This is a genomic window from Bacillus sp. JZ34 (assembly GCF_053903205.1).
The window spans coordinates 2073184-2130556 of sequence record NZ_CP096403.1 but is presented as its reverse complement, the minus strand read 5'-3'; the positions used below and the strand labels follow the sequence as shown (position 1 = coordinate 2130556).

At 43.3% G+C, this 57373-nt stretch carries 58 protein-coding genes, 1 tRNA gene and 2 pseudogenes (2 of these 61 running past the window's edge); 27 read left to right on the top strand and 34 right to left on the bottom strand.

Translation table 11 applies throughout. The features are described 5' to 3' along the window. Positions 1–900, top strand: partial view of a S66 family peptidase gene (locus M1D90_RS10890; protein ID WP_020451768.1) — the 3' portion only. It extends 66 nt beyond the left edge of the window; only the last 900 of its 966 coding nucleotides appear in the window; the start codon falls outside the window, past its left edge; its stop codon occupies positions 898–900. A 31-nt stretch (positions 901–931) separates the two neighbouring features. Here the strand turns inward: M1D90_RS10890 and M1D90_RS10885 are convergent, their stop codons facing one another. From M1D90_RS10885 to M1D90_RS10870, 4 genes are all read right to left on the bottom strand, one after another. Continuing rightward, positions 932–2521: a solute:sodium symporter family transporter gene (locus tag M1D90_RS10885; RefSeq protein ID WP_059230590.1), complete on the bottom strand. Its 1590-nt coding sequence runs from the start codon at positions 2519–2521 to the stop codon at positions 932–934. 160 nt (positions 2522–2681) lie between these two features. Then, complete coding sequence (locus M1D90_RS10880) at positions 2682–3491, bottom strand: 3D domain-containing protein (protein ID WP_023855696.1); 810 nt, start codon at positions 3489–3491, stop codon at positions 2682–2684. A gap of 236 nt (positions 3492–3727) precedes the next feature. Further along, positions 3728–5509 (bottom strand): DNA helicase RecQ, encoded by a 1782-nt coding sequence (gene recQ / locus M1D90_RS10875; RefSeq protein WP_059230636.1) that lies wholly within the window; start codon positions 5507–5509, stop codon positions 3728–3730. Positions 5510–5693: 184 nt separating this feature from the next. After that, positions 5694–6215 (bottom strand): hypothetical protein, encoded by a 522-nt coding sequence (locus M1D90_RS10870; protein WP_144498575.1) that lies wholly within the window; start codon positions 6213–6215, stop codon positions 5694–5696. A gap of 99 nt (positions 6216–6314) precedes the next feature. On the opposite strand from M1D90_RS10870, the gene M1D90_RS10865 reads away from it, so the two are divergent. The 3 genes from M1D90_RS10865 (at position 6315) to M1D90_RS10855 (ending at position 7047) form a co-directional block, all read left to right on the top strand. Next, positions 6315–6449 (top strand): hypothetical protein, encoded by a 135-nt coding sequence (locus M1D90_RS10865; protein ID WP_257878874.1) that lies wholly within the window; start codon positions 6315–6317, stop codon positions 6447–6449. A 223-nt stretch (positions 6450–6672) separates the two neighbouring features. Continuing rightward, positions 6673–6849 (top strand): YjfB family protein, encoded by a 177-nt coding sequence (locus M1D90_RS10860; RefSeq protein WP_003182594.1) that lies wholly within the window; start codon positions 6673–6675, stop codon positions 6847–6849. 124 nt (positions 6850–6973) lie between these two features. After that, positions 6974–7047: transfer RNA gene (locus M1D90_RS10855), tRNA-Arg, on the top strand. Between the two features lie 244 nt (positions 7048–7291). Here M1D90_RS10855 and M1D90_RS10850 read toward each other — a convergent pair. The 4 genes from M1D90_RS10850 to fdhF form a co-directional block, all read right to left on the bottom strand. Continuing rightward, entirely contained in the window at positions 7292–7648 is a 357-nt protein-coding gene (locus M1D90_RS10850; RefSeq protein WP_023855693.1) for an MmcQ/YjbR family DNA-binding protein, read from the bottom strand. Then, the gene (locus tag M1D90_RS10845) at positions 7642–7911 is read right to left on the bottom strand and encodes a pre-toxin TG domain-containing protein (RefSeq protein WP_145624563.1); all 270 of its coding nucleotides are present in this window, start codon (positions 7909–7911) and stop codon (positions 7642–7644) included. The genes M1D90_RS10850 and M1D90_RS10845 overlap by 7 nt, the downstream gene beginning before the upstream one ends. A 97-nt stretch (positions 7912–8008) precedes the next feature. Then, positions 8009–8569, bottom strand: coding sequence for a DUF1641 domain-containing protein (locus tag M1D90_RS10840; RefSeq protein ID WP_023855691.1), 561 nt, complete (start codon positions 8567–8569; stop codon positions 8009–8011). Next, positions 8562–11519 (bottom strand): formate dehydrogenase subunit alpha, encoded by a 2958-nt coding sequence (gene fdhF / locus M1D90_RS10835; protein ID WP_456283446.1) that lies wholly within the window; start codon positions 11517–11519, stop codon positions 8562–8564. The genes M1D90_RS10840 and fdhF overlap by 8 nt, the downstream gene beginning before the upstream one ends. 128 nt (positions 11520–11647) lie before the next feature. Between fdhF and M1D90_RS10830 the strand changes: the two are divergent. After that, positions 11648–11773: pseudogene (locus tag M1D90_RS10830) on the top strand (hypothetical protein); the annotation flags it as partial. Between the two features lie 374 nt (positions 11774–12147). On the opposite strand, the gene M1D90_RS10825 reads toward M1D90_RS10830, so the two are convergent. Continuing rightward, the gene (locus M1D90_RS10825) at positions 12148–12804 is read right to left on the bottom strand and encodes an SMI1/KNR4 family protein (RefSeq protein WP_025811315.1); all 657 of its coding nucleotides are present in this window, start codon (positions 12802–12804) and stop codon (positions 12148–12150) included. After that, positions 12801–14465 carry a T7SS effector LXG polymorphic toxin gene (locus M1D90_RS10820; protein WP_145685474.1) on the bottom strand — a complete coding sequence of 555 codons (1665 nt, stop codon included), beginning with the start codon at positions 14463–14465 and terminating at the stop codon, positions 12801–12803. The genes M1D90_RS10825 and M1D90_RS10820 overlap by 4 nt, the downstream gene beginning before the upstream one ends. A 280-nt stretch (positions 14466–14745) precedes the next feature. Here M1D90_RS10820 and M1D90_RS10815 point away from each other — a divergent pair, with 280 nt between their 5' ends. Further along, the gene (locus tag M1D90_RS10815; protein ID WP_023857323.1) at positions 14746–14862 is read left to right on the top strand and encodes a response regulator aspartate phosphatase; all 117 of its coding nucleotides are present in this window, start codon (positions 14746–14748) and stop codon (positions 14860–14862) included. A 137-nt stretch (positions 14863–14999) separates the two neighbouring features. Here M1D90_RS10815 and M1D90_RS10810 read toward each other — a convergent pair whose 3' ends face one another. The 5 genes from M1D90_RS10810 to M1D90_RS10790 all read right to left on the bottom strand — a co-directional run bounded on the left by M1D90_RS10810 (position 15000) and on the right by M1D90_RS10790 (position 19271). Continuing rightward, positions 15000–16145, bottom strand: coding sequence for a serine hydrolase (locus M1D90_RS10810; protein ID WP_145624836.1), 1146 nt, complete (start codon positions 16143–16145; stop codon positions 15000–15002). A gap of 858 nt (positions 16146–17003) precedes the next feature. After that, the gene (locus tag M1D90_RS10805; protein WP_025811311.1) at positions 17004–17669 is read right to left on the bottom strand and encodes a flagellar brake protein; all 666 of its coding nucleotides are present in this window, start codon (positions 17667–17669) and stop codon (positions 17004–17006) included. A gap of 360 nt (positions 17670–18029) precedes the next feature. Beyond that, positions 18030–18494, bottom strand: a complete 465-nt coding sequence (locus M1D90_RS10800) for an SMI1/KNR4 family protein (RefSeq protein ID WP_025811310.1) — start codon at positions 18492–18494, stop codon at positions 18030–18032. Positions 18495–18599: 105 nt separating this feature from the next. Beyond that, the gene (locus M1D90_RS10795) at positions 18600–18878 is read right to left on the bottom strand and encodes a YwqI/YxiC family protein (protein ID WP_025811309.1); all 279 of its coding nucleotides are present in this window, start codon (positions 18876–18878) and stop codon (positions 18600–18602) included. A 3-nt stretch (positions 18879–18881) separates the two neighbouring features. Further along, positions 18882–19271, bottom strand: coding sequence for a YwqH-like family protein (locus tag M1D90_RS10790; protein WP_033155122.1), 390 nt, complete (start codon positions 19269–19271; stop codon positions 18882–18884). 334 nt (positions 19272–19605) lie between these two features. Here M1D90_RS10790 and M1D90_RS10785 point away from each other — a divergent pair, with 334 nt between their 5' ends. The 4 genes from M1D90_RS10785 (at position 19606) to M1D90_RS10770 (ending at position 21356) form a co-directional block, all read left to right on the top strand. Further along, the gene (locus M1D90_RS10785) at positions 19606–19884 is read left to right on the top strand and encodes a hypothetical protein (RefSeq protein WP_020451784.1); all 279 of its coding nucleotides are present in this window, start codon (positions 19606–19608) and stop codon (positions 19882–19884) included. 128 nt (positions 19885–20012) lie between these two features. Further along, on the top strand, positions 20013–20195 hold the full coding sequence (locus tag M1D90_RS10780) for a hypothetical protein (RefSeq protein WP_125897639.1): 183 nt from the start codon (positions 20013–20015) through the stop codon (positions 20193–20195). A gap of 98 nt (positions 20196–20293) precedes the next feature. Continuing rightward, positions 20294–20581, top strand: coding sequence for a YozQ family protein (locus tag M1D90_RS10775; RefSeq protein WP_020451786.1), 288 nt, complete (start codon positions 20294–20296; stop codon positions 20579–20581). Positions 20582–21101: 520 nt separating this feature from the next. Further along, positions 21102–21356, top strand: a complete 255-nt coding sequence (locus M1D90_RS10770) for a YciI family protein (RefSeq protein WP_101560992.1) — start codon at positions 21102–21104, stop codon at positions 21354–21356. A 339-nt stretch (positions 21357–21695) separates the two neighbouring features. Here M1D90_RS10770 and M1D90_RS10765 read toward each other — a convergent pair whose 3' ends face one another. After that, on the bottom strand, positions 21696–21968 hold the full coding sequence (locus M1D90_RS10765) for a hypothetical protein (RefSeq protein WP_254114970.1): 273 nt from the start codon (positions 21966–21968) through the stop codon (positions 21696–21698). A gap of 272 nt (positions 21969–22240) precedes the next feature. On the opposite strand from M1D90_RS10765, the gene M1D90_RS10760 reads away from it, so the two are divergent. From M1D90_RS10760 to M1D90_RS10750, 3 genes are all read left to right on the top strand, one after another. Beyond that, entirely contained in the window at positions 22241–22678 is a 438-nt protein-coding gene (locus M1D90_RS10760; protein WP_020451788.1) for a hypothetical protein, read from the top strand. A 96-nt stretch (positions 22679–22774) separates the two neighbouring features. After that, positions 22775–23626: an SMI1/KNR4 family protein gene (locus tag M1D90_RS10755; RefSeq protein WP_149169609.1), complete on the top strand. Its 852-nt coding sequence runs from the start codon at positions 22775–22777 to the stop codon at positions 23624–23626. A gap of 165 nt (positions 23627–23791) precedes the next feature. Further along, positions 23792–24436 carry a DUF1796 family putative cysteine peptidase gene (locus tag M1D90_RS10750; RefSeq protein WP_020451790.1) on the top strand — a complete coding sequence of 215 codons (645 nt, stop codon included), beginning with the start codon at positions 23792–23794 and terminating at the stop codon, positions 24434–24436. A 171-nt stretch (positions 24437–24607) separates the two neighbouring features. Here M1D90_RS10750 and M1D90_RS10745 read toward each other — a convergent pair whose 3' ends face one another. The 4 genes from M1D90_RS10745 to M1D90_RS10730 form a co-directional block, all read right to left on the bottom strand. Beyond that, on the bottom strand, positions 24608–25957 hold the full coding sequence (locus tag M1D90_RS10745) for an amidohydrolase family protein (protein ID WP_105978778.1): 1350 nt from the start codon (positions 25955–25957) through the stop codon (positions 24608–24610). Positions 25958–26327: 370 nt separating this feature from the next. Then, positions 26328–26579: a CotD family spore coat protein gene (locus M1D90_RS10740; protein WP_020451792.1), complete on the bottom strand. Its 252-nt coding sequence runs from the start codon at positions 26577–26579 to the stop codon at positions 26328–26330. A gap of 231 nt (positions 26580–26810) precedes the next feature. Continuing rightward, entirely contained in the window at positions 26811–27020 is a 210-nt protein-coding gene (locus M1D90_RS10735) for a hypothetical protein (RefSeq protein ID WP_256164047.1), read from the bottom strand. A gap of 231 nt (positions 27021–27251) precedes the next feature. Then, entirely contained in the window at positions 27252–28034 is a 783-nt protein-coding gene (locus M1D90_RS10730) for an alpha/beta fold hydrolase (protein ID WP_079289267.1), read from the bottom strand. Between the two features lie 137 nt (positions 28035–28171). On the opposite strand from M1D90_RS10730, the gene M1D90_RS10725 reads away from it, so the two are divergent. After that, a complete protein-coding gene (locus M1D90_RS10725) occupies positions 28172–28675 on the top strand; it encodes a hypothetical protein (protein ID WP_031305168.1) in 504 nt (167 codons plus the stop codon). 82 nt (positions 28676–28757) lie between these two features. Here the strand turns inward: M1D90_RS10725 and M1D90_RS10720 are convergent, their stop codons facing one another. Further along, on the bottom strand, positions 28758–28994 hold the full coding sequence (locus M1D90_RS10720) for a CotD family spore coat protein (protein ID WP_023857337.1): 237 nt from the start codon (positions 28992–28994) through the stop codon (positions 28758–28760). Positions 28995–29168: 174 nt separating this feature from the next. Here M1D90_RS10720 and M1D90_RS10715 point away from each other — a divergent pair, with 174 nt between their 5' ends. Together M1D90_RS10715 and M1D90_RS10710 are read left to right on the top strand one after the other, a co-directional pair. Continuing rightward, entirely contained in the window at positions 29169–29792 is a 624-nt protein-coding gene (locus tag M1D90_RS10715; protein WP_020451796.1) for a LysE family translocator, read from the top strand. Positions 29793–30518: 726 nt separating this feature from the next. After that, on the top strand, positions 30519–30704 hold the full coding sequence (locus M1D90_RS10710; protein ID WP_003182651.1) for a type Z 30S ribosomal protein S14: 186 nt from the start codon (positions 30519–30521) through the stop codon (positions 30702–30704). A 152-nt stretch (positions 30705–30856) separates the two neighbouring features. Here the strand turns inward: M1D90_RS10710 and M1D90_RS10705 are convergent, their stop codons facing one another. Then, entirely contained in the window at positions 30857–31315 is a 459-nt protein-coding gene (locus tag M1D90_RS10705) for an NUDIX hydrolase (RefSeq protein ID WP_023857340.1), read from the bottom strand. Positions 31316–31476: 161 nt separating this feature from the next. Then, positions 31477–34143 (bottom strand): phosphoenolpyruvate synthase, encoded by a 2667-nt coding sequence (locus tag M1D90_RS10700; RefSeq protein WP_256164045.1) that lies wholly within the window; start codon positions 34141–34143, stop codon positions 31477–31479. 263 nt (positions 34144–34406) lie between these two features. Between M1D90_RS10700 and M1D90_RS10695 the strand changes: the two genes are divergently transcribed. The 4 genes from M1D90_RS10695 (at position 34407) to M1D90_RS10680 (ending at position 36355) form a co-directional block, all read left to right on the top strand. Continuing rightward, positions 34407–35012, top strand: coding sequence for a TetR/AcrR family transcriptional regulator (locus M1D90_RS10695; protein ID WP_026579558.1), 606 nt, complete (start codon positions 34407–34409; stop codon positions 35010–35012). A gap of 101 nt (positions 35013–35113) precedes the next feature. Continuing rightward, positions 35114–35239 carry a hypothetical protein gene (locus M1D90_RS10690; protein WP_020451800.1) on the top strand — a complete coding sequence of 42 codons (126 nt, stop codon included), beginning with the start codon at positions 35114–35116 and terminating at the stop codon, positions 35237–35239. 21 nt (positions 35240–35260) lie between these two features. Next, positions 35261–35716 carry a YndM family protein gene (locus tag M1D90_RS10685; protein ID WP_020451801.1) on the top strand — a complete coding sequence of 152 codons (456 nt, stop codon included), beginning with the start codon at positions 35261–35263 and terminating at the stop codon, positions 35714–35716. Positions 35717–35839: 123 nt separating this feature from the next. Beyond that, positions 35840–36355: a DinB family protein gene (locus M1D90_RS10680; protein ID WP_020451802.1), complete on the top strand. Its 516-nt coding sequence runs from the start codon at positions 35840–35842 to the stop codon at positions 36353–36355. A gap of 42 nt (positions 36356–36397) precedes the next feature. Here M1D90_RS10680 and M1D90_RS10675 read toward each other — a convergent pair whose 3' ends face one another. Both M1D90_RS10675 and M1D90_RS10670 read right to left on the bottom strand, forming a co-directional pair. Next, positions 36398–37024: an FMN-dependent NADH-azoreductase gene (locus M1D90_RS10675; protein ID WP_020451803.1), complete on the bottom strand. Its 627-nt coding sequence runs from the start codon at positions 37022–37024 to the stop codon at positions 36398–36400. 300 nt (positions 37025–37324) lie between these two features. Then, positions 37325–38788 (bottom strand): serine hydrolase, encoded by a 1464-nt coding sequence (locus M1D90_RS10670; RefSeq protein WP_025811298.1) that lies wholly within the window; start codon positions 38786–38788, stop codon positions 37325–37327. A 1425-nt stretch (positions 38789–40213) separates the two neighbouring features. On the opposite strand from M1D90_RS10670, the gene M1D90_RS10665 reads away from it, so the two are divergent. Continuing rightward, entirely contained in the window at positions 40214–40618 is a 405-nt protein-coding gene (locus tag M1D90_RS10665) for an integrase (RefSeq protein ID WP_020451805.1), read from the top strand. Here M1D90_RS10665 and M1D90_RS10660 read toward each other — a convergent pair. The 4 genes from M1D90_RS10660 to M1D90_RS10645 form a co-directional block, all read right to left on the bottom strand. Further along, entirely contained in the window at positions 40506–40910 is a 405-nt protein-coding gene (locus M1D90_RS10660) for an aminotransferase class I/II-fold pyridoxal phosphate-dependent enzyme (protein ID WP_043054340.1), read from the bottom strand. The two genes, M1D90_RS10665 and M1D90_RS10660, sit on opposite strands and share 113 nt — an antisense overlap. A gap of 29 nt (positions 40911–40939) precedes the next feature. After that, the gene (locus M1D90_RS10655) at positions 40940–41428 is read right to left on the bottom strand and encodes a TraR/DksA family transcriptional regulator (RefSeq protein ID WP_020451807.1); all 489 of its coding nucleotides are present in this window, start codon (positions 41426–41428) and stop codon (positions 40940–40942) included. A 112-nt stretch (positions 41429–41540) separates the two neighbouring features. Next, positions 41541–41885, bottom strand: coding sequence for a PH domain-containing protein (locus M1D90_RS10650; protein WP_020451808.1), 345 nt, complete (start codon positions 41883–41885; stop codon positions 41541–41543). Between the two features lie 440 nt (positions 41886–42325). Next, positions 42326–42535, bottom strand: a complete 210-nt coding sequence (locus tag M1D90_RS10645; RefSeq protein WP_020451809.1) for a DUF6501 family protein — start codon at positions 42533–42535, stop codon at positions 42326–42328. A gap of 267 nt (positions 42536–42802) precedes the next feature. Between M1D90_RS10645 and M1D90_RS10640 the strand changes: the two genes are divergently transcribed. Beyond that, the gene (locus M1D90_RS10640) at positions 42803–44290 is read left to right on the top strand and encodes an aldehyde dehydrogenase family protein (protein ID WP_023857346.1); all 1488 of its coding nucleotides are present in this window, start codon (positions 42803–42805) and stop codon (positions 44288–44290) included. A 221-nt stretch (positions 44291–44511) separates the two neighbouring features. Next, entirely contained in the window at positions 44512–45648 is a 1137-nt protein-coding gene (locus M1D90_RS10635) for an MFS transporter (protein ID WP_232513478.1), read from the top strand. 128 nt (positions 45649–45776) lie between these two features. Here the strand turns inward: M1D90_RS10635 and M1D90_RS10630 are convergent. Continuing rightward, a pseudogene (locus tag M1D90_RS10630) lies at positions 45777–46309 on the bottom strand (GNAT family N-acetyltransferase). 17 nt (positions 46310–46326) lie between these two features. After that, on the bottom strand, positions 46327–46728 hold the full coding sequence (locus tag M1D90_RS10625) for a cytidine deaminase (protein WP_256164042.1): 402 nt from the start codon (positions 46726–46728) through the stop codon (positions 46327–46329). 223 nt (positions 46729–46951) lie between these two features. On the opposite strand from M1D90_RS10625, the gene M1D90_RS10620 reads away from it, so the two are divergent. The 3 genes from M1D90_RS10620 to M1D90_RS10610 all read left to right on the top strand — a co-directional run bounded on the left by M1D90_RS10620 (position 46952) and on the right by M1D90_RS10610 (position 50832). Then, complete coding sequence (locus M1D90_RS10620; RefSeq protein WP_373926115.1) at positions 46952–48850, top strand: terpene cyclase/mutase family protein; 1899 nt, start codon at positions 46952–46954, stop codon at positions 48848–48850. Between the two features lie 50 nt (positions 48851–48900). Next, a complete protein-coding gene (locus tag M1D90_RS10615) occupies positions 48901–49686 on the top strand; it encodes a superoxide dismutase (RefSeq protein WP_224067368.1) in 786 nt (261 codons plus the stop codon). A gap of 615 nt (positions 49687–50301) precedes the next feature. Further along, entirely contained in the window at positions 50302–50832 is a 531-nt protein-coding gene (locus M1D90_RS10610) for a stress response protein YvgO (protein WP_079289258.1), read from the top strand. A gap of 224 nt (positions 50833–51056) precedes the next feature. Here the strand turns inward: M1D90_RS10610 and M1D90_RS10605 are convergent, their stop codons facing one another. Beyond that, positions 51057–52397, bottom strand: coding sequence for a sodium-dependent transporter (locus tag M1D90_RS10605; protein ID WP_020451817.1), 1341 nt, complete (start codon positions 52395–52397; stop codon positions 51057–51059). 214 nt (positions 52398–52611) lie between these two features. Here M1D90_RS10605 and M1D90_RS10600 point away from each other — a divergent pair, with 214 nt between their 5' ends. Continuing rightward, complete coding sequence (locus M1D90_RS10600; RefSeq protein WP_023857353.1) at positions 52612–53592, top strand: bile acid:sodium symporter family protein; 981 nt, start codon at positions 52612–52614, stop codon at positions 53590–53592. 31 nt (positions 53593–53623) lie between these two features. On the opposite strand, the gene odhB is transcribed toward M1D90_RS10600, so the two are convergent. Together odhB and sucA are read right to left on the bottom strand one after the other, a co-directional pair. Next, positions 53624–54904 (bottom strand): 2-oxoglutarate dehydrogenase complex dihydrolipoyllysine-residue succinyltransferase, encoded by a 1281-nt coding sequence (odhB, locus tag M1D90_RS10595; RefSeq protein WP_025811296.1) that lies wholly within the window; start codon positions 54902–54904, stop codon positions 53624–53626. A gap of 14 nt (positions 54905–54918) precedes the next feature. After that, a protein-coding gene (gene sucA, locus M1D90_RS10590; RefSeq protein WP_023857355.1) for a 2-oxoglutarate dehydrogenase E1 component crosses the window boundary here: on the bottom strand, positions 54919–57373 show its 3' portion. 380 nt of this gene lie beyond the right edge of the window; only the last 2455 of its 2835 coding nucleotides appear in the window; the start codon falls outside the window, past its right edge; it ends in the stop codon at positions 54919–54921.

Here is a 57373-nt window from a genome sequence, read left to right as displayed (position 1 = left end):
CTTCTCAACACCGATAAGATCGAAAAAGCGAGAACGGTTTTAAACAACCTCGGATTTCGAATCTCTTTTTCCGCACATGCTAATGAAATTGATGAATGTTCTTCCTCCAGCATTCAATCGAGAGTAAGCGATCTCCATGATGCCTTTTCCGATCAACGCGTCAAAGGAATACTCACTGTGCTCGGCGGGTATAACAGCAATCAGCTGTTATCACATTTGAATTATGAACTCATAAAAGCCAACCCAAAAGTGTTCTGCGGCTTTTCAGATATTACCGCTCTTTCAGCGGCGATCTATGCAAAAACCGGGCTTGTCACCTATTCGGGACCTCATTTTTCAAGCTTTTCAATGGGGTATGGACTAAACTATATGACAGATTACTTTTTGAAGTGCTGTTGCGCAAGCGGTGTCTACGATGTTGAACCATCATCGATGTGGTGTGAAGAAATCGAAACTGAAGAATGTCCCAAACAAAACAGCGGCCCTGTTGTGATCAACGAAGGCTCAGCAGACGGAAAGATCATAGGAGGGAATTTGTGCACATTGAACCTATTGCAAGGTACGGAATATTTCCCTGACATCAAGAACGCCGTATTGTTTCTTGAGGATGATTGGGAATCGCCGGCAGCGTTTTTTGACCGCGATCTGCAGTCCTTGCTTCATCTGCCCGATTTTTCCGGTGTCAAAGCCGTTCTCATTGGCCGTTTTCAGACAGCATCAGCCGTAACGCTTGAGCGCCTTAAACAAATTGTGCAAACAAAAAAAGAGCTTTCTCAAATACCCGTTATCGCAAATATAGATTTCGGCCATACGACCCCTTTCTTTACATTTCCGATTGGCGGACGGTGCCGGATCGACGCACAGAAAGAACATGTATCACTTTGTATCACAAAACATTAAGGCAGAGGATGAACACATCCTCTGCCTTTTTTTATTTGGCAAGACCCCAAGGCGAAAATAACAGATAAATGCAGGCCATCAGACAAATCACAAGAATAGAAGCAAGTTTGGCATGCTTCCATGGCCGCAAGTCAACCTTAGCATTTTTCTCAAGCTTGAATTCTGACGGCCTTGGCTTCAATTTTCCGATGAAAAGCATCAAAAGGACGGAAAACGGAAACAAAACGGCCAATATATAGAGAAAATGAATATGGCCAAAATAGATTTTTGAGATGGTATACAAAACAATGTGTGCGAATATCGCCCATTTCACGGCAAGCGCCGGCACTTTTTTCGTAAAGAATCCAACAACGACGGCAGCCAATACAGGGACATTGAAAAATCCGAACATTTCCTGTAAATAATTGTAAAGTCCGGACGGCGCAAACAGAATAAAAGGCGCGATGATAATCGACACCGCGGCAAGGATCACCACAAAGATCCTTCCCGTTTTCACAAGCTCTTCTTCTTTTGCCTCAGGCTTGAAGATCGGTTTGTACAAATCCAATGTAAACAACGTGATCGTGCTGTTCAGCGAACCGTTAAACGAGCTGAGAATCGCTCCGAATAAAATCGCGGCAAAGACACCGATAAGCGCAGTCGGCAGCAAATCAACGATCAGCTTAGGGTAAACGGTGTCAGCATTTTCAATATGACCTCCGTAAAGATGGTAAGCAATAACCCCGGGAAGAACGAGATAAAACACACCGATCGTCTTAAATACACCGGCCAGCAATGCGCCTTTCTGCCCTTCAGCCAAGTTTTTCGCCCCAAGCGCCCGCTGAACGATCGACTGATTAACAGCCCAATAAAATAAGTTGTTCACAAGCAGTCCCGTAAAAATCGTCGGCCACGGGACTTCTGCAGTGTTGTCAGCTGTAATGGCATTCAGCTTTTCCTTATGTACACTCGTCAGCTCAGTATAGCCGTTTAAGAGACTGCCGTCGCCGATTGCCATGATTCCAAGCACAAAAATAAACAGACCGCCAAGAATTAAACCGGCGCCATAAATGGCATCAGCCGATGCCGCAGCTTTTAGTCCCCCAAAAAATATGTAGCAGCAGCTTGCGGCCCCGATCACAAGCGAGATGAAAAAAACAGTCGCAAACGTACTGATTCCAAGCGCAGAGGAAATATTAAACACTTGATCGAGAACGAGCGCCCCGGAGTACAATACGGTTGGCAGAAACGAGGTCGCATATCCCAGAAGCAGGAGAATCGAGACGATTTGCCGCGTTCTTTGATCATAGCGTTTTTCAAGAAAGTCAGGTATCGTCGTAACCCCAGAACTGAGATACCTCGGTAAAAAAACGAATGCCAGCATAATGAGCGCAAGCGGTGCTGTAACCTCCCAAGCCATCGCACTCATCGTTCCCGAATAGCTTTGACCGTTTAACCCTACCATTTGTTCTGTTGACAAATTGGTTAAAAGCAGCGAACTTCCAATATAGAGAGCAGTGAGACTTCGCCCGCCGAGAAAATAACCGTCTGACGTCTTCAAATTAATATCTTTTGTCCTCAGATAAGAAAAAATAAAAATCCCTGCATTAATCAATAAAAATGTCATGATAATCCACAGCAATACTCCTACATCTCCTTTTCTAAATCAGCTGATATGTACATATCTATTGAACTACCCATTTGCCAATCTAAAAAAACATCTAAATCGAAAAAAAGATGCAGAAAACAGAAAAAAGACACTGATCATCTCCATGGTCAGTGTCCATCAATGGTAAAACTTCTTATTTTAAAACTTTTACTTTAACCGTTTTAACGCCCCAGTTTTTTGCCGCGGATTTGCTTGGAACAAATACGTCGATTTTGTTCCCTTTGATCGCACCGCCGGTGTCGGCAGCAGTCGCTTCTCCGTAGCCTTCAACATACACCTTGGATCCAAGCGGGATCACGTTTGGATCCACCGCAATAATCTTGGCGTTTTTATTGGCATTCAGATCAAAACCCGTAGCTGTCACGCCTGTCATTCCGCCGTCATTGGCAGTGTATGCCGTTGCGGTAACCGTCAGTTCTTTTGCAGCGCTTTGAGAGCTTTGAGATTCGTTTGAACGGGAAGCCGTTTCTTTTTCCTGCTTAGGTGCAGGCGCAGCTTTCTCAACTTTCGCTTCTTTTTGTACGGCAGGCTTTGTTTCCGCAGGCTGCGCCGCAGCAGCTTGAACCGTCGCCTGTCCGTCAACAGTTATGGATGTATTCGGGTAAATGATATCTGATTTTATGTTGTTCCAATTTTTAAGGTCGTTCACGGAAACGCCGAATTGTTGAGCGATTTTCCAGAGAGTGTCTCCCTTTTTAATGGTATATTGTTTCTTTTCTTCTGTCTGTTTTTCAGAAACGTTCAGCTTTTGTCCTGGAATAATCAGGTCTGAGGAAAGCTGATTCCATTCTTTTAAGTCCTGCAGATTTACCCCTTGTTTTTGCGAGATTCCCCAAAGGGTGTCACCTTTTTGGACTGTTACTTCTTTTGCAGAGGCACTCGCTCCGAATGCAGTTGAAGATAGTGCTGCAACTGCAACAAAGGACATAAACGTCTTCTTCATAAGTAAATCCTCCCTTGTTAGCTTTTTATTGTCCGGCTAACAGGAGCAATCGTAACATATGAAAATGTCAAATCAATAACAAAACAATTTGTTTTTGATTACAGTTATTTTACGAGGAGGAGTTTCAGCCGTCCAAAAACCGGCATAAATTCAGGTGTATCAAGGGTTCCAATCTTTTTTTATCTGCAATAGGAGATTTACTAAAAAAACTTTTTACATATGATGTTTTTGGGTTTTTATGCTTCTTTCTCAGTTTTATAGGCTTGAAGCTCCTGTAGAAATACAGCGCCGTATTTTACTCTTTTTTGTTCTCCCACTCCTTTGACTGACAAAAGTTCTTCGTCTGTCAGGGGAACTTTCCCGCTCATTTCCCGCAGCGTTTCGTCAGAGAATATGACAAAAGGAGGCACGCCTTGTTCCTGGGCAAGTTTTCTGCGCAGCGCTCTTAACCGTTCAAACAATTCGTCATCTTTAACAATTTGACTTGTCTGCATTTTTTCTTTGCGCATCACCGCTTCCCGGCCGAGCAAAACGTTTCGCCCCTTGTTGGCGACAAAGAGAACGGGATATGTTCCGTCGGACATCTGGATGTACTCATCTGCGATTAAAAACTCTATAAAATCGCTGATGTCGGCAATAGACCGGTTCTTTAAAATTCCGTAAGTCGATAATTGCTGGAAGCCGTTTTCGGTCACTTTCTTATTTTTCGAACCTGCCAGAACTTGCGCCACCATGGTTTTTCCGAACCTTTCTCCCATGCGGATGATGCAGGACAGTACCATCTGTGCTTCCTTCGTCACATCGGTGATGCTTCGGGTGTCGAGACAGCTGCTGCACCTGCCGCAGTCTTCAGTCGAAACTTCGCCAAAATAAGAAAGAATAAACCGCTCAAGACAGCCTTCAGTATGGCAAAAATCAACCATTTGCCTCAACTTTTTCACGTCTTGCGCCCGAATGTCTTCATCTTCTGTCGACTGTTCGATTAAAAACCGCTGAAGCCGGATGTCCTGAGGAGAAAATAGTAGGACACACTCGCTGTCAAGACCGTCGCGTCCGGCTCGTCCTGCTTCTTGATAATAGCTCTCCATGTTCTTTGGAATTTGAGCATGAATCACATAGCGGATATTGGATTTATCGATGCCCATTCCGAATGCTGAGGTCGCTGTCATCACACTGATCTCGTCATTTAAAAAGAGATCCTGCTGCCGGTCCCTTTCTTCATCATTCATCCCGCCGTGATAGCACCCGGCCGCAATTCCTTTTTGAGACAGGCGGCTTGATATTCTTTCGGCTTCCTTTCTTGTCGCTGTATAAATAATTCCCGCCTCTGAGCGGTTTTTCTCCACATATGATTCGATAAAACGATCCTTGTTTTCGCCTTTTAAAATTTTAAACGTCAAATTATCCCGTGAAAAACCGGTGAAAACCGTGCTCTCTTTTTCGATCCCGAGCTGTGTGCAAATATCCTCATGAACCTCGGGCGTTGCGGTAGCCGTCAATGCCAATACGACCGGACGGGTGCCGAGACTATTTAAAAAGCTTTCAATATGTCTGTAGCTCGGCCTGAAATCGTGGCCCCACTGTGAAATGCAGTGAGCTTCATCAATCGCTGTCAGCGGGATATGAATGCGGGAAAGCACGCGAATAAAATCGGGAGACGTCAGCCGCTCAGGTGTGACATAAAACAGCTTGTAGCCGCCTTCCTTTAAAACGGAAAGCCGCTCAGCGATTTCGCCATGGCCTAAAGAACTGTTCACGTACGCAGCTTGAATTCCAAGCTGATTTAACGCATCCACCTGGTCCTTCATCAAGGAAATTAAAGGAGAGATCACAATGGTTGTCCCCTCCATAAGGAGCGCAGGAATTTGGTAGCAGATTGATTTCCCTCCGCCCGTAGGCATAATGCATGCTGTATCCCGTTTTTCAGAAACAACCGATTGAATGGCTTTCTTCTGACCCGGACGCAGTGAAGGATAGCCATAATAGTGCTGCAATAAAGCTTCAGCTTTCTCTAGCATATAAATGAAACCCTCTCTTATCATAAACTTCTTCCTGTCCACCATGATATCATATTTAAACCGGCAATCAGCCTCTCTCCGTAAAATCGTCTATTCGATAAAGAAAATTCATTTTTAGCTCAAATACAAAAAAACTCCGGCGCTGATGTAAAGCGTCAGAGTATCAAATGAATCGTTTCGCCTTTCATTTAATCGCAGTTTGTTGTTCAGCTAATAATTGCAAACGCTTCGCTTCCTCCAAGCAAAGTGTTTTGTATGCCAGGGCTCCGGTAATGCTCACTCTGTCCGATGCATCCCGACGCAGAGCGGAAAGCTCTGAAAGCACAGATGCCGCGTCGTCTTGTATCATTCCGTGGTCATGCAGCATTTGAATCAATTCATCGCCTTCAAGGCGGATCGCATTTTGATCAAATGTCGAGGCTGTTTCCCGCAGAACATTGTGAACATCAGACCAAGCGCTTTCGATCATGTTCTCCCCTGCCGGCGCTGACCGTACAGATGTCAGTCCCGATAACCTTTTTTCCCGTACGGAGACGAGCTTCTGAAGCCTTTTGTCAAACTCCAATTCAAAGTCCTTGTATTTCAGTTTGATCAATTCCTTCATCCGTTCAGACAAAGGTTCCTTTAACAGCAAAACGCACATCATCAAAGTAGCTGGCCATGCCAATGATTGAACCGTCGCAGAAACAAATTCAAGCCAATCCATAAAATCAGCCTCCGTTTCAAAAGGAAAGTTGTTTTGTGAAAGACCAGGTGGTAATGTTGAATCGAAAGGAAAATTTTGTGCAAAAGGGTGTGGTTTACCATGTGGATCATCATCATATTAATGATCATATTGATCGGATTTGCAGGAAACATTGTTGCCATGTTGCGAACGATTGTCAAGCAGAATGATAGAATCATCAGCCTCTTCGAGAATGAAATCAACAAAGGACATTAGACAAATGCTCAGGAAGTGAAGAATCGCGGAAGATACAAAACAGCTCTTCTTATTCGAAGACAAACAAGGAACCGGTCAGTGGCGGTGAGAGACGGCTTCTTTTTCATGGTGTTTAAGATGCCGCTGGGATCGGTTTACCACTATATTAAATTGAATATTCAGATTAGTAAATATGAGTAAAGTCCTCACCTCTCTAACCGATACACATGTTAAGGAGGTGGTTATGTTGGATATTGCTGTTTTATCAATGGCCATGAGTCAGGCCGCTCTTTATCAAAACGTGCAAATGTCGCTGACAAAGACGGCTTTGGACACCGCCGAACAAAGCGCACAGCAGCTCGTTGACATGGTTCAGGCGCCTCATCCCGTTTCAGGACATCATATTGACCTGAAAGGTTAAGGCCAAAACATACATTCAGCAGGCTGCAAAGTCTGCCGGATGTATGTTTTCCCGAAGAAATTTTTAAAAAAACCGCTGCAACCTCTTTATTTTTTCTGATTTTTGCACTATAATATTGTTCTGTGTCCCAGTAGCTCAGGTGGATAGAGCAACAGCCTCCTAAGCTGTGTGTCGGGAGTTCGAATCTCTCCTGGGACGTTTTAAATGAGAAGAGGCAAACCCTTGGTGCGTAAGGGTTTGCCTCTTTTGTTAATGGCCGTGTTGTTGTTGCTTTAAAATAAAGTTGATTAAAAACATCATGAGAACCCATATATTATAGAAAGAACCCGTTTTGAAAAAAAGATTGATCAAAACGGATTCTTATCCAACGAATTTAAGTTTCGGTTTTATAAAAAAGTTTGAACATTTTCTGGTTCCTTTTGCGAAACGATCATTTCATGATTTACTTGGTTAAATTAAAGCTTTGCTCAATTAAGTTATAAACTTCTTCTTCTGAATCTATACGTTCTAAAACAAGTGATATCCAATTTTCCTTATCCATATGATATCCAGGTAAAATACTCTTTCCATTTCTTAAACTGCCGCTTATTTCGGGAGGGCATTTTAAATTCAGAATATCTATTTCGTCATTTCCATCTAAGCCTAACTTTTCTGGGAGAACATTCATTACAAGACCATACCATTTTTCGTTAGATTCATGTCTTAAAGCGGCATAGTTTGGAAATTTTTGAAATGGGTAATCTGGCGATGTACCGAATTTTTCTTTGACATGCTTAAAGATATCTTCTCTTGTTAACATACTGAATCATTCCTCCAACAACTTAAATAGATTTTCGGCATTTGCCGATCCAGATGGAACAATGGTGAATTTTTTGAAGTCATGATGTGAAGGAGACATGTTTCTCCTGTAACGGGATTAACACCCTCAGTGGCTTTCTTGTAATCATAATATCCGGTGATGTTTCCTGCAAATGTGCTGCCTGCATCCAACACTTTTTCATACCACTCCCGCTCGCAAGATCTTCCTGTTTTTTGAGTGAGTTCTTCTTGCTTCGATTTCATATTGATTAGCCGGCTGCCTCGTATTTGATCATTTTTAACTAGTTCATGAGATCTTTTCACCAAAAACCCGAGCTGGCAACAGCCGGCTCGGGCGGGGTCAATCCCTCTTATTCATTCCTCTTTTCTCTCGGGGTTCCTGATGATGTTTTTGGTGCTCCGGAGGCTGAGTCGTGCGTTCCAGCTCCTCTGTATCTTGTCCCATTCCTTTTAAAAAGGAGAATAGCAGTGTAACTGCTTTGTTGATTTCCGGGTCTTTGAGTGAGCGGATGACATCAAAATAACCTGTTTTCTCTTCGCTGTCCTTTTGTTCCACCGCGTTTGCCACCCCCGCATTCACTTTCAAAATGAGAGGTTCCAGCTGTTTCACGTCTAACATGCCGAGCGTCCCAAACAGAAGAAGCAGATTTTTAAGCGTGTTGGCCGTTTCCTCTGTATCTGCCTTTTTCACTAAGATGTCCAGAACTTTATCTCCTTGGCCAAAAAGGCCGCGGAGCATTGGCAAAACACCGCGCTCGTTCATGTGCCCAATCATATGCAGCGTTTCAAGAATGGCTTCCTTATTTTCGACTAATGCATCTTCTATTTCTTTCATATCACGCTTTCTCTGATCCTCTTCGGTTATCTCGATTTTCTGAATTCGTTTAATCGCTTTAGCCATTATGCCCAATCCCCCTTTTCACAGCGTCGCCAGGGAAAATATAATCGTTCCGCGCCCATTTCTTTTGTACCTGCACACCGATTTGCGGCTGCGGATTGCCGTTGCGGTGATTGATCTTAGGCAGCGGATTGGTTCCATCGCGCTTCAAAATTTCCAATTTGGCCGATGTTTCTTTGTATGCAGGCGTATCGGTATCCTTATCAGCATGGCTGCCTGTTAACAGGTTGATCGCTGCTTCCCCTGAATCGTTCATTGGCAGATACACTTCCTTCCCTTTGACACGATCAGTGATCAAGCACTTCACTTTGACATTTCCGAAAGGCGATGTGAGTCTGACAAGGGTTCCGTCCTGAATTCCCCGCTCTGACGCCAGTTCAGGAGAAATTTCTAAGAACACTTCCGGCGTTTTTTTCGAAATCCCTTTTGATTTGTAGGTCAGGTTCCCTTCGTGGAAATGCTCTAAGAGCCGCCCATTGTTGACGTGGATGTCATATTCCTCACCGAACTCTTCAGGCTCTGTCCACTGAACAGGGTAGAGTTTGGCCTTGCCGTCCGGGAAAGGGAAGCGCTCTGTAAAGAGTAAAGGCGAATCCTTTCCATCAGCGCTTACAGGCCATTGCAGGGAATTATAGCCTTCAAGGCGTTCATAGGTGACGCCGGCATAAATCGGCGACAGCATGGCTGCTTCCTCCATAATCTCTCCAGGGTGCTCATAGTGCCAGCCGGCGCCAAGCTTATTGGCTACCTCCATAATAATCTGCCAATCAGGCTTTGATTCGCCCAGCGGTTCAAACACCTGATACAGCCGCTGAATACGGCGTTCTGTGTTTGTAAAGGTTCCTTCTTTTTCGAGGCTCGGGCTCGCAGGAAGAACAACATCAGCAAACTCGGCTGTTCGTGAAAAGAAAATGTCCTGCACCACAAAGAAATCAAGCTTTTCATATGCGGCGTGTACATGATTGATATTGGAATCGACCAGACCCATTTCTTCACCTTTTACATACATCGCTTTCAGCTGGCCGGAATGGATTTTTTCGATCATTTCGTGGTTGGTCATGCCCGGATCCTTCGGCAGCGGCACACCCCACGCCCGCTCGTATTTTTGGCGGACTTGTTCGTCCGTCACTTTTTCATACCCCGGCATTCTGTCAGGCATGCTTCCGAAATCACTTGCCCCCTGCACGTTGTTATGGCCGCGCAATGGGTAAGAGCCTGCTCCCGGTTTACCGTAGTTTCCTGTCACCAGCAGCAGATTAGAAATTGCCGTGCTCGTGTCGCTTCCGCCAATATGCTGTGTCACGCCCATTGCCCACAATGCGCACACACTGTCAGCCTGACCAATCATCTCCGCCATTTGGATGAGGGTTTCTTGATCAATTCCGGTTTTCTCCTCGGCATATTCAAGGGTATACGGCGTTAGGCTTTTCACATATTCGTCCCGTCCGTTCACTCTTTCCTGCAAAAAGCGTTCATCTGCCTTGCCGTTTTCAATTAAATATTTGGCGATGGCATTCAGCCAGACGATATCTGATCCGGCACGCGGCTGGACAAATAAATCAGAGCGCTCTGCCATTTCGTGTTTTCTGATATCCGCTACGATCACTTTCTGTCCCCTCAGCTTATGAGCCCGTTTAATGCGAGTGGACAAGACCGGATGCGATTCAGACGTGTTCGAACCGATAATCAACACAAGGTCCGCTTCCGCGATATCTGTAATCGACCCTGAGTCACCGCCATAGCCGACTGTCCGGAACAGGCCGGCAGTCGCAGGAGATTGGCAATAGCGCGAACAGTTGTCGACATTATTTGTGCCGATGATCCCTCTGGCCAGCTTTTGCATGAGGTAGGATTCTTCGTTTGTACATTTAGAAGATGTAATAAAGGAAAGCGAATCCGGGCCAAACTCCTCTTTTAAATCCGTGAACTTACTGGCGATCAGCGATAACGCCTCTTCCCATTCAGCTTCGCGGAAATGGTCGCCTTCTCGGATCAGCGGCTTTGTCAGGCGTTCCTCGCTGTTGACGAAATCCCAGCCGAACTTTCCTTTTACACAAGTAGAAATGCCGTTGGCCGGCGCTTCCTCCTGCGGCTCGACTTTCAGAATGTCTCTGCCCTTTGTCCAGACATCAAAGCTGCAGCCGACGCCGCAGTATGTGCAGACGGTTTTCGTTTTTTTGATTCGTTCATCACGCATGGCAGATTCCATATCGGAAATGGCGAGAATCGAGCCGTACCCTGTTTCTACGCCTTTTGTGATCTCGATCATCGGACGCAGCGTTTCGTCATCGATTCCTGTTAAATATCCGGCTTCCCCCTCCATTCCTTTTTCCATCATCGCATTACATGGACAGACGGTAGAACAGTGTCCGCATGATACACAAGATGACTCATTGATCGGCACATCATTATCCCAAATGACGCGCGGGCGTTTCCGCTCCCAGTCTATGGTCAGTGTTTCAGTTACCTGAACATCCTGACACGCTTCGACACAGCGTCCGCACAAAATACATTGATCCGGATCGTACCGGTAAAACGGATTTGATTCATCCTTATGGTAAGGCTTCTGATCAAACGGGATGCTTTGGTGATTGACTTTCATTTCTTTCACCGTATTATGTATTTCACATCCCCCATTGTTGTAATCGCAAACTGTACAATAAAGCTCATGATTATATAAAATCTTGTCCATCCCGATAACCTGCGCTTTTTTCACATCAGACGAAAGCGTATCAATGACGTCGCCATCCTTTAATTCAGCGGAGCACGACCTCTTCAGCTCGCCATTGATGCTGACGATGCACGTATCGCATGTTTCAATCGGCCCTAAGCTAGGATGATAGCAAACTTGCGGCACTTCAATCGAGCTGTTATTCAAAAGCTGCAGCACCGTCTGTTCCTCGGACGCTTCCATTTCAACGCCGTTTATTGTGATTTTTTTATTGTCAGCCATCTCCATTCCCCTTTCTTGCTTGTGTATATACCGAATTACCCATTTCTCTTCCCTTGCAAGGGATCAATAAAACATACAAAGCACACTCACATGTTTTATTGCATCCTCACCGGGAAACGAGAGGGTAGATGAAAAAGAGGGATCAGCATGAAAAAAAAACAATGTCTGTTCTAACCGTGGCAGCAGCACTGACAGGCTCTCTTTCCGGCTTTGGGGCGGCGTCCTTTTCAACACCGACAAACACCGTAACTGAAGGCGCGCAATCCTGCATAGACTTCAGCCGCTCCTCCTGTGAAGCTGACGACCTTCATTATCATACGATACATCCGAGTTCACACTTGATAAGGGAAAGGAGCGTCTCCCATTTCGGCCAATAAAAAAGCGGCCACCAATCAGCTGCACAATATCCGTGTGCAAAAAATCAGTGTCCGCAGGCTCTCCTTCTTGGACTCAGGTATACGTTCGTTTTCTTGTCTCTATCGTATGACAAAATGGAATAGAAAAAGTCCCCATTTTATCCCCCTTTTTGTCGGATTTTTCTCGGACTGGAACATAAAAAAACCTTGAAAGGCAATAGCCAATCAAGGTTTTGGTGATTTCAGCAGTATTTCTCTTTAATTTTCCAATATTAATTATCTTTGACAATCGGCTCTAAACTCAGCACCGTACCAATGGGTCCTAATTTTTCAATTAGTTTCTTTGCCTTTCCATATGGGAATCTCTCCATTAATAAATAAGGGGGATTTTTTGAACCCTTTAGTAGGTCCGCTGTTGAAATCTCAATACCTAATATATTCTTTATTTTTATTAAATCTTTCAATCCTCCATCAAGAGGCTTCGCTAACACTATATTGCATGTATCAGGTGGCTCACTTATTGTTTTCTGTTCCGATTCCCTTATAATACAACCGCTATTCACCCATTCAATAAAATCTGAAGTGATTACAGTAGCATGGCTTGGATCCATGTCTCCAGAGTCAACAATCAATACTTCTGTTTCCTTTTCATTTTGAAGCATTAAGAAAACATTACCTCCGCCATCATCTCCAATAGCAACATATCCTCTTGCATATTCATCTACTTCCCATGTCTCGTTTCTTTCCACAATATCTTCTGTACCATAAATAGCCACCTCACCACCAATTGAAAAACCATTTGTATTTCTTAATAAATCCTTATATACATTTGGTAATTTAGCTTGTAGAATATCTTCTGACTCTTGAATTTCACTTTCACTTGCTGGAGTATTTTTTATCAAATCTGAAACCATTGATAAATCAATCACTTTACAAAACCTCCCAAACCATCGAAATATTTATATGCATCCTTCATTGCTTTTCGGGTAGCTTTTTGATCAACACCTGCTTCAATCATTTCCCTATAACTCACATTAAATTCATAACGTATGTCAGTATTAAATCCCTCGATTTTTCTTCGCTTTCTTTGCATAGAAGAGATTTTTGCGTGTGAAAGCCCCGAGCTTGACGGGAGAAGTATTGCGGATGCTTTCTTTTCGTTATAATCAAATCCACCTTCTTTAGCCCATCTTTTCGCCCACTCATTTTGTATTGGGTGGTGAGACTGTACTCGATTATCAGAACCAATATTTTTGTTCCCTGGTGCACGATTAACCCCTGGGCTTAAATAGCCATGTTCATCAACATCTTCCTTGAGATATCCCCCTGGCCTTTTAGCAGTACTGGTCGAAACCCTTTTCGCCGTCTTCGCACCTTTATTCGCTTTGAAAACATATTTTCCTACCTTGACTACTTTAGTAGCGGGTATGACAGAAACACCGGACAGGATACGGTCAGTGACGGATAGTTTTTCACCAGTCACAGGGTCAACACCTGTTATCGCTCTATAACCATCATAACCACCGGACAATTCTCCAACTGTGTCTTTAGCCCAATCAAGAGCTTTTTCAATGTCGCTTTTCTTCACTCTGCTTTCCGGTATACGACTGACAAGTTCGTATTTCACTTCACCGCCGGATATGTATTTTCGGACAATTTGACCGTTTGAATAAAGCATGTACGAACCGCCGACGAAGTCCTTGCCTGTACCGATTTCATCGGTGACATCGACAGAACCGAGCTTTTTGTATCCCTTCATATTATATACTTTGCCTTTGATGATGCGAATACCTGTATCAATCTTTTTAAAATGATCTGCTTTGGTAAGTGAATCGACTTCAGATTCTTCTTGATCGGACAATTTTTTTAGCATGATTTCCATCGGCGAAGGCTCAGCATTTTCTAACTCTCCCTTTAAACCGCCGACCGGACCGTTAATGTTTGTATTCTCATCCGGTTTTAAAATTGAGCCTTTTTTATAGCTTGTGATCTCGATTTTGGGGCCTGTGTACATTTTCTCAAGCTCTGTGATGTATTTTTGCATCGTTTCAAGGTCTTGTTCAGCAGTTTTAAGAGCGCTTGTCTGTTCGCGGTCAAAAGTGTGCAGCTTTTCAATTGTCTGATTGATTTCCTTTAATGCTTTCCTGTTCTGTTCGTGAAAATCGCTGTCATTCAAATCAGGCAAATCGACGATGTGGCTGACTTTTGCGATCGAGGCATTTGTTTTAGATACCAAACGCTTCGTTGTGCGGTCGGCCGCATTCACCCCTTGTTCCAGCTCGTGTTCGAGAAAGGACTGTGCAATAAATCCGTTGTGGTTTGGTTCTAGGGAATTCAGCGCGCTTTTCAATTTCTTCAGCGTGGAACGATATTCCACTATGAAAGTATCATAGAACCGCAAAAAAGGAGTGTGGCACTCCTCGTAAAAGGCGCGGATCGCGTCTCCGCCTTTTCCTTTTAAAGCATCATCAAGTGATGTAATACCCTCTACGGCTTTTTTGACTTTGGCGAATTCATCAGATTGATGTTTTAATTGTTCCAGCGTTTGATCAATGGCTTTGTGCAACGCCTGAACGTCAAGAGTTTTCATAGCATTCTCCTCTAATACTAAAGTGACATACCACGAAATATTTTACCACTTTATAGAAAAGAATTGGTGAATAAATCCTGTCAATCCATGAAAACGAATCTTATTGAGTAGGTCTTAGACCCCTGACACGTTCAACTTGTTATTTTCAAATGCCAAAAAAGGAAAATCATTGTCAAAAAATGATCCTTTATGTAAAATGAATCATATGCAGAAAAAGGAAAAGACCAGACATTAATTTTTTGAATATTTAAAAACAACTATATGAAAGGATGCTGGGGCATTGGAAGCTAAAGTTGCGTTTGAGAAAGTCGGTAAAATGCTTAATGATTGGTATTGCTTTATTAGACAAAACAATATTCAAAATGCTACTAAACTGCGGGAAGCACTTCAACATTGATAAACTCTTTACGCTGCGTGTCTCTATTAAGATGAGAGTAAACAGCTAAGATTATTGATTTCGAGAAACCAAGAATTGAAATTATATTTTGGCAAAATACGGCAAAGATCGCGAGCGTGGTTTCCGATGGGGGATAGTCATGAAAGTGAACCAGGCAAATCTAAAATAGATAATTCTTTTTTGATATGGGCGCGGAATTTAGAGTCTTTTAAAAATTTCAGCAGGAACCCATTCATATTTCGAGAAAGTTTTGCTTTCTCGACTGGAGTTAAATCATTTGCAAAAAATGCAATATCTGTCTGGTTTCCATCTTTATCTGTCGCATACATTGCAATTGTAAGAATAAACGCGGTAGATCCTCCCTTTTGTCCCGCATGAACAAGCCATTCACAATTGTTTGGATTTCTCATTATTTGTTCCATTACTGGATCAAGATATTGATATACACTTTCACTAAAATATACTTTGCTATTTAGCTTTTTCATAATAGATACATAATCTCTAGTCGTTGATCGGGGCAAACGGTCGGACCAAATTTTTTGAAAATCATTGTCCAAAGTTTTTCTTAATTGTTTTTTTTCTTGATCAGTTAGTGGTTGGCTCAGCCATCTATTATGAATTTCAATCGCTTTATTACGGTATTCATGCATATCCATGTTTTTCATTACTTCTAGGACTTCTTTTTTCGATAAGTTCTTTTCATTCATCAGTTGGGCAGGTATATAAAGTGCACTTACAATGGGATACATAGGCTCATGCTTTAACATATCTAAGCTCTTTGGAACATGATTGATGTTTTGAAGCCCCAGCACCTCAATTAAGTATTCAGTATTTGCATTAGAACTGTAAGCAATCATCCCGTTGACTACCTCACATAATGGAACACGATCTATCTCTTTGTCTTTTTTCAATTGAATAATCCAAGCCTCATGCGCACCGCCGTCTGTTTTTGGGATATAGAAATTCTCTAATTCCTTTAATCTTACTTCTTTTTGCGGATCGATTTTTCCTGCTGCTGCTTGTTGTGCATATTCAATGGCTAAGATGATTTTCACAGTACTTGCCAGAGGGAGTTGTTCGTTTACGTTAACATCAACCCAATTCTCATCGTTGTGTTTTATGGATAATGAGACATTCCCGCTTCCTGATTTTGCTTTAACAAACTGTACAATATACTCTGGATTTAACTTTTTTATTTCCCTCCGAAACATAAGAATACCGATTGCTATTACTAAACCAAGAGAAATTATTATACCTGCAATAATCAATAGTGCAATCTTCAATTTAACACTCCCTATAATGTTCAAATTACTATAGATACGAATTAAATAATGTTAGGTTTCAATTTCCTTCACACCAGCTCTTATGGTACGCAGTCCAGAAACCGTTCTTCTCAGGATTTCTGGGCATCATGGTCCATCCGAATGACACGGCCATCATCACGTTGATACTTAAGCTGGAATCACCAGTCCACCGCTTTTAAGAATAGCAAACGTTATTTCTGCCTTTTTGATAATCTCCGGGTTTCTCATCGTAATCTTCCTTTTAAAATAAGCCATCCCAAACGGCCTTTTTTAACTAAGTCTTGATCGGTTTTAATTTGTCATCAAGCAATTTCTCAACCTTTTTTCAATTCGTATTCGATTCTGCCAGACGAGAGCTCACAGAAATCTTACGACCGCCTTTTTCTACTGGTGTTTGGTGCTTTGCTTCAAAAAAGAAGTTTTTCAGCAAATTAAAAAGCCCTTTTTCTTCATTAGCAGAAGAAAAAAGGCTTCTCTTTTTTTTCGTTGGTTCAGCGGTCGCGACCATTGAATCCCGGTTATGTCACCTTTTTTGATAACGCATTCCAAGCTTATGCGACGAGAACTCAAGCTTCTTTTTTGACCTTGAAATCGGCCGGCGCAGCCTAGGATTCCACTGCTTCACCGACGATGTTGCTTGTCGATCTGCCGTTTTCATGCAGAATATCTGTTACATATGAAGGCTCACTACACTTCAGTGCAGTTGATGACTTCTGTTGGCAGAGTTGGACGCCAACTTGCCAACAGATTTCCATAAATGTATATGGCGGGGACGAAACATCTCTTCTGAATTAATTGAGGGATATCAGGCAGATCACTGTATTCCTAAACTTCCATTCATTCAGTTTTCAATTTCCTTCTTTCTGTCAATTGCAATTTTATGCAATAATGTACAAGGGTTTGCTCATCATGTTCATTCATCTTGATAAATTCAACTGTCATGAGCTGTTTGTTTGTTCTGCGATCAATGTAAGTGCGTTTAACTTGAGCATGGACGTCAATCACATCTTCATCATGTCCCTCATTTGGCAGATGGATACTTAGCTTCAAATCTTCTTCCGGTTCGTGTTTTTGCGTTTCTTCAATGATTAACGCAGCGCCTCCAGCACTGATATTTGCTGTATATGTTTTAAACATTGAGCCAGATCCATATGGGCGAACAGTGACGGGAAGCGTTGTATTGACTCTAAAAAATTGCCGTCTTTGAACTTTTTTCATTTGAACTTCTTCAGGTAAATACATATTTAGTACAGGTATATCCTGATAAATTTCCCGGCCTTTTATTACACTATTAAATTTATATGGGACTTGTTGCTCATTTATAAAATGAACTGTTACCGCTGTATTTGTTGGAATAATAACAGTTCTCCCCGTTTCTTCATCAACAGGATAATGCACTCTTAAAACATTGTCTTCAATAGATAGTACTTTGCTTTTCGCAAGGACATATTCTTGAATTTCGTTTTCAAATTCTATTGTTATAATATTTCCTAAAGATAACAATGGACATCACTCTTTCAATTCTACTTAATCATTATATCGGTACTATGACACATAATTTAAAAAAAGAAAAGAAGAAGGCATTGAAAGGCTACTAAATCTTACATACTGCATAGACTCAGCCGCTTCACCAGTAACCCTGACGATCTTCATCTTCATTCGATACATCATTTGATTATGGAAAGGTGTGTCCCCGGCATTAAAAAGCGGCCGCCAATCAGCTGCACAACATGTGCAAAAGATCAGTGTCCGCAGCCTCTTCGTCTTTGACTTAATATTCACGTTCGTTTTTCTTTTCTCTAGTTTTATCCCCTGAACATAAAACAAGCACTCGATCTGAGATAAGTGCTTGAATATATTAAATTATTCTTCATCGTCCCACTCTTCGTCTTCTTCCCAGTTTTCTTTAGACTCCTTAAGGTCTTTCATGAAAAACTCTAGAAAATTATGTGCAACAACATTTCCGTAACCTCCGTCATTAGCCCATACAATTACAGGACACTCTCCGTCTTCCATTTTATTTGTATCGAGGCAATAGGAGAACTCGTCAACATACTCTATTACAACTATCCCATCAGGTAAATTATAATATTTCCTATAGTCCTCAGTTTGCTCTACAACATAGGCACCCTCAAGGTCATATCCAAGTATCTCCACGCCGAAAATTCCACCTGAGCCATAGTTTTTTAAAAACCATTTATAACTCTCCGGGAATTCAACTTGAAGTGTTTCTTCGATCCACTTTATATTATTTTCATTCGTGCCTCCAGTAAATATTGCCTCATGTTTATTCTCTTCAATAAATTTACTTACTTTTGAGAATGTCATAAAATTATTCACCTCATCTGCTTTTCAATTTCTTCTGCTCTTCCAACGTTTGATCAATGGCTTTGTGCAACGCCTGAACATCAAGAGTCTTCATGGCATTCTCCTCTATTTTGTTTTCATCGAAGAAGCCAGCTGTTTGTCGGTGCCCTGCATTCCTTCGACTGCTGATTCCGTTTGGGCGGCTTGTTTTGAGAAGGCAGAGGCATAGGAAGAAGCGATCTTATGAATCGCCCGATTCAATTCCTCTATCTTCTTCGTCGCATCAAGCTGATTCTGGCCCTTGATATCTGTCGGAACCGATGCTTTCATTGAATGGCTGGAATGCTTCAAATTAGAAAGCTCTTGTTTGACTTCCCCAGTATTTACTTTTATTTCTTGACCCATTTTTCATTTACTCCTTGCTTCGCGCTTCGCGTTCTCAATCTTTTTCTCTAAAGAACGAACTTCCTGGCTGAGCGAGTGAATATCCTCTTCTAAAGATTTGATTCGTTCATCGATTTTGCTTAAAAGATCAGAAAGCTGTTTTCCGCTGATGTCATTGTAGGCAGTCTTCATCAGGCCTCGAATACGGTTAAAGGAGTCAGCAAGACTGCCTTGCCACGAATGAGACGACAACTGTGGTTCGGTGATCGTCTTTTTAGAATCAGAGAACTCCGTTTTGTCTTTTTCTAACTCTTTACGGCAAGCTTTCAGCTCTGTCAAAAATTCTTTCTTCATCGATAAATCAACTTTCATGATATCTAAAGCCAGCGTTTCTCCAAGTATTGAACCGATCATATGCAATACCTCGCTTCCCGAAAAATGTATGACAAAAGTAATGACCAACTAAGAGTTTACCACTATACGGAAAGGAATTGGTGAATAAATCCTTTCAACTATTCTTTAATCAAGAATTTCAAGCGCATAAAAAATACCGCTAATGAAACGGCTGCAAAAAGATAATTCAAAACTTATTTCTAAGCTAAACAACAACATCATGACTGAGAGCGCTTGTGATGTTTCTTGAAGCTGATATACTGCCTCATTTATGCGATCCGTAAGTTTTTCTGCTGCTCGGGTTAAATACTTTTCAGCAAATCAAGAAATACTGATGAAAAAGGTGGTGTCTTTTTTGGATTTTCCAATCATTCATACAAACTTTTGGGATGCTGTTATAGCAGTGCCAATTATTTTGATCGTCACACAGATAATTAAAATTTTTCTCAAGGTTCCCAAAAAGTATGTCCCATCAATTGCGATCGCACTAGGCTTAATCATATCTGTTTGCATAAGCCATCGACACAGCCTCATAGCTGGAGTATTTATGGGCGGATTCTATGGTTACGCAGCTATTGGTTCATATGCATCATTGAAAACAACCATTTCATCATATAGAAACAAAAAAACATAAACAGGCAGGAAAAATATATCCAGAGTTGAATTCGCTTTTTTTCCGCTTTTATCCCCCAGAGGAGGCGCCCAACCACATGTTCTTAAATACATAAGCCTTAATCATCGAATAGGAAGTTATCCTGTTTGATGTCTGCCATTGAAAGGATTGGCGTCGTTCCTGCTGCACGCCCGGTTTTGCTTTATGATTTTTTTGCGCCTGTTCTCTTTCCCCTAGGGTTGAAGATTGATTTCCCGAAAAAGAGAATGAATACCACCTCAACAGACACAATAAAAAGAGTTGATATTTCAGCACAATTCGCAAAGGAGTGAAACCATTGTATTGAATGATCATCAGACTAAAATGGTCTTCAGATGCCCCTGTCTAATTTTAAAGGAAACATAAAATTCAATAATATGGAGTGATAAACGTGACGCAAAAACATGGAGCAGACAGACCCGATGACTACAAAAGATTTTCTTCAGCAGACAAGGAATACGATTCTCAGCAATCGTTAGACAGCAATGCTAAGACAGAGAACGTTAATACTGAAACCGATAACAAAGAAAACATGAATGACAGCACGGATGTGGCAGGAAAATATTTTGACCCCTCGGATTATGAAGGAGCCACGCAGTTGGAAAAAGGATTGGCTGAAACTCATGAACAAGTCAGTGATGACTATTTTGAAGGAACGATCGATCAAAATCTGGATTAGTCATTTGAACGGCGGAACTAACTTAAAAAGTAAGTTAGTTCCGCTTAGATTAACAAAGTATCGATGTTCTCAAGTCCCAAATTAATCATTCAGTAAATCAAAAGTGATGGCCGAATGACAAGCTTAGTCTTTTTACTGCCTCATCTCTAGAATTCCCTCAATGATCTTGACAATTATAAAAAGATGATTGATCCCTCCTTAAAATAAAAAAGACACAAAGCAAACTCATGATTGCGCTGGTTTTGTGTCCGAGGATTCTCCATTTAAGACTAATATTTTTGTAAATATCTATTTTTTTATTCCCTGTTTCCCTATTAATATCCGTGTCACTCTTTTCATGAAATTCAAATCCCGTCTCCTTGGTCTTCCACTCCTTTACTTCAAAATCACTTTCAATCATTGCCAATGTGGCGCAATCGAAAGGAAAACAGCTACGCCTTCCGCCGATCGAACTTTTATATGAATCTTCTATATATTTGTGCTAAGATAAAGTCATCTTTTGACAGAAAGGCGTGCTACGATGAAAAAATATTTACTCATAACAACCAGAACCGAGAATTTTAAAGATCAATATGTGCCAGCCCATTATCAATTTTTGGACAGGCTTAAAGCCGAGAACCGCTTGGAAATGTTTGGCCCTTTCAGCGATGCTTCCGGGGGCGCTTATCTTATCAGCGCAGAGTCTCTCAAGGAAGCAACAGAGATCGGAAATTCTGATCCGATTGTTGACAGCGGCTCTTCAACACTTGTCATTAAAGAATGGCAGATTAAATAAACTATTTGGACATAGCCAACATAAGCCTCTCCAAACACGGGAAGGCTAATCTTAAACGGAAAATCTAGACCTGCGGGTCATTTTGAAATTACGGTAAAACCGTTTTTTCCCTATTGAAGGAGAATAATATAAACGGCCATCGACATTTTTTAAAATTCTTTGATTTTTCATGTTCCATATTTCTTTTCCTTCGTCGGTAGGACAAGAAGCTGTTTCTTGCAATCAACAATCTAGGGGGAGCCAAAGGTGAAATCGGCAGCCCCCTAGTCCCACGAATCAATTTTCTGAACAGTCACTTGCTGTTTATGATCAACTTTCCACCCATTCCTTCTATCCCTTTCACTGACTGCCATGACCGTCAGTTTTTTGTTTTTCATAGTTTTTGACAGTACCGCCTATCCCTTTCCCTTTGATCCACATGATCCCGTCTACATCTTTTTCATCTAGTAAACCAAGGAGCCTATTTGTTTTTCCGTTAATGGCTGCAGCTCCTGCATATTTGATTTCCCTATTGACACCGATAACGTTTGAAGCAAATAGCTCGTTCCAGCATTCATCATGCCCGGCAATCTGGGCTCCTGCTGTGTACGGATTAACATATTGGTATGTCAAGGTGATTCGATCTTTCTTTGGATCATTGACGCCCATTTAAATAAATTTTTTCAAGGGGAGTCTCTCGGCCTTCATCAACCCCTACAGCAAAAGTCAAACCAAGATCTTCAATTTCATGGCTGCTCGACCATCCGGTTAAAAAAAGTTGGAGAGGCTTTTACACCCTATCAAAGCCATACGCGATTTTTGGTTTTGTGCTTCTCCCTCAAAAAACTTCCATCTTTTTTAACTCATCTATGCTACAATAAAATGGAAAAAGGAGGGGGTTTTGAATGAAACGCTTTTTGCTGGTCATGGTGTTATTTTGTGGATTTTTCAGTTTTGGGAGCAGTGCTGAAGCTTATTCGTTCCCGCACAAGCTGAATCTTACGTTTACGGGAACTCATGTGGAGGACATTCCCTATAGCGACTCTAACGTTTCTCACTGGCATATTGGCTACAAGTTTACGATTTTTAATGCAGAAAACTGCAAAACAACGATTAAAATTCAGATGATGCATCTTTCCGGCAGGTTTATGAGTTTAAGCATTAAAGATTTTGAAGGGAACTGGCCTGATCGAACTGCTCAGGATGTCATCACATTGATGCCTAGGACTTACAGGCTTTATTTTGAGAATACCGAAGGTGAATGTAAAGATATTCGTATTAAAGGAACATACGGAGCTATTCCGCAAACGTATGATAATTTCTCGGTCTTCAGCCAAAGATAGCCGTTATAAAAGACTGCAGGAAGGCAATACAAGCATAAAGGCCCGAGCAGCATTTTGCATGATAGATACTGATATAAACGAATGTGGGGGTATCATTTGAAAAACTTTTGGATATACGAAGACGAAGATCCGTACACTTTAAAAAGCATATCAGAGAGAGGCATTCTGAAAGCTGAAAAAAAGTTAGGTGTGAGACTTCCGGAGGAATATAAAGCGCTTATTCTTGAACAAAATGGTGGCTATATCAATTTTAACGCCTTCCCTTCTGAACGGCCCACCTCCTGGGCTAAAGATCATGTCCAGTTTGACTACTTATTAGGCATAGGGAAAAAGGATGGAATTCTCGAGAGTAAAGCCTTTATTAAAGAATGGGGACTGCCTGACAACCTGGTCCTTATTCATGGAGACGGCCATACGTGGATAGCGCTTGACTACAGGGAGACGAAAGAAAATCCGCCCGTTCACTATTTTGACTCAGAATTTGAAGAGGATTTTAGATTAGCCGGCTCATTTGGAGAATTTCTCTCTAAACTTTATACAGATGACTCCATTGATGATGACCGCTGCGGACATACGGGAGGCATACATTCTGGGAATGCAGATATTCCCTATGTCTATTCGGAAGATGCCATCACAAAAGAAAAAGCGGAACAGATTCTGACTGAAAATTCGGCAGCCGATCTGTATCAGATTCATTACTACCCTATTGAAGGTTTGGATGATTTAAATTGGCTTCTGACAAAAATAAAAGAAAGCTCATTGATAGCAAATATTGACAATGGTGTCGAACTTGCCGTTGTTTTGGAATCTATTATTTCCCATCATAAAGATTTAATCCTTGATAACGAACAAACAAGAAGGCTGGTTTTAGACATTTCAGCTATTCTAAAGAATTTGAATGACTCTGTTATAGACATCCTTTTATTACAGATAAAAGATTCCCTTTAAAAAACAACTTTTACGTTGTTTTTTATTTATGTTTCCGCCCCATTCTTTAAACTCTCCTGTTCCGAGACCTCAATGTAGGCAACTGTTGTTACTCAACCCTTTTATAAAACATACAATACTAAATAATAGATTGTTGGAAATTAATCCACAAAAGGAGTTAAGATTATGAATTTGAATGATATAAAAGGAGACTATAATGCCATTTTCGGATTAGGCCACCTCTGTTTAACTGCTCTTCAGCTTAGGAAAAACAATTTAAGGCCGTATGCAGGTCCTTTAGACTGGGTCGGTACCTCTTCCCTGACCGAACTGAACCGTCTTTTAAAGAATCGCTTTTCAAATTTTATGGCACCCCAAAATCTAAGGGTAACAGGCTACTCAACAGGTGTTTATACTACTGACCGTTATATCTCTTTAACAGATGATTATTATCATGTCGATTCAGCTCATGATTTTAAAGCAGATAAAAATACACTCGAACATCTTGCCACATACAATGAAGTGATGGAAAAATTCAATAGAAGAATCAACAGATTTTATGAAAAGATGTCAACCGCTAATCGGATCCTTTTTGTCAGAACTAACGGAACCTACAAGGAGGCTCAAGAACTGGAGTCCGTATTATCGGATTTAGTACAAAACGACTTCAGGGTACTCCTTATCAATCACTCAAAAGTTAAAGGAATTGTCGAGCAGAATTGGCCATTAAAAAGAATATGCGCGGTTACACTTCCAGATCGTGAAATCTGGCAGTCTAATGATCATCTGTGGAGAGAAATGCTTAATGGCGTGAATTATATCCCCTTTTAATCAAAACTTATAAGCGACAGGAAAAGGTTATAACATCATCATAACCTTTTCCATACATACTCTTCTCTGAAAACTAAACCAAAAAGCTGGTCTTCAAACAGAAACAATTCCCGAAGAGCGGCCTTCTGAAGTCAAGCAAGGTAAGTTTATCACTGAATTTCAAAGGAAAGATCAATAGGCGCCTTCAGGGGATCGGGATAAGATATGGTCTCTAGCTTCCAGCGCTTTTTGTCTCACCTTTTCAAGATCTGCATCAACCAATCGACCGTTTCGTTTCACTGCTTTTCCTGCGACATATACGGAATCTACATTTCCGGTGTGCGCGCTTTGGACGATGGCCCCCACCGCATCAGTCAAAGGGAGCAAATTGACGCTGTCCGTTTTCACCATGATAAAGTCAGCTTCTTTGCCGGGGGAAAGCGAGCCGATTTTATGATCGAGCCTTAATGCCCTCGCCCCATCAATGGTCGCTGCTTTCAAGATTTGTTCGGCCGATATGCTCAATTCGGGACCAGGCATGATCCCTTCTTTCAACAGCTCTTCATTGCGCTTTGCACGCTCTGCTTGAAGGGCAAATTTCATCTGTGCGAAAAGGTCACCTCCCGTCGATGTCACAACATCAACCCCAAGTGCAGTAAGAACCCTGTTTTTTAAGGCGAGCCCTGTAACAGGATAGCCGTGCCCCATCATCATCTCAATTTCTGGTGTCACAGAAATCGAGCTTCCGTGAGCCGCAAGCATTTTCATTTCTTCTTCACTCATCGCATTGGCATGCACCATATTTAAATCGGGACCGAGCAGCCCGGCTTGATTCAGCTTCTCAATCGAACGATCTTTCGCTCCCCAGTTGCCAAACGCAATATGCATGCTGCATAAGGCATCAAGTTCCCGGGCCGTTTCGATTTCAAACACAGATGTCTTCCATGAAGAAAACTCCGGACCGCGAATGGCAAGCCCCATCGTCAAAAGCTGATCCTTCGATTGAAAATATGCTTTTTTTACCCGTTTCGCTTCGTCCATATTCGAAAGATCACTGTCTCTGTCCCAATATTCGGCATCACCGGATGTTCCGAAAGCGAATACTGCGCGAATGCCGGCGTCTTTCAGTCCCGCAATCAGCTGGTCCGTATGATCAGGCGATTCAATCATCGTCCAGTCCAGCAAAGTTGTGACTCCTGCCTCAAGCGCCTCAAGCGCTCCTAAATAGTTCGCGACCCAATCATCCTCAGGCCTTCTCATTGATCCATAATTGCCATAATAAATCCGGTTTAAATAGGTTTGCAGGGACCAGTCGGCTCCGATTCCGCGGATCACAGATTCCCATACGTGGCGGTGTGTATCGACAAATCCAGGCATGATCAGCATGTTGGAGGCATCAACAATCTCAGCGTCTCCCGGTGCAATCGACTCGGCAACGTCCAGAATGACGGAGCCTTCAATCAGCATGTCCCCTTTTTCGATCGTATGAAGCTGCGGATCAAGAGTTACAATCGTTGCATTTTGAAAAAGTGTTTTTTGCATAACGGTTCTCCTTTCTTCCCAGCCAACTAGAAAAAACAGCATCCTATATGTACCATTTTAAAATAAAAAAGGTATAAATGATATTAATATGTATTGTGCGACTTGAAAATCCGCCTTCTGAGCTAGATGGAAGAGATGCAGTACACGATCACGTTAGAAAAAAAAGAAAGGTGAATTGCAGGAAACAGCGGTTGTTTAAATTGCAATGATGCGTTGTGTATTTATCGTAAATTCTGCTTTCATACTGCTCGCAATCACGATATACGGTTACTACCTCCCAAATGGAAACAGACCATAAAAAAGCTATGGTCTGTGAAATGAGTGAACGTATATTTAACTGTGATCAAAATATGGTATAATCAAGCTTTTATTAATAGCAATGGCCATAGTCCGACTTTTTTTCATAGCCTTTGCAAGGTTTTCCGCAATGATAGTGTTCATGCGAAACGTCTTTATGATGTGAATAAGTGTGCGGATAGTAATGAACATGTTCATATTTGTGGTGGTCAATTTTTTTAGTATGCTGCGGATGAATATGAGGAACGACAGACTTTGAATACTTATGATCCTCACAATATTTCGTAGGGTAAACATGCGGCTCATGATGTTTTTTGCAGTACATGTGTACACGCTCCTTTCATTTTATAGATTCACTAGTACATTATGCTGAAAAGCTAAAGCCTGACTGCATAAGTACCTATACTTTGTCCCTATTTTTGCCCGTTCATTTTCTGAAGATCGTGTTTGGAAAATCTGCTTGATTACCCTGAAGCATCCGCCGGTTGAATACCCCTTGCTTCCGGAGTTAAAAAAAGACACTAAACGAATACTTTAAATGTTCGCTTAAAGTCCTTCATCTCCAATATACCTTGACGGACTCTGTATGAATATGCAGCTCTGTTTTTGTATCGAAATGAACAACAAAGCCTCTGATTAATCCATAGAACTTGTTTTTTTCTGTAATTTTCATAACGGTCGCTTCGTCTTTAAATCCTGGCGGATGGCATGGCTCACCTACAATATATTGCTTTGAATGAACGGTGATTGCTTGAATTGACTTCATTAAATTCCATTCCCCCTCAGAAACGTCATGCTTCCTTCTGCTTCTGCGCAAAACGGAGATTCACCCTAGTAAAAATTGCGATTCTTCTCTTCCCTGGAGTGCAAAATTATTCGGGTATTTTTACGCTACAAACTGTAGAAGCAGTCTCGGTGATTATCATCATAACACGTTATCCAAAATATTCCTTTCTGCTTTTTGAACATTATGTGGCGGCAGCTCCTCGGTATAGAATCAACCGATAAACTGCGTTAAAATACGGTTGAACATTTCGCGTTCCTCCCAGAACGGACCGTGTCCGCTGTATTGAAACGGAACAAGATATGAATTTCTTATTTTGCGGTTGAGTTCCTTTGCTTGCGCAAACGGAATCACCTTGTCTTGAACACCGTGAATGATCAAGGTCGGAGCAGCGACTTTTCCAAGATCATCATACAGTTTCTCATCTCTCAGCATGTCGATGACCGCTTTTGTTGACCAGCCTGCCGCCTGCAATCCCAATTGAAAAAACCAGTCCGAGAACGGTTGTGTAATATATTGAAAGAAAAATGTGTCGGTCACTTCACGCATCATCTTAGGACGATCGTGAGACGCTTGCTGAAGCAATTTGGCTGCCGTCTCTTCTGTAAATCCCACAGGTGCCGCTGCATCGATCAAAACCAGCTTTGAGACCCCGGAACCCCTGTATCGCGACATATAGCGAAGTGCTATGGCGCCGCCGGTTGAATGACCGGCAAGCGTGAAGCGGTTTAGTTGAAGCGTCTCAACGACAGCGCGGATATCGTCAGCCAAACGGTTGTAATTGTAGCCCGTCGCCGGCTTATCCGAACGCCCGAATCCCCGCCAGTCAATGCCGATACAGCGGTATCCCTTTTGTGAAAGATCGTCAAATTGATATTCAAACTGCAGATGGCTTAATGGCCAGCCGTGCAAAAATACAATTGTTTTGCGGCTTTGAGGATTAATGTCTTCTACGTACAGGTTAACGCCTGATTCTGCCTGAACAAAGTATCCCATGCCGTCGCCCCCAATCATGGTGTCTTTTACCATAAGGTACTCCCAAAATGTCAATAGGTGAATGTCCTGGCGGCTGAAGGTGAAGAATTTGAAAAGGTGTGACTGGTTAGACTATTTCAAGATACGGAGGTGGTTCAATGATGAAACGCTTGGGAAGTCTTGCGCTGTCGCTTGTCCTCATGCTGCCTGCGGCGGCGATCCAAGCGCAGCCTGCCGCACCAATACCTTATCCATGCAGCGTCGTTCTTCATCCAGCCCAGGATATTCCCAATGCCCGTGGAACGGCTTTAATTGCAAAAGTGAAAAAACCGTATACCGAAGCACCTGACAGTCCAGTCAGGGAACGGCGAAGCGTCGGCATCTACGCCGATTGGCTTCCGGCCCCTGCTTCATTTGGAGATTATGATCAATATGAAGGAATGGCCCGGATACCGGACCAGATCAGCTGGCGCTTCACCATGCATCTCGTCCGGGAAGACGCGCCAAGCTGGTTTGGCGGAAGTCTTTGGGCGGGCAAATTTGATGAAATATCATCAGAGCTGACTGTGAATACCCGAGTCGAAGTGCGTCCTTTCAATTCGAAGACGAAAAAGGCCGGCCGAGCTGTTTTGCAGGGGACTTTGCAAGGTTGCAGGAACTAAATGAAAAAAAGGCCGCAGAAGCACCATTAGGACGCTTCTTACGGCCTTTTTTTCATGAGAAGAACTTTTTCTTCCGGAAAGGTTAGTATTTTTCGTAGCGATTACAAGGTTTACCGCAGTAAGAGTGATCATGATAAACCGGCTTATAGTTTGAATAAGAATGCGGATAATAGTGAACATGCTCGTATTTCTGATGATCCACTTTTTTAATATGCTGCGGATGGATGTGAGGAACGATCGTTTTAGAGTATCTGTGATCCTCACAGTACCTGGTAGGATGCACAACTGGCGGCAGAACGCGCGGTTTGCAGTAAGACATAAGCACTTCTCCCTTCCTTGAGTTTCATTCTTCATTATCAAAATATGTTGATTAGCACAAACTTGTACTAATACAAGAAACTAAAAAACCGTCCATTTTCCCCGCCTTTTCACTCAAAAAAGAGTTTCTCTGATAGTATAATAAAAAAATACTAATGAAAATGGAGTTGGACAGATGGATGTGATATCGATCGTTTCTTTTTTAGGTGCGGCTGTACTGCTTACACTTATGCCGGGCCCTGACAACTTGTTCGTTTTGGCACAGAGCATCTCAAAGGGAAAATCGGCAGGTACAGCAACCGCATGCGGGCTATGCACAGGGTTAGTCGTCCACATCACAGCTGCTGCAGCAGGTATTTCTGCTGCGATCTATCAATCAGCTGTCGCCTTCTCGATCGTGAAATATGCAGGTGCAGCCTATCTGTTGTTTTTAGCTTACCAGTCTTTCCGGCGAAAAAGTGCTGGTTTCAATCTTGAAGCTAAAGATTCATTGAACCGCAGGGCTTTATACCAAAAAGGCGTTGTGATGAATCTATTAAACCCGAAGGTCTCATTGTTCTTCCTTGCCTTTCTTCCGCAATTTATTCATCCCGGCACCTTCAGCGTGACAACGCAAATGCTCGTTTACGGCATGTTATTTTTAATTCAAGCGTTTGTGATCTTTGTGATGATCAGCCTGTTTGCGGAAAAAGTCGGAGACCGGCTGCGCAGAAGTCCGCAAGCCGCCAAAAAAGTTCATTTGCTGGAAGGGTCTTTATTCGCTTTGATCGGGCTTAAAATAGCGGTCAGCCAAAGGTAGCCGCTGAAAAAAAGGTGTGCAGCCGGCACACCTTTTCCCGATTTTACCGCTTATAACATTTGACGCGTTTACCATTTCCGCCGTCGGCGCCGCTTTCAAGGACACAGCGGCAATGTCACCCCTAGAACATCGAGGTTCATGTGAAAATGAACAGCCCTGCATTCCGTGATTCGTTTTCAAGCTTGATCTAGAGCGGGAGCTGGTGTTACGGAATCGAAGTGATTTGTTTCTTTGGCTGGAGTCGAATCACAAGACTGTCAAATTCTGCAGCGCTTTCTTGCTGTGTTAGATTCTTCCTTCGTTTCATTGTATAGTGGAGTGCCAGACAATGAGACAAAAATCTAAATACCGTTGTTCTCTATCCTCCCCCCTTTCTTTGAAGCCAGTATACAAATTTCCCGCTGCTTCGTAATGATGCAAATCGGTTATTTTCCGCTCAATCCAAATCATCAGATCGAGCAAAGCGGACACATCGATCTTAGGGATGGCAGATCAGTCAATCGATGGGCGTGGGTCTTTTTTGATAGAATATGCCGCTTTTTAAGGAGAAACGGGATCGTTTAATTGCTTTAATCAATGAGATTCATTTTCGCTTTTTATCTGCAAAGCGAGTCTTTTGAATTTATTTACAAATGATATTTTAAATGTTATAATAAATTGTTTACAGAAATAAATTCTATTTTTATTTATATAAATCGATGAATTTAAAATGAAGGAGGTAAAAAGATGGCCAAGACTTCAATGATTGTCAAACAAAAACGGGAACAAAAGTTCAAAGTCAGAGAGTACACCCGCTGTGAACGCTGCGGCAGACCGCATTCCGTGATTCGGAAGTTTAAATTGTGCCGCATCTGCTTCCGTGAGCTTGCTTACAAAGGGCATATCCCCGGCGTTAAAAAAGCAAGCTGGTAAGAACGACTTCGTCAGCCTTTTTAAGAGGCTGGCTTTTTTGATTTAGGCTCTGTTGAATTTTAATGTTGATATTGCATGAAAATAGAGGAAATCCTATGATTAGGGTTTCCTCTATACTTGTTCAACTAACGTCTCTGTTAGCTGGATAAGAACTATTGAATCAGTTGCTCATTATACACACTCATTGAGTGTACATTCTCTTTTAATAGGTTATCAATGATTTGCTTTATTACATTTGGTTCTCGTAAGTCTTCGTTCTCAAATGTTACAAGGTCACTTACTTTTATCCACTTGCAGTCTGAAATTTCATCTTCTTCGAGCTTGATAGAACCTCCGGTAACTTCACCAATAAAATGAAATAAAATAACTTGATTCTTCGTTCTGCTGATAAAATTATATACACCAGCAGCCGCAATCAGTTTTACGTCCAATCCAGTTTCCTCTTTAACTTCTCTTCGAGCTGAATGGAGAATGTCCTCTCCATATTCGATACGTCCACCCGGAAAGTTCCACTTATGAACGGCGGTAGGCTTATTCTCTTTTATCATCAAGACTTTATCATCCCGTAAGATTGATACACTGGCTACTAAAACAATTCCATTTTGCGACATCCATTTCTCCTTCATTTTCATTGGTTTGACTGGCTTCTTCTTTCATGAATCTGCTTTGTTCATTGAAAGCTCTCAACGCTTTGCTCACCTTGAGAATCAAACCGAACTCTTGTTCTGTTTTTATTATATCAGGTATAAGCATCAAACATCAATATAAGCGCTCATGAGCCGTCACTGTTCAATATTTGAACAAACCCGTTTGTTCCGTCGATTCGGATGTAGGCGCCGTCTTCTATGATGTCTGTCGCTTTGTCAATTCCGACGACCGCAGGAATGCCGTATTCCCTTGCCACTACTGAACCATGAGTCATCATGCCGCCCACCTCCGTAATCAGTCCAACCGCTGAAGTAAAAAGCGGAGTCCAGCCCGGATCAGTATACGGCGCCACTAAGATGTCCCCTTGATTCAGCCTCGCGTCTTCAGGGCTCTTCACAACTCTGGCGGTCCCTTCAATGATGCCCGCAGAAACCGGTGTCCCTGTGAGAGCTCCTTCGGGACTTTTTGCATTTCGCAGCCTCCCTGTGATGATCTCCCCTTCACTTGTCATCACACGGGGGGATGTGAGCTTTTGATTGGACATATGCTGCCGTTTTCTGTCTGTTAACCATTCCGGAATATTCCCGATGCTGCGATTCTCCAATAGCGCGATAAGCTCTTCAAGCGTCAAGTAAAAAACATCGTCTTCACAATTGAGGATTCCTTTTTCAACGAGGTGGCGGGCTTCTTTAAGAATGGCTTTTTTGTATAAAAACATCAATTTTACAAGTGTAAATTTATGATGCTCCCGCATTCCCATCAGGCTTCGATACATATGAACGAGCCGGGAGATTCTCTTTTTTTCCGTGAAACGAAATTGAGAGATGATTTCCTTTTTTGCTTCTTCCGCTTCCATTTCGCCTTGTTTAAATTTCCTCCTGTGTTCCCCTTGGGCAGTCGTCCGAATATGGCTGAGTATGGACGGAACGAGCTGAACCGGAGCCTCTGCCCATCTTGGCCTTGTCATATCGATTTCTCCCACGCACCGCATCCCGTACTTTTTGAGATAACCATCTAAACTCGACTTCAATTCGGCGCCGCCGGGGATTTTGAGCAATTCTTCCATAAAGTTTTCGCTGTCTGCACGCTTGAAATAGTCAATGACTTCAGGATACTTCCTCGCTTGATCGGAAAGATCCCCCAACTCAAGACCCATTTCCGTTGTGACATTATGAGGCAGGGATTTATACAATTTCCCCAGTAAAATAGCGCTTTTCTCGTCCCCCAGCTTTTTTTTCAGCTTTTTTTCGAGCGCTCCGGCTGCAATCATTCCGCTGAAGACATATACAGCGACTTTTGAAAGCACGTCTTGGAACATTCTTTCCATTCCTTTTTGGATGACGCGGATCGTCTCAGCACCGGAAGTCCGGCTAAGCTTCTCCTCGGTGTCCGTCACGATCGCTTCAATGATCAATTCCGCTTTTTTCTCGGCTTTATCGGGGTTTTTCATCAGCAGGATTCCGACAACCTTTAATGCTGCCGGAATCAAAATCGGCATCAATCTCCCGGCAATATGAAACATGCCTTTTATCGAAATGGAATTAAGCTGTTGTTCTTTGCGCTTGACTGCCTCCGATACAGCAGATGCCATCAGCTGATCCATACCATTTAATACTTTAAGCAGCCGGCTTCGGGCGAATCTGAGGGAAAGAGCACCCGTAATATCGGCGAACACTCTTCCTCCCGCTTCGCGAAGAATCGGCTGTGCCGAAGGGTCTTTTTTTAAAAATCGGAGAACTTGGCTGATCACCGATACACCCAATGGTTTCATTGGATCGGTCATCATTTGGATATAGCCAAAATTAATCAATACATGCGGCTTATCATCAAAAACGTGTACGGCCGGGTATAGGGATGTGATCGGCCGGCTTTGAAGAATGTAAAAGCTGCCGCCGGCAAAAGCCCATTCTATATCCTGTTCCTTACCGTAGTGAGCCTCGATTCTGCGCCCCAGTTCTGCCAATTCGACGATTTTTGGATCCGGCAAAGCCTGTGTTTGTTGTTCTTCCGGAGAGAGGGTTTTCTGAACGGTTCCTCCTTCTGGAACGGAGTAAATGGCCGATTCCTTCTTCGAAAGTTGTTTTTTGACGATTTCACCTGACTGAACCTGATACAGATCAGCGCTCACAATTCCGGACACCAACGCTTCACCCAAGCCGAAGCTGGCATCGATGGAAACCGTTTTGCGGTGCCCCGTGATCGGGTCCGCAGTGAACATAATACCGGACACCTCGGGAAAAACCATCTCTTGCACGACAACTGCAAGAAAAACAGAGCGGTGATCGAAACCGTTTTTCGCGCGGTAGGAAATCGCCCTGTCCGTAAACAGAGAGGACCAGCATTGTTTTACCGCATCAAGAAGCTGATCTTTTCCGCAGACATTCAAAAAGGTATCCTGCTGCCCCGCAAATGAAGCTGTCGGCAGGTCTTCTGCCGTAGCACTGGAGCGGACAGCATAGGCTTTATCTTTGCCGGTCGTATCAACGCCTTCCAGTATCGCCGATTTGATCTCGTCAGGTATGGGAATCTGGGCAAGATGCTCGCGAATCTGCTTCCCCGCAATCCGAATCTGTTCCAGATCATCATGCTTGAGCTGTCCAAGCTGGTCGAGCAGGCTGTCGATGATGCCGCTTGTTTGTATGAACGCGCGATAGGCGGCAGTTGATATGCAAAACCCCTCGGGAACGGGAAAACCCGCTTTTGTCATTTCCCCGAGGTTCGCCCCCTTTCCGCCGACATAGGGCAAAGCAAATTGATCGATTTCATTGAAATACAGCACATATTTCTCCATTCTATCCTCTCCTTAGAGCCGCTTTTTGAAATTCCACGCCTCATTTTGGACGATTGATTTTGCCCTGGCCGGACTTTCAACACACTTTGTCTTATGAGGCATGCTTTTTCATACACAAATATTGAACACTGTGTTGATTAATATTCATCATGTTTATTATAATTGCACAAAAGGCGAATGCAATGAACAATCAATCAGCAAATGTTAAGTTCTCAACACAAACATGGACATTGTTGATTTTCATGGACCTCAGGAGGATTTGTATGACTGGACAAAAAAAAGACCGCAGGGTAAAGCGCACGAAAAAAATGATTAGAGACGCACTTTCTGAACTGATGAAAAATAAAACGTTTGAAGAGATATCCGTCACGGACATTACAACGAAAGCCGATATTAACCGCGGCACGTTTTACTTGCATTACGAAGATAAATACGATTTGCTGGAACAAAGCGAGGAGGAAATTATCCAAGAGATCAGTAACATTGCTAAACGCTCGATTCACTCAATGGACATATTAAATCAGGATGTGATTGATCATCCGCTAACGTTTGTCGTCGATATTTTTCAATATATAAGAGAAAACGAGGTTTTTATGAAGGCAATTTTAGGCCCGAAAGGCCCGGGTTCCTTCCGTTTGAAATTCAAATCGGTTTTGAGCATCAATTTAAAACGGCTGAAAAAAGCGATCAAGGCGGATCCGATCGTACCGGAGGACTACTTGATTTCCTATATAACCGGCGCTCATATCAGCGTCATGCAGCAATGGCTGGAAAACGGCATGAAAGAGACGCCGCATGATATGGCGCTCATTTTATCAAAAATAACCGGGATGGGCCCTGCATACGCGGCAGGACTGAGAAAAAAATGACAGGCTTTCAGGAAGAGGGATACCCCTCTTTTTTGCTTTTTTCGTGGTATGTATAAGAAATCAAAAACAATCCAAAATATAGTGAAAAAGGTGGTGAGACCATGCAGAAGAAAGGCATTCAAAACAGCAGCCTCGAGCAGCTGAAAAACGACCACGAAACAGAAAGCGCATTCCAGCAGGATAACAAAAGCAATAAACAGCAACAAAACAGGAATGCTTTAAAATAAGCTGAAAGGTGTGGAAACGAAATGAAGCATGTAAGAGCATTGTGTTTAAAATTTATTGTGAGCCTTGTCCTCTTATATGTGGTGCTAACTCTATTTTTTGGCGTTCCATTTGGCGAAATGTTTGTTTTGACATTGTTTTTAGGTGTGATCTCCTATCTGATCGGAGATCTTCTTCTTCTGCCGAGAACAAACAATACAACTGCAACAATGGGAGACTTTGGCCTTTCCCTCGTATTGATCTGGGCGATTCTCGCCATGCAAAATAATCCGCCGTATGGTTCGCTTGCTGCCGCTTCAATCGTGTCAGCAATCGGCGTCACAGTGTTCGAATATTTCTTCCACCGCTATATGGAAGCCAACGTTTTGGGCGAAACGGAAAACGAAAAACGAGAAAAGCCAGGCTCATTGCAGTATCAAAGTGAAGCATCGGAAGAACTTTACCCGGTTACCCCATCTAAAAAACAGGACGAAGACTAAGCACAAAAACCTGCCGATCGGCAGGTTTTTTACTTTTTATGCCCCGAGGTATTTTTTCCTCATTTAAAGGAATATCGGTCTTTTTCACGAATTGATAATAAAAAAGTGAGGAGGGCTAAAAATATGACACATCGCGCACTAAAGCATTTAGATTATCACAACTGGGCGAATCAAAGGGTGCTCAGCCACCTGAAAAGCCTGCCTGAAGAGCTGTTCACCCGGGAAATCCAAAGCGTTTTTCAATCTGTATCTGAGGTCGTTACCCATATGTGCGTGGCCGACGCCTTGTGGCTGAAAGTAATATCCGGAGCCGCTTACGAGGAAGCAAAGGAAACCGGTATGCGGCTGAAAGAAATGTTAAAGGGAAAAAAGATTGATGACTTCGTCTCCATTTTTCAAGACACGGCGCTTCAATATGAAACGTTTTTTGAAAATCTTGAAGACCCCGATGGTGAAATCACGATTGCACATCCGGCATTCGGCGAAATCAAAACGCCTGTTAGCGAACTCCTTCATCACGTGGTCAATCACGGCACGTACCACAGAGGCAACATTTCAGCGATGCTGCGGCAAATGGGTGAAGCGGGTGTGCCGACTGACTATGTTTATTATTTATTAAGCATGAAGCAGCCGACATAAATAAAAAACCCTTGTTCCGCTTTTGGAACAAGGGTTTCACAATTAAAATGATGCTGCAAGTTTTTTAGCTTCTGCTAAGCCGTTTTCAATGATTTTTTGAGCGTCGTCAGGAACAGCGTTGTGTCCTTCGATGACAACGGTATGCAGGTCTTGAACACCGAAGAAGCCCATGACGGTTTTCATGTAGTTCAATGACATTTCCATTGCAGCCATCGGTCCTTCAGAATAGAAGCCGCCTCTGGCATTTAACAGAGCAACCTTCTTGTCTCCCATCAGGCCTTTAGGTCCTTCAGGAGTGTATGTAAACGTCACTCCTGCGCGGGACAAGTAGTCCACATAAGTGTGAAGTACAGCTGGAACAGCAAAGTTCCACAATGGGAAAGCAAAAACAACTTTATCGGCTTTGACGAATTCGTCCAAGTAACGGTCCGCTACAGCTGCAGCTGCTTTTTCTTCCTCGTTCAATTCCATGCCTTTTCCTGCTTTAAATGTCCCGTTAATAGCATTTCTGCCCAGGTACGGCGGGTTTTCTTTGTAAAGATCAAGCTCTACAATTTCATCGTTTGGATGATTTTCTTTATAGCTGTTAAGAAACGCATCATAAAGTTTTACAGATACAGCTTCTTCAGCAGTACGGTCATTAGCTTTAACAAACAATACTTTAGACATTCTATTTTCCTCCCGTGCTAACGTTTCAATATTTACTTACAAATAGTATGTTACTTTCTTTTAAATAGAAAGTCAACTCATTTATTTTGATGCCAAAAGATGTTTCTATCAAAAAAGCCCTGTTCATATTTGATAAAAAACAAACGATTGCTCATATCAGCAAGAACTTTCGTTCGGATAATACAACATTATTTAAGTTCAAGCATAAAATATTATATTATGTAGCATATTTATGCGTGGTAGGAATATGCTGCGAAGCAAATAAAAAAGTTTTCGTTTAGGTTACAATGGCACATCTCATTAGGAACATTTATATCGATAACAATATACAAACCAAGTGATACTTGCACTTAGTAAAGACAACGCAATCAGTGCGGTTAGATAACTATACGTTTGCCAAACTAGAAATGACCTCCAACTAGCCCCAAATATTGTGGGGAGGATTAGGCATAGGATACCTATAAAAATTGTAGTCACAAGCCAAAAAGCTATGAGTATCAATCTCTTTTTCGTTAACGGTAATTTCCTATTCTGTTTCTTTCTACGCACCCCTAAAAAGAAAAATAGAATTGCTAGTAATGTTAGAGCAATTGTAGCGGAAGATAGGGCGATATCGGAAATCTGCATCAAACTCATTTGATAGCTTTGGGAGATGTTTCCGTCTAAAATATCCTTAATATTATATAACATATCAATATTTGTACTGGCACTATTGGATAATAGAGAGATACCTAGCTGTTCTTCTGGGAATAAGAATATATTTGTTGCAAACGTTGGATTACCACCTGCGTGTTGGATGAATGTCTGATCTGCATTCACGACCCACCCCGCCCCATAGTACAGTTCATCCACAGCCGCAACAGACCTATTGCCCTCATGTGATTTTGCAATCAGCCCTTGAAAGATTTCCGGAATATCTTCAACAATTCCCAATTGTATTCCCATCCAACGGGCTATGTCTTGAGAGGACGAAAACAGATACCCAGCAGGTGTGTTTCCTCTAAATTCCGGTGCATCATATGGCAGCGTCATGAAAAAAGCGGAACGATAGCCCTGTGCCAACTGACCTGTCGCTTGTACCTTACCTCTATTCGCATAAGTTTCATACAACCCCAGTGGTCGAAATACTTGTTCTTCCATAAAATCCTCAAAGCTTTGCCCCGATACGGTTTCTATCACCAAGCCCAGCACATCATAATTTACCGTCCCATATTCATATCTTTCGCCAGGTGGAAATACCACTTCGGCATCTATTAACATTTCAACGGTCTTTTGCAACATATCTGGTGTATTTCCCTCTGGGATATGCTGAGTATGATACCTATTGATTAACCCTGTAGTATGATGAAGGAAATGATTCAAAGTAACACTCTGCATGTCAACGGGCTGTCCCTGATATCGCAATGAGAACCAAGGTAAATACTCTACAACCGAATCGTCCATAGACAAAAATCCCTGCTCTTCCAAAAGTAAAATTCCTAAAGCAGTAAAAGCTTTGCTGACGGAGGCTAACTCCCATATGGTGTTTTCATTGGTCAAAATCCCTTCCTCAGAGTTTGCATAGCCGGATGAAAAGAAATAGGTATCATCCCTTGATTGTATTGAAACTGACATGCCCGGTGTGCCAGATATACGCCTAGCATCTTCTAATAATGATTGGATTGCAACAGACTCTTCCTCTGTCAATGCATAGGCTGAGGTGTTAAATCCAACAAACAACATAAATACTGTGATTATTGTTATAATTATCATCTTACTTCCCATGAGACACCCCCAGTAATAAAATATTGACTCGCTATCTGTGATCATGATGCCACTATATTTTTTCATTTCAAAGCAGACACATTATACCGATTATACAAGGGAAAAGGTTATTTCTGAATATGTAATGAGATTAATAAAATGGAAAAAGATAGATTAAGTTATGGCGCAGTACGTAAAAACTATTACCTTATCTTTGATAAACATAATAGAGAAATTTACATATTAAACATGATTATATGTAAATCTCCTTATTTTTCTGCTAATGTAAAAGATTTTGATATGTGTATATTCAATGCTTTCATGTCTACAATCCATCAAGCAATTGTTTCTTCGTTTTATATCCAGATATTATACTTTATCGGCGTTCTGTCTCTCACTCAACATCGATTATGCCCCTATGACAATATGTCCGCAAGAATTTTATTGCAGCAAGAATTTCATTGCAGAATTTGATACTTTTTTCTCCCTCTCTAATAGTTGATATGATAAGGATATTACACAATATCACAACACATCATGCGATAATAACATTGAACAAATAAAGATTTATTTTGCACCCCCCCTACAACTCCAATACAAATCGTAATATGATATTAACCGTAACAAAGATATAGACAGAAACTTAGCAAGCGAGAAAATAAAAATGAGAAAGAGCGATGTATGAAGAGCTATTTTTTTAAAAAACAACATTGCATATCGTGATATTTATTTTGTGAGAATAGCCATACTAAAACCTTTCTACATGCGAAAAATCACTTCATAAGCTGTCTTTGAAAGGAATTATTTAAAAATACTCCCATACAACTAAATACAGAAGTTTGAAACTACTACATTCATGAATGGAAACCTAAGATGACTTGTTTCAAGCGAGACATACAAGCAGTCTCTAAACATTGTAGTTGATAAAACAGCGAGCAGTATTGACCGTAAAAGCTGTTATGTAGACTAATGATTGTAAAAACAATCTACTATATATCGCCATGATGGAAGCCTATTCCAGAGCGATTGATAAGCGCCGAGATACCGAATACGAACGGTTAGCGAGATAAATAGAAATAGTGCTTCATTTTTCACAATGGAAGTGAGTGCATGGAGAAATTATGAAAAACTGCCGAAGTGACACCGCTTCCGCAAGCGGCAGCAAAAGCGAGCAAGTGGAAGCGGTGTGCGTGTCGTTGCGTAGCAACGACACCATTCTACCTCTCCATATCTAACAGGGAGGTAGGAAATAGAGAATAATAGTATGGAATCCGTTGATACGGTAAGGGAAATGATGTCCTGTGCTGGAATTTTGTGGCGGACATATCAAGGAATTGGATAAAAAAGGTGATAAAAAAAGACTTTTATATCAGATTGATGGAAGAAACAAAGAGATTTGACTTAGGCATGTAGATTCTTTTAAACAACTAACACTGGATATATCTTGTGAAGAAAAATGATATACAAAAAGCTACGTTTCAAAGATACCTAGAAGCGTCAGGGATTATTAGAAAGTTATTCGGAAATATTCAGTTAAAAGATATGAATGACATTGCTGTGCAAAGAAAAATTGATGAATACGCAAAGAAGCGTTCTCACAGTACCACTCGCAGCTTGTTAATAAAAGTCAAAATGGCACTTCGTGACGCTTACGCTCGTGGTTATCTCACGAATGATTTCGCAGAACTTGTCAAACCTCGTGGGAAAGAGTTATCGAAACGAAACAAAGCGTTATCCATTACGGACTTCCAAAAGCTAAGAACATATCTACTAGCACACACAGAGGAAGAATTTCATGTGCTCGTCTTAGTAGCTTTAGAAACAGGTATGCGAAGAGGAGAATTGGGTTAACGTAGACACCTTCTTGATGAAGTGAGTCTGCAAAACGTAAAGTTGTGTCGCGATCTGGAAGAATAATTGGAATAATAGGTGATTCACTATGTAATACATTAAGACCTATTTGTTGAATGCCGTCTCTTAAGTACTTTTCGTTTTCGTGTAACTTTTCCTGGATGTCCGGATTTTTCTCTAGAATATCAATAGCTGCAATTAAACCTCCGATAACTGATAAATGTTTTATTGTGTCGAGTACTTGACTCCCCGTCGACAGTTGTAGGACATCTCTTTTAACAAACAGAGCCATAGAAAAAAGCACCCTGTTTTTGCGGGTGCTTATTTTGAATCCTGCTCCTCATCAAGACGTTCGTAAGCATATGAACGCTTTTGATCCATCGTTTCTCTGTTTGTCAAATCCTTCATTTGCCGTGTAAATTGCTCGTCATATCCTTCCCCCTCTTGATTTCTTTTTTCTGTTTCAGCTTGAGTCTCCGCGGTTTTTCTTGCATATGGAACGGCTTCGAGGCGCTCATATGGTATTTCTTGACCTGTTGCTTCACATATTCCGTATGTGCCGTCTTCCAATCGCTTGAGGGCGTCTTCAACTTCTTTTAATAAATTTCTGTCCGTCTGCCGGAAGGTCTGCTCTCTCATTCGTTCAAAATAAACGCTGGCATGGTCAGCCTGATGATTGTCAACTCCGTTTGAAAGCTCGCCCGTTTCTTCCGCCATCGACTGATCTGTTCCTTCTGCAGGGGAAAGGCTTTGTTTTAAGTCAATTAATTTATGGTAGAGATGGTCTTTTTGTTTTTGTGTTAATGGCATGGCTGATCCTCCTCCTTTCTTCTTCCTTTCCCGATTTCGTGGGAGAAAAACCCGCCTTTCCAAAATAAAAAGGCCGTTCAGACGCGGGCAAGCGGTGAACAGCCTTTACGGTTTATGCACATAAGTATTTTGATAACAGCGCTTGAATTTCAAGCATGTCCGTATCCTTCGTAAACTCCAGGTCAAAGATTTTGCTGCTGGTCATCAGAGAAAGAGAACTGTCTGGATTGAACATGCTGACTTCTCTAATCGCAAAGCCTTCAATCGATCTGTATGGCAGAAAGACGCGGACTTTCTTTTTGGAAAACAGTTTATTATCAAAAAAAATAATCCGCTTGTTCGTAAAACAAATTTGATCTATCCTCAGTCTGCAAACCGATTCAATTTTTTCTCCTTCTATGAGCAGCGGTTCAAATTTTTTGCCGTCTGCTGTCTTGCTTGCTGAAAAAACGCCCAATCAAAACCCCTCTTTCTGTATATCCAATTTATGTTTATGCACAAGGCAAAGTATACTTGTCAGTTACTAATAAGGATACGATAACCCTGATTTATAAACAATTACGAGCAGATTACATTTCTTTAACGCTATATGTTTGTTTTTACTATCAATTAATACGCCCGGCGGACGCGGGAGGTTTCAACTTTTTATCAGTTTTTTCAGCTTATTTTTCGTTTGCTACCAATCAAAAGGTGGATAACGGATAAAACAAAAAACCGCAGCAGGATGTTCTTCCTCTGCGGTTCTCTTCTGACTATTATGCCTGATTGATATGCACATATCAGGCACTTGCTTCTGCTTCGGTCAAGCAACTGATTCAGTCAGCCGATTTTTTATGAATGCGTGCGGGTGTTTGTTCAACTACCATTCATTGCTGTTGATGACCGGCGCAAATTGATTCAGGCTTTTACTTCTTCAAAGTACTCTTTGTAATAGCCGCCGACTTTGTTTGTATTATCGATGATAAACAGAAACTCTTCCGTTTCGTTTTTGACCTCGTATACGTTGCCTACGGTCAGCGCTCTGTTGACGATGTACTTTTTGGCATCGGTATGTATGCACTTTACTTTTTTAATGGTGTTATTGTTTTGCCATTTTTCGTGAATCATGCGGATGTCTCCTTTTTCATACGTGTATAGTTTCCATTGTAGCGTTTTTTCGCCGAAATGCAATGCGATCTGGAGGCGAAAGTGATTTTAAAGAGCATGGATATTGATTTGGATTCATTCCCTGTTATAGAATGGTGGTGTATAGTTCCAAAATCAGAAATATATCCCTCTTTCATCCGCGCAATGACCAAATCAAAAGACAAACCAGCACCAAGACAACTCACCCGAAGACAGACCAAAATTTCAAAGGAGGTTTGTTTGACAAACATGAGTTCATTAACAATGCAGGTCAGTAAAAAGCTGGAGGTATTTTTGCAGGGAACAAAGAAGCTCTATATTAACGGGGAATTTGTAGCCAGCGCCTCAAACAAAACGTTTGAGACCCCAAACCCGGCGACTGGTGAAACGCTCGCCACCTTATATGAAGCAGGTCCCGAGGATGTGGACAAAGCGGTGAAAGCCGCGCGGGAAGCTTTTGACCGCGGTGAGTGGCGGACGATGAACCCGGCCGAAAGAAGCCGGCTGATGTACAAACTCGCCGATCTGATGGAGGAACACAAAACGGAACTGGCTCAGCTTGAAACGCTGGATAACGGGAAGCCGATCAGCGAAACGACCGCAGGCGATATTCCGCTGTCAATTGAACATATGCGTTATTATGCCGGCTGGGCGACGAAAATAACCGGACAGACGATTCCTGTTAACGGACCTTATTTTAACTATACACGACATGAGCCTGTCGGAGTTGTCGGGCAAATTATCCCTTGGAACTTCCCGCTTCTGATGGCCATGTGGAAAATGGGAGCCGCTCTTGCAGCCGGATGTACGGTTGTCTTAAAACCGGCGGAACAAACGCCGCTTTCCGCTCTGTATTTGGCGGAACTGATCGATGAAGCAGGCTTCCCGAAAGGCGTCATCAACATCATTCCTGGCTTCGGTGAGACGGCCGGAGAATCTCTGACCGATCATGCCCTTGTCGACAAACTGGCATTCACAGGGTCAACGGAAATCGGTAAAAAAATTATGGAGAAAGCGGCCAAATCGGTTAAACGGGTGACCCTTGAACTCGGCGGAAAGTCGCCGAATATCATCCTTCCTGACGCCGATCTGAAGAAAGCGATTCCAGGCGCACTAACCGGCGTTATGTTCAATCAAGGCCAAGTGTGCTGTGCGGGATCGCGCGTGTTCATCCATAAGGACCAATATGACAAAGTCGTCGATGAAATGGCCGCATATTCCAAGTCGCTCCGCCAGGGTGCGGGCCTTCATGAAGACACGCAAATGGGACCGCTTGTCAGCAAAGATCAGCACGAACGCGTCCTCTCGTATATTGAAAAAGGACGTCAGGAGGGTGCGAAAATCGCAGCCGGCGGAACATGCCCTTATGAGCAGGGATACTTTGTTTCTCCGACTGTATTCACCAATGTCGAAGACGAGATGACAATAGCAAAAGAAGAAATCTTCGGTCCTGTTTTGGCGGCGATCCCTTATGAAACGGTAGATGAAGTCATCGAACGGGCCAATCGCAGCGAATACGGCCTTGCTGCTGGCGTATGGACGGAAAATTTGAAAAACGCCCACTATATCGCCGACCGTCTGCAAGCCGGTACCGTTTGGGTCAACTGCTATAATGCCTTTGACGCCGCATCCCCATTCGGCGGCTACAAACAGTCGGGACTCGGACGTGAAATGGGCTCATACGCTCTGGATAACTATACAGAAGTAAAAAGCGTCTGGATTCATACAGGCGAATAACGCACGATATGAGTTTCTGCAGCCGCCCTGTCGATCAGGGCGGTTTTCTTTTTTATAGAAATAAACATTTATAGACACATATGGTAAAATGGATGATAGTTTAAGTCGAATGGAATGATAGAATCGTGTTTTCTTCCTCTCTTGGCAAAACCCTCTGGAATCAAAAAAGTTTTAGATACATATGGGCATCACAAACAGCACAGGCTGTCGGGTCGATTTTGATGACGATCATCGTCATGGTCGATGTGTTTAAGGAAACGAACTCTGTATTCGGATCGGGTCTGGTCTTGGCTTTATCCTCGTTCGGCAGTGTATTAGGCGGTGCGATGGCTTCTTTTGCTATTCAGCGCCTCGACCTGCTTCAAACAGCGGCTTGGTCAACATGGTTCAGAGCGGTCTGCGCATTATGCATCGGCTTATGCCAAACGCTGGGCTTACCCTCTTATATCATTTATATGCTGCTGTTTTTGCAAAGCTTTGTCGGTTCCTGGTATTCCCCCGCACAGTTAGGTTTACTGTATCAAGCGATTAAAAAGCGCGATTACGTGGCGGCATCGGGAAGCATCGTAACGGTCAACCAGTTTGTTCAGGCAGCAGGCTGGGGGCTCGGCGGCTATTTAACCGTTTTGGCCCAAACTCACACGCTGACATTGTTTACAGCAGGACTCTTTTTCGTATCAGGACTTTTAATCAAATTGCCGGATTTGAAAACAGCGGTTATCCCTCGTCAAAAAACCCGCACACAATCAGTCTGGCGCACTGTATACAGGAAGAAAACCGTTTTGCTGCTTACGATGATGGACATGTCAGAAGGTTTAGCAAATGCGGTCTGGACTTCCGCCGTTTTGCTGGCTTTTACGAAAGAGGTGCTAAATAAAGGGGAGGCTTGGTGGGGATTCATCAATGCCGGTTATTTTTTGGGAGCGATTTTGGGCGGCATTCTCGCTGTGCTCTTTTCCAACCAGCTCAAAAAAAGGCTTGGCCTCATGATTGTCTTGGGTTCTGTTTCAATGGGAATCACAACGCTTTTATTCGCCTATTCGTCAAATCCCCTCCTTTCGGTCATCCTCTGTATCATGATGGGTCCGCTTTATCAAGTAAGAGACGTCAGCCAGACGGTTATCCTTCAAGATACGTTGACAGATGAAGAGCGCGCACCGGTCACCGCCGCCAAAAATACTATTTTGACTGCATGGTCTGTCTTAACAATTGCCATTATGGGGGCTTTGGCAGACTTGATCGGGATCCAAAGCGTATTTATCGCTGCCGCTGTATTATATGCCGGAACAGCCGCTGTCACATTTTTCGTGCGGGATGTGAGAAAGTACAGCCAGTCTGCAAGGCAAATAGAACGATGAAGCTGCTGTGGATATTCGATGACAATGGCGCTGATTGCCGGCGGCATTTACAGCCGTTCAGCAAAGATTGAAAAATAAAAATGAACAAAGCGGCGCTCAGTAGAATAACATGCTGCGCGCCCTCTGATTCAGCGGGATATCAGCTCTTCGTATTCCCGCTTCAATATCCCCATAATGATTTCATCTGAGTACTGTTTATTCATATAAAGAGCATCCCTGACAGTACCTTCCCTTTTAAATCCGGCTTTTTCATATGCTTTCAGCGCGCGCTTATTGTGTGAAAAGACAGCTGAAGGCGGTTAAGATCGAGCATTTCGAATGCAAACTGCATGGCCAGCCGCACCGCTTCAGGACCATAGCCTTTGTTCAAATAAGCGGGGCTGTGCAAAGCGATTCTAAACCCTGCTTTTCGATTCGTCCGGTCGATGTCAATGATGGACAGATCGCCTATCAAGCGATCGTCCTCCTTTAAGCAGACGGCAAAATCATAGCGCGTCTCGTCGCTTGTGATTCTCTCGTAGTGCTCATAAAGGTCTTCCATCGTAAATTCGCGCGTCGTGCCCGTCATATATCTGATGTCTTCATTTTGAACAGCTTTGTAAAAGCTCTCCATATCCCCTTTTTCAACAGGTCTGAGATAAACCTTGCGGCACTCGAACATCGAACGCTCCTCCCCTGCTACTTTTGATACGCAGTAAACCAATGGTATGGCTGTATTTCCTTTAAAGATTTATAAAGCAGATGCCCATCCGGTACAGTTACAGCTGCTTTAAGATCCGGCCCCCAATAAAAAAGTCTTTCCTGGCATACCCCACACGGTGTTAATACCTTGCATTCGGAATGTTCATCATCTCTCACGACACAAACAGAGTGCGTAATTTTTGCCTGATATTTATGGGCTTCGAGAATGGCGCCCGTTTCAATGCATAAATCGGTTGAAGCGTTGATTACTTCCGGCGCTACGCTCGTCAAGATTCTCCCGTCTTCGGTATACATGGCGGCTGCCCCGCCCCATCCGGTCGGATACCTCTTTTTGATCAATTCGACTGCGGTGTCATACAGCATCTGTTCAATATTCATTCAGCAACATCCCCCAAACATTGTTTCTAAGGTCTCTCTTTTTACAATACCTGATAATGGAACAGAGGTAAACGAAGATATTCATGATTTCCTGATCATGCTCACGCATGCCCGCGCTGACGAATGCCTCTGTATGCTCATCACATATTCAAAATCGCTGTTCTTCTGTTTTCATCCGGTTGGCATGACACATTTCCGAAATGAATACAGTAAAATGAAGGAGATGAGAAGATTGCGTTCTTTACTAGAAGACGTGAAAGCTTTCAGACAAAAGACGCTCGCAAAGCTTCAAAATAGACAGAGACCTGATGGGTCATGGCGGTTTTGTTTTGAAGGGCCCGTGATGACAGACAGCTTTTTCATTTTGATGCTGACCTCACTTGGCGATCAGGACTCTTCTCTCATCACAAGTCTTGCTGAACGAATCCGTTCGAAGCAGAGCGGAGACGGTGCGTTTCGCAATCATCCGGATGAAACGGCAGGCAATTTGACCGCGACAGTCCAGGGCTATACCGGGATGCTGGCTTCGGGGCTCTATGACCGGAGAGATGCGCATATGCAGAAAGCCGAGGCGTTTATTAAGGCAACAGGCGGTTTGAAGAATGTGCACTTTATGACGAAGTGGATGCTCGCTGCCAACGGGCTGTATCCATGGCCGAGAGCCTATATTCCGCTTTCGTTTTTACTGATCCCGCCCTATTTCCCGCTTCATTTTTACCATTTCAGCACATACGCAAGAATTCATTTTGTCCCGATGGCCATTACGTTTAATCGACGATTCTCTTTAAAAAACAACCAAATCGGCTCGCTTCGGCATCTGGATGAAGCCATGTCAAAAAATCCTCTCGAATGGCTGAACATCCGCTCTTTTGACGAGAGAACCTTCTATTCTTTCAATCTGCAATGGAAACAGCTCTTTCAATGGCCGGCTTATGTTCATCAGCTCGGATTTGAAGCGGGCAAAAAATATATGCTGGACAGAATCGAAGAAGACGGAACACTATACAGCTATGCGAGCGCGACCATGTTCATGATTTACAGCCTGCTAGCGATGGGAATATCAAAAAACGCCCCCGTTGTTAAAAAAGCAGTCGGCGGAATCAAAAGCCTTATTTCCTCATGCGGAGAGGAAGGCTTCCATTTGGAAAACTCAACTTCCACTGTCTGGGACACCGCGCTCATCAGCTTTGCCATGCAGGAATCCGGAATACCTGAACAACATTCTTCCATCTCATCGGCAGCGGACTACCTTCTCAAAAGACAGCATGTGAAAAAAGCGGACTGGGCGGTCTCAAACCCTCAAGCGGCACCGGGAGGGTGGGGTTTTTCACACATCAATACAAACAATCCCGATTTGGACGATACCGCTGCGGCATTAAAAGCAATTCCGTTTCAAAGGCGTCCGGCTGCCTGGAACCGGGGGCTCACCTGGCTTATATCAATGCAAAACAAGGATGGGGGGTTTTCAGCATTTGAAAAAAACGTTGACCATCCGCTCATCCGAAATCTGCCGCTCGAATCTGCCGCTGACGCAGCAGTCGATCCGTCAACGGCAGACTTGACTGGGCGCATTCTTCATCTGCTCGGACTTAAAGAGCGGTTGACAGATGACCATCCCGCAGTCAGACGCGCTCTAAGGTGGCTTGATCACCATCAGGAAGCTGACGGTTCGTGGTATGGCAGATGGGGCGTCTGCTTTATTTACGGGACATGGGCCGCACTCACCGGAATGAAAGCCGTCGGAATTTCCCACAATCACTCGTCTGTCAGAAAAGCGGTCTCCTGGCTTAAATCGATCCAGCTTGAAGACGGAAGCTGGGGAGAATCTTGCAAAAGCTGTGAAGCGAAGCGTTTTGTCCCTCTTCACTTTGGAACAGTTGTTCAATCTTCATGGGCGCTGGAGGCGCTTTTGCAATATGAGCGTCCGGATGACCCTAAGATCTTAAAAGGGATTCGTTTTCTCACCGATGATCACGAAAGCTCGCCTGAGCGACTCGAATACCCGACGGGAATCGGGCTGCCGAAACAATTCTACATCCGCTATCACAGTTATCCTTTTGTGTTTTCATTGCTCGCTTCAAGCGCATTTATTAAAAAAGCGGAAATGAGGGAGACATATTGAATGCTTACAAAGAAAAAATAGCGTCATGGGCCAAAGGTCTGAAAGACCAGATGAAAGATGATCCTTCTATAGAAAGCCAGTTAGAAAAACTTTTTCAATCACTGGATGATCCTCGTGCGACCGAACAGGAATGGTATGAACAGGCAGAAGCCGTGTATCAAGCCATCTCCCGCAGTGATGCGTCTCAAGCAGGTCGGCAGCCATTCAGAACAGTGCCGATCGGAGGCCATCGCCTGCCAAGCCTGCCCTACTCTTATTCAGCCCTTGAGCCTTATATTTCAAGAGAAATTATGTTTCTTCATCATACAAAGCATCACCAAAGCTATGTCGACGGCTTGAACAAAGCTGAAAAAGAACTGCAGAAAGCAAGGCAAACCAAACAATTCGACCTTGTAAACCACTGGGAAAGAGAGCTCGCCTTCCACGGAGCCGGGCACTATTTGCACACGATATTTTGGTACGCGATGCATCCAAAAGGAAAAAGGCGGCCGACAGGCGAATTGCTGGAAATGATTAACCGTTCTTTCGGCAGCTATTCGGCCTTTAAAGAACAATTTTCCGAAGCGGCGAAAAAGGTGGAAGGCGTGGGCTGGGCGATCCTTGTCTGGGCGCCTCGCTCACACCGCTTGGAAATTCTGATCGCAGAAAAACATCAGCTGATGAGCCAATGGGATGTGATCCCCCTTCTCCCGCTCGACGTATGGGAACACGCATACTACCTTCAATATAAAAATGAAAGGGCAAAATACGTCGATAATTGGTGGAATGTCGTTGACTGGAGAGAACCTGAAAGGCGGTTTGCGACAGCAAAGCGCGTTCTATGGGAGCCCTTCTGATTCAAATTCAATGGCGGGACTTCAACTACTGAAGTCCTCTTTTGTTTCGGTAGTTGCGCCCGACATCGGCCTCCCCGTCAAAGCCTTGCCTCAAAAAGCGGACGAGCCTTTCCTCTCGCACCTTTCTCTTCTCTGCGCCAGGCAGCCGTCGACACTGGCCGAATCGAGCGAAAGTGCCGATACCTTATCACTCTCAATACCGTATCTATATCCCTTAAACCCTCTATCGTCTGTAATAAGATAACAAATAAAAGTTTAAATATCCCAGTTTCTCTTGAGGATTGTTAAGGCCGCTACACGGAGATTGGCAAGGAGGGGTCGGAAGAGAACCCCCACAACCATACATCCTTCTGAATCTGCTATTTTGATCATCCCTTTATGAAATACTGAATCTCAACAGTCTATCAATATATCCCAAATTTGTGCCTTAAGTATGGAATGTGAACATTTTTTGATTTATTTGGAAAATAGTCGTTTTTCCTCATTCTTCTAATTCCAAAACTCGTTAAGCTATTCTACAAGAAGGGAGGGAATAAATGAATAAACTGTCGATGTTTGTCTGATTCAGCCGGTCAGTTTTTCGAAAATGGCAAATTTATTTTAGGAGGGTTAATCATGAAAAAAATGTTTGCTTTCTTTACAGCCTTAATGCTCGGTTTGACTTGTTTGCCGTACTTATCAGAAGCGAAAGAATCAAAGCATACGGACAGTTCTGTTACAACCTTGCCTTCTATGTCTATACCCACATCTCTCAATCAGTCATTGGACCAGGAAAAACAACAGTTTAAAACTTCCGCTATTAATCTCAACATCAACCTCGATCTTTTAGGAATCGGAAACTCGATTAGAGATGCTATCGTTCAAAGCTCCAACCGCAGCGGTTTCGTCAAAAACTGCATGGAAACCGCTTTTTATTCTGCTGGGCAAAGATACAATGTCATGGTATTTAACTTAAGTCAAGGCTATCAAAATGGTTTAAGAGGAGTAAAATTTTATGGATCTGCCAACTATCATGGCGTGATTTACGGCATTTGGGTATTTGAAAGCGGACAATTTACAAACCAGGGAGACGGCGGCTGGATTAACTGGGCCTTTAAAGGCTGGTTTGATCGAAACGGCCAAACTGTAACATTCCGCATGCCTTAATCAAAGTCAAAGTATCCCCCTCTTCTGCCTGCCGGTAAAATCGTCAAAAACGAATTCACCGGCAGGCCTTTTTAATATGTCTGCGCAGAAAAAAGCCGATTAATCAAACACTTCCCTTGCCGGTCATACCGCTGCCATTTCACAGAGAGAAAAGAAAGTACCGTTGACAAACTGTCTGCATGAAAAAAAGGCCGGACAAATCCGGCCTTATAAACAATTCAATTTTAAAATACGCCAATGACGTCCAAAAAGACGACAATAATAACGATCGGAGCGGCGTAGCGGATCAGCAAAAGCCATGCTGCAAACCATTTTCTGCTGATTTTAGAGCCCTCCCTCAATTCAGCAAAAAGCTCTTCTTTCGGGATTTTGAGCGGCACAAAAACGGCGATGAGCAAAGCGCCGAGCGGCATTAAAATATTGCTGACAAGGTAATCCGCCGCATCAAATATAGATAGATTAAAAATCGATACATCCTGAAGCACGCCATATGATAATGCTGAAGGAATTCCGAATAGGAAAATCGCAATTCCCCCGGCCCAAGCGAAAGCCTGTCTTTTTTTAGGATCCCCTTTTGATAAGGAAGAAACAAGGATCTCAAGCATTGAAAATGCGGACGTCAGTGTAGCAAATAAAAATAAGAGCAGAAACGCCAATAAAAAGACGATTCCCAAAGGCATCTTGTGAAAGACTGACGGCAGCACATTAAATAACAGCATCGGGCCGGCATCAGGAGATAATCCGAATGAAAAAACGGCCGGAAAAATCGCAAACCCGGCAAGAATCGCTACAGATACATTGAGCAATGTCACTGAAACGGCCGACTGTATAAGGTTTTCTTTTTTCGATAAATAAGAGCTGTACGTTACCATAACGGAAACACCGACACTCAGCGAGAAAAAGGATTGTCCAAGCGCAAACAGCACCGTTTTGGCTGTGATATGGGAAAGATCAGGTTTTAAGAAAAATTCCAATCCTTCCATTGAACCGGGAAGTGTAAGCGAACGGATGATCAAAAGCAGAAAAATAACGAACAGAGCAGGCATCATAAACTTGCTCGCTTTTTCAATTCCGCTTCTGACTCCTTTTGCAACAACAAGAATCGTGATCATGATAAATGCAAACTGGCTCGCAAGAACGAGATACGGATTTGCAATTGTCTCTCCGAAAAGACCTGCATAATCCGTGCTTCTTGACAGTTCGCCGGTCAGTCCTTTGATAATATAAATGATGATCCAGCCGCCGACAACACTATAGAAAGACAGCAGAATAAAACACGTGATAATGCCGAGCCGGCCGATCCAATGCCAAAGCGAGCCGGGCGCCAGCTCCTTATAGGATTCAACGGCATCTTTTTGAGTCTTTCTGCCGATAATGAACTCCGCCATTAATAACGGAAGCCCAATCAATAAAGTAAAAAGAATAAACATAAGTAAAAATGCTCCGCCGCCGCTTGTTCCGGCGACATAAGGAAACTTCCATATCGCGCCGAGCCCGATTGCCGAGCCGGCCGAAGCTAAGATAAATCCAAGCTTTGATGACCATATATTTTGTTGATTTTCCACTTAAGCACCTCTTCTTCTCGGTCTAATTGCATATGGCTACAAACTATCATTTTAAAAAGCATAAACGAATTCGTCAAGGTTTTCAAACATTTCTTTCAGTTTACATAATAATATTATTTAAAACAAATTCGAATTTTACAAGTATTGAATTATTCAGAATATTAATTATAATAAGAGGATGTTATATTTTCTACAGATGTGAGGAGCTGGACTTATGAGTTATTTGATCAAAATCAGTCAATTTGCAGGAAAAACGTTTGCCATTTGGGTGATTCTGTTTGCGGTTCTCGGCTTTGCCTTTCCGACGCAATTCACCTGGATCACCCCTTATATTACCATCCTGCTTGGCGTGATTATGTTTGGCATGGGATTGACATTGTCAGCGGACGATTTTAAAGAGCTGCTGAGACGTCCCCTGCATGTGCTGATCGGTGTGCTGGTTCAATATACGGTCATGCCGCTGCTCGCTTTTGGACTGGCCTATGGACTCGGGCTTCCCTCCGAAATAGCGGTTGGAGTCATTTTAGTGGGATGCTGTCCCGGGGGAACGGCATCAAACGTCATGACATTTTTGGCGAAGGGAAATATCGCCCTGTCAGTGGCGATTACAACGGTTTCCACATTGCTTGCCCCTTTTTTAACGCCGTTTCTCATTTTATTTTTCGCAAAAGAATGGCTTCCGGTATCTCCGGGCTCACTGTTCTTGTCGATTTTACAGGCGGTGCTGCTCCCGATTATCGCCGGGCTGATCGTTCAATTTTTCTTTACAAAACAAGTGAAAAAAGCGGTGCAGGTGCTTCCGCTCGTCTCTGTTCTCGGCATCGTCGCCATCGTCACCGCGGTCGTCGGAGGCAACCGGGAAAACATTATTCAATCAGGGCTGTTGATTTTTGCAGTCGTCGTTCTTCATAATGGCCTCGGCCTTTTCCTTGGCTTTGTTTTGGCAAAGTGCTTTAAAATGGATTATGCATCACAAAAAGCCGTGTCCATTGAGGTCGGCATGCAGAATTCGGGTCTCGGTGCAGCATTGGCAACGGCGCACTTCTCTCCTCTTTCCGCTGTCCCGAGCGCTGTTTTCAGCGTTTGGCATAACCTTTCAGGCTCATGGCTTGCGACATACTGGAGCAAGAAAGCAAATAAGCAGAAGAATAACAATTATTCTCCTGCCCCGCAGATGATAAACAAAAAGCTTTGACCGTACATGCGGCCAAAGCTTTTTTCTTGATTTAACCTTCCAACAGAAGCTGTTCAGGATCTTCAAGCAGATTTTTAATCGTAACCAGGAAGCCGACTGCCTCTTTACCGTCGACGATCCGGTGGTCATACGATAATGCAATGTACATCATCGGGCGGTTTTCGAAACGCTCTTCATCAATTGCCACAGGGCGCAGCTGGATCTTATGCATGCCCAAAATACCAACTTGCGGACTGTTCAAAATCGGAGTCGACAACAGTGATCCGAACGTTCCTCCGTTTGTGATCGTAAAGGAGCCTCCTTGAAGCTCGTTGAGCGACAATTTGTTGTTTCTCGCTTTCTTCGCAAGCTCTCCGATATCCTTTTCAATATCAGCAAAGGTTTTGCGGTCTGCATCCCGAACGACCGGTACGACGAGGCCATCCGGCGCAGCAACAGCGATTCCGATGTCATAGAATTGTTTGATCACAAGCTCGTCGCCTTGAATTTCCGCATTGAGGAGCGGAAATTTTTTCAGCGCGGCGACCACAGCTTTTGTAAAGAATGACATGAATCCGAGCTTCACATCATGCTGCTCAAGGAATTGATCTTTTCGGCGTTTCCTTAGGTTCATGACCGCCGTCATGTCCACTTCGTTGAATGTCGTCAGCATAGCGGCGGTGTGCTGAACTTCAACGAGGCGTTTGGCGATCGTCTGTCTCCGGCGGGACATTCTTTGACGCTCTACCGGTTTACCTGCATTTTCGGTTTGTTTAGCAGCCGGCGCCTGTGTTTCGCGTTTTGGTTCAGGCTGAGCTTTTGGCGGCTGCTCGTTCTTCTGATAAGATTCAACATCTTGCTTTCTGACCCTTCCGAGCGGATCACCGGTAGGAATCTCCGATAAATCGATGCCTTTTTCACGGGCGAGCTTTCGGGCAGCCGGAGAAGCGATTGTCCTTGTTTTGGTTGTATCCGCCTCATCGTTCGCGCTTTCGCGAGGTTCGGCTGTCTTTTCAGACGTGGCTGGCTTCTCTTCCGAAGCGCCGGCGCTTTCTTGAGCGTCAGCTTGAGGAGCCGTTGATTGGCCTCCTTCTCCTTCGCCTTCTGAAATCGTTCCGATTATTTCGCCGACCTGAACCGTGTCACCGGAATCTTTCAGCACTTCCTGAAGAACGCCGGACTGCTCTGCCGTCAATTCAACGTTGACTTTATCAGTCTCCAGCTCAAGCAGGAATTCCCCTTGTTCTACATAATCTCCCGGTTGTTTCAGCCATTGGGCTATCGTTCCTTCTGAAATTGATTCCGCTAATTCAGGTACTTTAATTTCCGCCATTTTTTAGTTCCCCCTTAATTTTTGCGAGTCAAGCTATCAGATACAATGCGTTCCTGTTCCTTTTTATGAACCGTCGGATCCCCTTCTGCCGGACTTGAACGTCTTCTTCTGCCAATATAGCGGACCTTCACGTCCTTTGGAGCAATCTCTCTTAAATAAGGCTCGATATAGTTCCATGCACCCATATTTTGCGGTTCTTCCTGTACCCAGACAATCTCCTCCAAATTCGGGAGTTTGCTGAAGATCGCTTTAATATGCTTTGCAGGGAAAGGATACAGCTCTTCAACCCGTGCAATGTGCAGCCAATCTTTTTCACCTTCCATTTTATTGAAATGACTGCTGATGTCAATCGAAACTTTACCGCTTGAAAGGACGAGGCGCGTCACTTTGTCATACTGATGGGAAAGTCCTGACATTTCATAGACCGGCTTAAAGTTACTGTCGCTGAGCTCCTGCACTTCTGATACGGTATTCGGATTTCTCAGCAGGCTTTTCGGCGTCATGATGATCAGCGGGCGGATCTCCTCGCGAAGGAGCATCTTCGCCTGCCTTCTTAAAATATGGAAGTACTGGGCAGCGCTCGTCAAGTTGGCGACAGTCCAGTTGTTTTCCGCCGCCAGCTGAAGGAAGCGTTCCGTTCTTCCGCTTGAATGCTCAGGTCCCTGCCCTTCATAGCCGTGCGGCAAGAGAACAACGAGCCCTGATTTTTGTCCCCATTTCGCTCTTCCTGCAGAAATGAACTGATCAAAGTACACTTGCGCCGCGTTTGCAAAGTCTCCAAACTGCGCTTCCCAGATCACCATCGTTTCCGGCGAAGACACGTTATATCCATATTCAAAGCCAAGGACGGATCCTTCAGAAAGCGGGCTGTTGTGAACCGCAAATGACGCTTTCGTATCTGCAAGGTGATGCAGTGCGATGAATTCGTCCCCTGTCTTGCTGTCGTGAAGGACAAGGTTGCGGTGTGCGAATGTGCCGCGTTCTGAATCCTGCCCGGTCAGCCTTAGAGGTGTGCCGTCTTTCAAAATGGATGCAAAAGCCATCGCCTCTGCAAGCGACCAGTCGACTTTTCGGTCATCGTCGAACGCTTTGGCGCGCCTTTCGAGGATTCGCTTTAGCTTATCGAAAACGTTGAAGTTTTCAGGCCATGAAACAAGCTCCTGATTAATTTTGCGCAAAGTTTCAACATCAACCGACGTGTCAACATCAGGAAAACCGTTGGAAACAGGTTCCGGAAGAACGATTTCATGCGTCATATCTTCCTTTTTGGCCGGCACTTTGCGATACGCTTCTTCTAAACGCTTCATGACAGCGTCCCCGATTTTGTCGACGGTTTCATTATCGACGATCCCGTTATGAATCAGCTTTTCAGCAAAGATGTTCTTGACGGTCGGGTGCTTTCTGACCGCATCATACAGCATCGGCTGCGTTGCAGACGGCTCATCCATTTCATTGTGGCCGAAACGGCGGTAGCCGATCAGATCGATCAAAAAGTCTTTGTTGAAAGTCATGCGGTATTCAACAGCGAGCTGAACCGCTGAAAGGCATGCTTCAGGATCATCCGCATTGACGTGGACGATCGGAATCTCAAAACCTTTTGCAAGGTCGCTTGCATATTTCGTCGATCTTGACTCATTGCTTTCCGTCGTAAAGCCGATCATGTTATTGGCGATAATGTGAATCGCTCCGCCCACCTGATAGCCTTTAAGCTGGCTTAAATTCAGCGTTTCCGCGACAATGCCTTCCCCTGGGAATGCCGCATCGCCGTGAATCAGAATCGCCAGCGATTTTTTAACGTCTTGAAGCGGATAGCCGCTCTCCGTTCTCGTTTCCTGGGCGGCTCTTGTCGATCCCTCAACGATCGGATCGATGAACTCCAGGTGGCTCGGATTGTTCGCGAGCGCAATGCGCGCCGTTTTCGTATGCTCATCCTGAATCTGACGGTTGGCGCCGAGGTGATATTTTACGTCACCCGTCCAGCCGTAATTGATCCCTGTCGAACCTTCCGACGGAACGAGATCTTTGTTCGGCGCATGCTGGAATTCAGAAAAAATGATTTCATAAGGTTTTCCGAGCACATGCGCAAGAACGTTCAGGCGGCCCCTGTGCGCCATTCCGATATTAACGTTTGTCGTACCTGCCGAAACGGACTTGGCGATAATATCATCCAGCATGGGCACAAGCGCATCAAGTCCTTCTATTGAAAAGCGTTTTTGCCCGACAAAGGTTTTGTGGAGAAACTGTTCAAGGCTTTCAACTTCTGTCAGCCTTCTTAAAACTTCCACCAGCTTTTCTTTCGATTTCGGGGCGAATAATTCCCCGGATTCGATCTTTTTCATCAGCCAGTTGCGCTCTTCAAAAATGTGCACATGGTCAAATTCAAAAGAAATCGATTTTTTGTATGTGTTTTTCAAGTACTGGATGGCTTCTAAACCGTTCGTTACTTCTTGAGGGGCATCTTTGCATATG

Excerpts from the sequence above, each read along its gene's own strand:
- M1D90_RS10820 (WP_145685474.1), bottom strand. The coding sequence starts at position 14,465 with ATGAAAACTCTTGACGTTCAGGCGTTGCACAAAGCCATTGATCAAACG.
- M1D90_RS10600 (WP_023857353.1), top strand. The coding sequence starts at position 52,612 with ATGAGTTATTTGATCAAAATCAGTCAATTTGCAGGAAAAACGTTTGCC.
- M1D90_RS10850 (WP_023855693.1), bottom strand. The coding sequence starts at position 7,648 with ATGTTAACAAGAGAAGATATCTTTAAGCATGTCAAAGAAAAATTCGGT.
- M1D90_RS10695 (WP_026579558.1), top strand. The coding sequence starts at position 34,407 with ATGACTGGACAAAAAAAAGACCGCAGGGTAAAGCGCACGAAAAAAATG.
- M1D90_RS10675 (WP_020451803.1), bottom strand. The coding sequence starts at position 37,024 with ATGTCTAAAGTATTGTTTGTTAAAGCTAATGACCGTACTGCTGAAGAA.
- M1D90_RS10625 (WP_256164042.1), bottom strand. The coding sequence starts at position 46,728 with ATGAATATTGAACAGATGCTGTATGACACCGCAGTCGAATTGATCAAA.
- M1D90_RS10680 (WP_020451802.1), top strand. The coding sequence starts at position 35,840 with ATGACACATCGCGCACTAAAGCATTTAGATTATCACAACTGGGCGAAT.
- M1D90_RS10640 (WP_023857346.1), top strand. The coding sequence starts at position 42,803 with ATGAGTTCATTAACAATGCAGGTCAGTAAAAAGCTGGAGGTATTTTTG.
- M1D90_RS10860 (WP_003182594.1), top strand. The coding sequence starts at position 6,673 with ATGTTGGATATTGCTGTTTTATCAATGGCCATGAGTCAGGCCGCTCTT.
- M1D90_RS10700 (WP_256164045.1), bottom strand. The coding sequence starts at position 34,143 with ATGGAGAAATATGTGCTGTATTTCAATGAAATCGATCAATTTGCTTTG.
- M1D90_RS10645 (WP_020451809.1), bottom strand. The coding sequence starts at position 42,535 with ATGATTCACGAAAAATGGCAAAACAATAACACCATTAAAAAAGTAAAG.
- M1D90_RS10780 (WP_125897639.1), top strand. The coding sequence starts at position 20,013 with ATGTCTGCCATTGAAAGGATTGGCGTCGTTCCTGCTGCACGCCCGGTT.
- M1D90_RS10735 (WP_256164047.1), bottom strand. The coding sequence starts at position 27,020 with ATGAAGTCAATTCAAGCAATCACCGTTCATTCAAAGCAATATATTGTA.
- M1D90_RS10620 (WP_373926115.1), top strand. The coding sequence starts at position 46,952 with ATGAGAAGATTGCGTTCTTTACTAGAAGACGTGAAAGCTTTCAGACAA.
- M1D90_RS10720 (WP_023857337.1), bottom strand. The coding sequence starts at position 28,994 with ATGTCTTACTGCAAACCGCGCGTTCTGCCGCCAGTTGTGCATCCTACC.
- M1D90_RS10615 (WP_224067368.1), top strand. The coding sequence starts at position 48,901 with ATGAAAGATGATCCTTCTATAGAAAGCCAGTTAGAAAAACTTTTTCAA.
- M1D90_RS10740 (WP_020451792.1), bottom strand. The coding sequence starts at position 26,579 with ATGTACTGCAAAAAACATCATGAGCCGCATGTTTACCCTACGAAATAT.
- M1D90_RS10670 (WP_025811298.1), bottom strand. The coding sequence starts at position 38,788 with ATGGGAAGTAAGATGATAATTATAACAATAATCACAGTATTTATGTTG.
- odhB (WP_025811296.1), bottom strand. The coding sequence starts at position 54,904 with ATGGCGGAAATTAAAGTACCTGAATTAGCGGAATCAATTTCAGAAGGA.
- M1D90_RS10710 (WP_003182651.1), top strand. The coding sequence starts at position 30,519 with ATGGCCAAGACTTCAATGATTGTCAAACAAAAACGGGAACAAAAGTTC.
- M1D90_RS10750 (WP_020451790.1), top strand. The coding sequence starts at position 23,792 with ATGAATTTGAATGATATAAAAGGAGACTATAATGCCATTTTCGGATTA.
- M1D90_RS10760 (WP_020451788.1), top strand. The coding sequence starts at position 22,241 with ATGAAACGCTTTTTGCTGGTCATGGTGTTATTTTGTGGATTTTTCAGT.
- recQ (WP_059230636.1), bottom strand. The coding sequence starts at position 5,509 with ATGCTAGAGAAAGCTGAAGCTTTATTGCAGCACTATTATGGCTATCCT.
- fdhF (WP_456283446.1), bottom strand. The coding sequence starts at position 11,519 with ATGGCTGACAATAAAAAAATCACAATAAACGGCGTTGAAATGGAAGCG.
- M1D90_RS10705 (WP_023857340.1), bottom strand. The coding sequence starts at position 31,315 with ATGTCGCAAAATGGAATTGTTTTAGTAGCCAGTGTATCAATCTTACGG.
- M1D90_RS10840 (WP_023855691.1), bottom strand. The coding sequence starts at position 8,569 with ATGGCTAAAGCGATTAAACGAATTCAGAAAATCGAGATAACCGAAGAG.
- M1D90_RS10880 (WP_023855696.1), bottom strand. The coding sequence starts at position 3,491 with ATGAAGAAGACGTTTATGTCCTTTGTTGCAGTTGCAGCACTATCTTCA.
- M1D90_RS10690 (WP_020451800.1), top strand. The coding sequence starts at position 35,114 with ATGCAGAAGAAAGGCATTCAAAACAGCAGCCTCGAGCAGCTGAAAAAC.
- M1D90_RS10655 (WP_020451807.1), bottom strand. The coding sequence starts at position 41,428 with ATGCCATTAACACAAAAACAAAAAGACCATCTCTACCATAAATTAATT.
- M1D90_RS10685 (WP_020451801.1), top strand. The coding sequence starts at position 35,261 with ATGAAGCATGTAAGAGCATTGTGTTTAAAATTTATTGTGAGCCTTGTC.
- M1D90_RS10660 (WP_043054340.1), bottom strand. The coding sequence starts at position 40,910 with ATGGCTCTGTTTGTTAAAAGAGATGTCCTACAACTGTCGACGGGGAGT.
- M1D90_RS10715 (WP_020451796.1), top strand. The coding sequence starts at position 29,169 with ATGGATGTGATATCGATCGTTTCTTTTTTAGGTGCGGCTGTACTGCTT.
- M1D90_RS10800 (WP_025811310.1), bottom strand. The coding sequence starts at position 18,494 with ATGACATTCTCAAAAGTAAGTAAATTTATTGAAGAGAATAAACATGAG.
- M1D90_RS10870 (WP_144498575.1), bottom strand. The coding sequence starts at position 6,215 with ATGGATTGGCTTGAATTTGTTTCTGCGACGGTTCAATCATTGGCATGG.
- M1D90_RS10745 (WP_105978778.1), bottom strand. The coding sequence starts at position 25,957 with ATGCAAAAAACACTTTTTCAAAATGCAACGATTGTAACTCTTGATCCG.
- M1D90_RS10865 (WP_257878874.1), top strand. The coding sequence starts at position 6,315 with ATGTGGATCATCATCATATTAATGATCATATTGATCGGATTTGCAGGA.
- M1D90_RS10770 (WP_101560992.1), top strand. The coding sequence starts at position 21,102 with ATGAAAAAATATTTACTCATAACAACCAGAACCGAGAATTTTAAAGAT.
- M1D90_RS10845 (WP_145624563.1), bottom strand. The coding sequence starts at position 7,911 with ATGAAATCGAAGCAAGAAGAACTCACTCAAAAAACAGGAAGATCTTGC.
- M1D90_RS10725 (WP_031305168.1), top strand. The coding sequence starts at position 28,172 with ATGATGAAACGCTTGGGAAGTCTTGCGCTGTCGCTTGTCCTCATGCTG.
- M1D90_RS10795 (WP_025811309.1), bottom strand. The coding sequence starts at position 18,878 with ATGGGTCAAGAAATAAAAGTAAATACTGGGGAAGTCAAACAAGAGCTT.
- M1D90_RS10635 (WP_232513478.1), top strand. The coding sequence starts at position 44,512 with ATGACGATCATCGTCATGGTCGATGTGTTTAAGGAAACGAACTCTGTA.
- M1D90_RS10730 (WP_079289267.1), bottom strand. The coding sequence starts at position 28,034 with ATGGGATACTTTGTTCAGGCAGAATCAGGCGTTAACCTGTACGTAGAA.
- M1D90_RS10790 (WP_033155122.1), bottom strand. The coding sequence starts at position 19,271 with ATGATCGGTTCAATACTTGGAGAAACGCTGGCTTTAGATATCATGAAA.
- M1D90_RS10610 (WP_079289258.1), top strand. The coding sequence starts at position 50,302 with ATGAAAAAAATGTTTGCTTTCTTTACAGCCTTAATGCTCGGTTTGACT.